General features: G+C 64.5%; 53 protein-coding genes and 1 riboswitch. Of the genes, 31 read left to right on the top strand and 22 right to left on the bottom strand.

Annotated elements, in window-relative coordinates:
- Nucleotides 1-1,018 precede the first annotated feature (1,018 nt).
- Nucleotides 1,019-1,303, bottom strand: a complete 285-nt coding sequence (locus CH271_RS07830) for a GNAT family N-acetyltransferase (protein WP_094633256.1) — start codon at nucleotides 1,301-1,303, stop codon at nucleotides 1,019-1,021.
- A gap of 186 nt (nucleotides 1,304-1,489) precedes the next feature.
- On the opposite strand from CH271_RS07830, the gene CH271_RS07825 reads away from it, so the two are divergent.
- A complete protein-coding gene (locus CH271_RS07825) occupies nucleotides 1,490-2,260 on the top strand; it encodes a hypothetical protein (RefSeq protein WP_037193454.1) in 771 nt (256 codons plus the stop codon).
- Between the two features lie 230 nt (nucleotides 2,261-2,490).
- The gene (locus tag CH271_RS07820) at nucleotides 2,491-2,811 is read left to right on the top strand and encodes a homoserine dehydrogenase (protein ID WP_094633266.1); all 321 of its coding nucleotides are present in this window, start codon (nucleotides 2,491-2,493) and stop codon (nucleotides 2,809-2,811) included.
- A gap of 15 nt (nucleotides 2,812-2,826) precedes the next feature.
- On the opposite strand, the gene CH271_RS07815 is transcribed toward CH271_RS07820, so the two are convergent.
- Nucleotides 2,827-3,189, bottom strand: a complete 363-nt coding sequence (locus CH271_RS07815) for a helix-turn-helix domain-containing protein (protein ID WP_094633265.1) — start codon at nucleotides 3,187-3,189, stop codon at nucleotides 2,827-2,829.
- Nucleotides 3,190-3,262: 73 nt separating this feature from the next.
- Between CH271_RS07815 and CH271_RS07810 the strand changes: the two genes are divergently transcribed.
- Both CH271_RS07810 and CH271_RS07805 read left to right on the top strand, forming a co-directional pair.
- Nucleotides 3,263-3,919 carry an FMN-dependent NADH-azoreductase gene (locus CH271_RS07810; protein ID WP_082323750.1) on the top strand — a complete coding sequence of 219 codons (657 nt, stop codon included), beginning with the start codon at nucleotides 3,263-3,265 and terminating at the stop codon, nucleotides 3,917-3,919.
- A 20-nt stretch (nucleotides 3,920-3,939) separates the two neighbouring features.
- The gene (locus CH271_RS07805; RefSeq protein ID WP_094633255.1) at nucleotides 3,940-5,217 is read left to right on the top strand and encodes an LCP family protein; all 1,278 of its coding nucleotides are present in this window, start codon (nucleotides 3,940-3,942) and stop codon (nucleotides 5,215-5,217) included.
- Nucleotides 5,218-5,263: 46 nt separating this feature from the next.
- Here the strand turns inward: CH271_RS07805 and CH271_RS07800 are convergent, their stop codons facing one another.
- The 6 genes from CH271_RS07800 to CH271_RS29190 form a co-directional block, all read right to left on the bottom strand.
- Nucleotides 5,264-6,001, bottom strand: coding sequence for an ABC transporter ATP-binding protein (locus CH271_RS07800; protein WP_037193452.1), 738 nt, complete (start codon nucleotides 5,999-6,001; stop codon nucleotides 5,264-5,266).
- A complete protein-coding gene (locus CH271_RS07795) occupies nucleotides 5,994-6,830 on the bottom strand; it encodes an ABC transporter permease (protein WP_094633254.1) in 837 nt (278 codons plus the stop codon). Before CH271_RS07795 ends, CH271_RS07800 begins: the two co-directional genes overlap by 8 nt.
- Entirely contained in the window at nucleotides 6,808-7,821 is a 1,014-nt protein-coding gene (locus tag CH271_RS07790; RefSeq protein WP_094633253.1) for an ABC transporter substrate-binding protein, read from the bottom strand. The genes CH271_RS07795 and CH271_RS07790 overlap by 23 nt, the downstream gene beginning before the upstream one ends.
- Nucleotides 7,818-8,540 (bottom strand): TenA family protein, encoded by a 723-nt coding sequence (locus tag CH271_RS07785; RefSeq protein ID WP_094633264.1) that lies wholly within the window; start codon nucleotides 8,538-8,540, stop codon nucleotides 7,818-7,820. The genes CH271_RS07790 and CH271_RS07785 overlap by 4 nt, the downstream gene beginning before the upstream one ends.
- Nucleotides 8,534-8,633: riboswitch (TPP riboswitch) on the bottom strand. Its footprint overlaps the gene before it by 7 nt.
- A 63-nt stretch (nucleotides 8,634-8,696) precedes the next feature.
- Nucleotides 8,697-10,094, bottom strand: a complete 1,398-nt coding sequence (locus CH271_RS07780) for a sugar porter family MFS transporter (RefSeq protein ID WP_037193447.1) — start codon at nucleotides 10,092-10,094, stop codon at nucleotides 8,697-8,699.
- 118 nt (nucleotides 10,095-10,212) lie between these two features.
- Complete coding sequence (locus CH271_RS29190) at nucleotides 10,213-10,860, bottom strand: hypothetical protein (protein ID WP_256986325.1); 648 nt, start codon at nucleotides 10,858-10,860, stop codon at nucleotides 10,213-10,215.
- A 98-nt stretch (nucleotides 10,861-10,958) separates the two neighbouring features.
- Between CH271_RS29190 and CH271_RS07770 the strand changes: the two genes are divergently transcribed.
- The 10 genes from CH271_RS07770 to CH271_RS07725 all read left to right on the top strand — a co-directional run bounded on the left by CH271_RS07770 (nucleotide 10,959) and on the right by CH271_RS07725 (nucleotide 22,509).
- Complete coding sequence (locus tag CH271_RS07770; RefSeq protein ID WP_052047918.1) at nucleotides 10,959-12,551, top strand: carboxylesterase/lipase family protein; 1,593 nt, start codon at nucleotides 10,959-10,961, stop codon at nucleotides 12,549-12,551.
- Between the two features lie 137 nt (nucleotides 12,552-12,688).
- On the top strand, nucleotides 12,689-14,203 hold the full coding sequence (locus tag CH271_RS07765; RefSeq protein ID WP_094633262.1) for an ATP-dependent DNA ligase: 1,515 nt from the start codon (nucleotides 12,689-12,691) through the stop codon (nucleotides 14,201-14,203).
- A 103-nt stretch (nucleotides 14,204-14,306) separates the two neighbouring features.
- The gene (locus CH271_RS07760) at nucleotides 14,307-15,146 is read left to right on the top strand and encodes a nitrilase-related carbon-nitrogen hydrolase (protein ID WP_212556183.1); all 840 of its coding nucleotides are present in this window, start codon (nucleotides 14,307-14,309) and stop codon (nucleotides 15,144-15,146) included.
- Nucleotides 15,146-16,567, top strand: a complete 1,422-nt coding sequence (gene hydA / locus CH271_RS07755; protein ID WP_094633252.1) for a dihydropyrimidinase — start codon at nucleotides 15,146-15,148, stop codon at nucleotides 16,565-16,567. The genes CH271_RS07760 and hydA overlap by 1 nt, the downstream gene beginning before the upstream one ends.
- 3 nt (nucleotides 16,568-16,570) lie before the next feature.
- A complete protein-coding gene (locus CH271_RS07750; RefSeq protein ID WP_094633251.1) occupies nucleotides 16,571-17,602 on the top strand; it encodes a TIGR03842 family LLM class F420-dependent oxidoreductase in 1,032 nt (343 codons plus the stop codon).
- Nucleotides 17,603-17,628: 26 nt separating this feature from the next.
- Nucleotides 17,629-18,534 (top strand): ABC transporter permease, encoded by a 906-nt coding sequence (locus tag CH271_RS07745; RefSeq protein ID WP_252342079.1) that lies wholly within the window; start codon nucleotides 17,629-17,631, stop codon nucleotides 18,532-18,534.
- Nucleotides 18,531-19,310, top strand: coding sequence for an ABC transporter ATP-binding protein (locus CH271_RS07740; protein ID WP_094633249.1), 780 nt, complete (start codon nucleotides 18,531-18,533; stop codon nucleotides 19,308-19,310). The genes CH271_RS07745 and CH271_RS07740 overlap by 4 nt, the downstream gene beginning before the upstream one ends.
- Nucleotides 19,307-20,065: an ABC transporter permease gene (locus CH271_RS07735; RefSeq protein WP_094633248.1), complete on the top strand. Its 759-nt coding sequence runs from the start codon at nucleotides 19,307-19,309 to the stop codon at nucleotides 20,063-20,065. Before CH271_RS07740 ends, CH271_RS07735 begins: the two co-directional genes overlap by 4 nt.
- A complete protein-coding gene (locus tag CH271_RS07730) occupies nucleotides 20,062-21,198 on the top strand; it encodes an ABC transporter substrate-binding protein (protein ID WP_037193429.1) in 1,137 nt (378 codons plus the stop codon). Before CH271_RS07735 ends, CH271_RS07730 begins: the two co-directional genes overlap by 4 nt.
- Nucleotides 21,199-22,509: an aspartate aminotransferase family protein gene (locus CH271_RS07725; RefSeq protein ID WP_094633247.1), complete on the top strand. Its 1,311-nt coding sequence runs from the start codon at nucleotides 21,199-21,201 to the stop codon at nucleotides 22,507-22,509.
- On the opposite strand, the gene CH271_RS07720 is transcribed toward CH271_RS07725, so the two are convergent.
- The 3 genes from CH271_RS07720 to CH271_RS28725 form a co-directional block, all read right to left on the bottom strand.
- Complete coding sequence (locus CH271_RS07720) at nucleotides 22,510-23,892, bottom strand: FAD-binding oxidoreductase (RefSeq protein WP_037193427.1); 1,383 nt, start codon at nucleotides 23,890-23,892, stop codon at nucleotides 22,510-22,512.
- 90 nt (nucleotides 23,893-23,982) lie between these two features.
- Complete coding sequence (locus CH271_RS07715; protein ID WP_094633246.1) at nucleotides 23,983-24,519, bottom strand: DUF3558 domain-containing protein; 537 nt, start codon at nucleotides 24,517-24,519, stop codon at nucleotides 23,983-23,985.
- A 4-nt stretch (nucleotides 24,520-24,523) separates the two neighbouring features.
- A complete protein-coding gene (locus CH271_RS28725) occupies nucleotides 24,524-25,039 on the bottom strand; it encodes a DUF3558 domain-containing protein (RefSeq protein WP_170945948.1) in 516 nt (171 codons plus the stop codon).
- A 192-nt stretch (nucleotides 25,040-25,231) separates the two neighbouring features.
- On the opposite strand from CH271_RS28725, the gene CH271_RS07705 reads away from it, so the two are divergent.
- Complete coding sequence (locus CH271_RS07705) at nucleotides 25,232-25,543, top strand: hypothetical protein (RefSeq protein ID WP_037193424.1); 312 nt, start codon at nucleotides 25,232-25,234, stop codon at nucleotides 25,541-25,543.
- Nucleotides 25,544-25,551: 8 nt separating this feature from the next.
- Here CH271_RS07705 and CH271_RS07700 read toward each other — a convergent pair whose 3' ends face one another.
- Nucleotides 25,552-26,196 (bottom strand): Type 1 glutamine amidotransferase-like domain-containing protein, encoded by a 645-nt coding sequence (locus CH271_RS07700; protein WP_094633244.1) that lies wholly within the window; start codon nucleotides 26,194-26,196, stop codon nucleotides 25,552-25,554.
- Nucleotides 26,193-26,633 (bottom strand): HIT family protein, encoded by a 441-nt coding sequence (locus tag CH271_RS07695; protein ID WP_037193422.1) that lies wholly within the window; start codon nucleotides 26,631-26,633, stop codon nucleotides 26,193-26,195. Before CH271_RS07695 ends, CH271_RS07700 begins: the two co-directional genes overlap by 4 nt.
- A 254-nt stretch (nucleotides 26,634-26,887) precedes the next feature.
- Here CH271_RS07695 and CH271_RS07690 point away from each other — a divergent pair, with 254 nt between their 5' ends.
- From CH271_RS07690 to CH271_RS07680, 3 genes are read left to right on the top strand one after another with little or no spacing between them, the layout of a single operon-like run.
- Nucleotides 26,888-28,006: a Re/Si-specific NAD(P)(+) transhydrogenase subunit alpha gene (locus tag CH271_RS07690; RefSeq protein WP_037193420.1), complete on the top strand. Its 1,119-nt coding sequence runs from the start codon at nucleotides 26,888-26,890 to the stop codon at nucleotides 28,004-28,006.
- On the top strand, nucleotides 28,006-28,329 hold the full coding sequence (locus CH271_RS07685) for an NAD(P) transhydrogenase subunit alpha (protein ID WP_094633243.1): 324 nt from the start codon (nucleotides 28,006-28,008) through the stop codon (nucleotides 28,327-28,329). The genes CH271_RS07690 and CH271_RS07685 overlap by 1 nt, the downstream gene beginning before the upstream one ends.
- Nucleotides 28,329-29,750, top strand: coding sequence for an NAD(P)(+) transhydrogenase (Re/Si-specific) subunit beta (locus CH271_RS07680; RefSeq protein ID WP_037193418.1), 1,422 nt, complete (start codon nucleotides 28,329-28,331; stop codon nucleotides 29,748-29,750). The genes CH271_RS07685 and CH271_RS07680 overlap by 1 nt, the downstream gene beginning before the upstream one ends.
- A 43-nt stretch (nucleotides 29,751-29,793) precedes the next feature.
- Here CH271_RS07680 and CH271_RS07675 read toward each other — a convergent pair whose 3' ends face one another.
- On the bottom strand, nucleotides 29,794-30,507 hold the full coding sequence (locus CH271_RS07675; protein ID WP_141217044.1) for a hypothetical protein: 714 nt from the start codon (nucleotides 30,505-30,507) through the stop codon (nucleotides 29,794-29,796).
- A 591-nt stretch (nucleotides 30,508-31,098) separates the two neighbouring features.
- Between CH271_RS07675 and CH271_RS07665 the strand changes: the two genes are divergently transcribed.
- Together CH271_RS07665 and CH271_RS07660 are read left to right on the top strand one after the other, a co-directional pair.
- A complete protein-coding gene (locus tag CH271_RS07665) occupies nucleotides 31,099-31,425 on the top strand; it encodes a hypothetical protein (RefSeq protein WP_052047890.1) in 327 nt (108 codons plus the stop codon).
- Nucleotides 31,426-31,539: 114 nt separating this feature from the next.
- Nucleotides 31,540-32,565: a phosphotransferase family protein gene (locus CH271_RS07660; RefSeq protein ID WP_094633240.1), complete on the top strand. Its 1,026-nt coding sequence runs from the start codon at nucleotides 31,540-31,542 to the stop codon at nucleotides 32,563-32,565.
- Between the two features lie 4 nt (nucleotides 32,566-32,569).
- Here CH271_RS07660 and CH271_RS07655 read toward each other — a convergent pair whose 3' ends face one another.
- Together CH271_RS07655 and CH271_RS07650 are read right to left on the bottom strand one after the other, a co-directional pair.
- A complete protein-coding gene (locus CH271_RS07655; RefSeq protein ID WP_094633239.1) occupies nucleotides 32,570-33,043 on the bottom strand; it encodes an acyl-CoA thioesterase in 474 nt (157 codons plus the stop codon).
- A 10-nt stretch (nucleotides 33,044-33,053) separates the two neighbouring features.
- Nucleotides 33,054-34,271, bottom strand: a complete 1,218-nt coding sequence (locus CH271_RS07650; RefSeq protein WP_094633238.1) for a benzoate/H(+) symporter BenE family transporter — start codon at nucleotides 34,269-34,271, stop codon at nucleotides 33,054-33,056.
- A 182-nt stretch (nucleotides 34,272-34,453) separates the two neighbouring features.
- On the opposite strand from CH271_RS07650, the gene CH271_RS07645 reads away from it, so the two are divergent.
- Nucleotides 34,454-35,197 carry a GntR family transcriptional regulator gene (locus CH271_RS07645; protein ID WP_170945949.1) on the top strand — a complete coding sequence of 248 codons (744 nt, stop codon included), beginning with the start codon at nucleotides 34,454-34,456 and terminating at the stop codon, nucleotides 35,195-35,197.
- Nucleotides 35,198-35,199: 2 nt separating this feature from the next.
- On the opposite strand, the gene CH271_RS07640 is transcribed toward CH271_RS07645, so the two are convergent.
- Complete coding sequence (locus CH271_RS07640; RefSeq protein WP_094633237.1) at nucleotides 35,200-35,661, bottom strand: PTS sugar transporter subunit IIA; 462 nt, start codon at nucleotides 35,659-35,661, stop codon at nucleotides 35,200-35,202.
- Complete coding sequence (locus CH271_RS07635; protein ID WP_032393491.1) at nucleotides 35,658-35,888, bottom strand: glucose PTS transporter subunit EIIB; 231 nt, start codon at nucleotides 35,886-35,888, stop codon at nucleotides 35,658-35,660. The genes CH271_RS07640 and CH271_RS07635 overlap by 4 nt, the downstream gene beginning before the upstream one ends.
- Nucleotides 35,889-36,063: 175 nt before the next feature.
- Here CH271_RS07635 and CH271_RS07630 point away from each other — a divergent pair, with 175 nt between their 5' ends.
- Genes CH271_RS07630 through nagB form a run of 3 tightly spaced genes read left to right on the top strand, consistent with a single transcriptional unit; the run spans nucleotide 36,064 to nucleotide 39,272 of the window.
- Nucleotides 36,064-37,311, top strand: coding sequence for a PTS transporter subunit EIIC (locus CH271_RS07630; RefSeq protein ID WP_052047888.1), 1,248 nt, complete (start codon nucleotides 36,064-36,066; stop codon nucleotides 37,309-37,311).
- Nucleotides 37,308-38,492, top strand: a complete 1,185-nt coding sequence (locus tag CH271_RS07625; protein WP_179274871.1) for an N-acetylglucosamine-6-phosphate deacetylase — start codon at nucleotides 37,308-37,310, stop codon at nucleotides 38,490-38,492. The genes CH271_RS07630 and CH271_RS07625 overlap by 4 nt, the downstream gene beginning before the upstream one ends.
- Entirely contained in the window at nucleotides 38,493-39,272 is a 780-nt protein-coding gene (gene nagB, locus CH271_RS07620) for a glucosamine-6-phosphate deaminase (RefSeq protein WP_094633236.1), read from the top strand. It begins immediately after the preceding gene.
- 1 nt (nucleotide 39,273) lies between these two features.
- Here nagB and CH271_RS07615 read toward each other — a convergent pair whose 3' ends face one another.
- The 3 genes from CH271_RS07615 to CH271_RS07605 form a co-directional block, all read right to left on the bottom strand.
- The gene (locus CH271_RS07615; RefSeq protein WP_094633235.1) at nucleotides 39,274-40,101 is read right to left on the bottom strand and encodes a shikimate 5-dehydrogenase; all 828 of its coding nucleotides are present in this window, start codon (nucleotides 40,099-40,101) and stop codon (nucleotides 39,274-39,276) included.
- A gap of 10 nt (nucleotides 40,102-40,111) precedes the next feature.
- Nucleotides 40,112-40,786: an HNH endonuclease family protein gene (locus CH271_RS07610; protein WP_094633260.1), complete on the bottom strand. Its 675-nt coding sequence runs from the start codon at nucleotides 40,784-40,786 to the stop codon at nucleotides 40,112-40,114.
- A 152-nt stretch (nucleotides 40,787-40,938) separates the two neighbouring features.
- Nucleotides 40,939-41,844 (bottom strand): NADP-dependent oxidoreductase, encoded by a 906-nt coding sequence (locus CH271_RS07605; protein WP_094633259.1) that lies wholly within the window; start codon nucleotides 41,842-41,844, stop codon nucleotides 40,939-40,941.
- Between the two features lie 81 nt (nucleotides 41,845-41,925).
- On the opposite strand from CH271_RS07605, the gene CH271_RS07600 reads away from it, so the two are divergent.
- The 7 genes from CH271_RS07600 (at nucleotide 41,926) to CH271_RS07570 (ending at nucleotide 50,974) form a co-directional block, all read left to right on the top strand.
- Nucleotides 41,926-44,757 (top strand): DEAD/DEAH box helicase, encoded by a 2,832-nt coding sequence (locus CH271_RS07600; protein WP_094633234.1) that lies wholly within the window; start codon nucleotides 41,926-41,928, stop codon nucleotides 44,755-44,757.
- Nucleotides 44,757-45,509 (top strand): SWIM zinc finger family protein, encoded by a 753-nt coding sequence (locus tag CH271_RS07595; RefSeq protein ID WP_037193406.1) that lies wholly within the window; start codon nucleotides 44,757-44,759, stop codon nucleotides 45,507-45,509. The genes CH271_RS07600 and CH271_RS07595 overlap by 1 nt, the downstream gene beginning before the upstream one ends.
- Nucleotides 45,510-45,585: 76 nt before the next feature.
- Nucleotides 45,586-47,094, top strand: a complete 1,509-nt coding sequence (locus tag CH271_RS07590; protein WP_094633233.1) for a CoA-acylating methylmalonate-semialdehyde dehydrogenase — start codon at nucleotides 45,586-45,588, stop codon at nucleotides 47,092-47,094.
- A 7-nt stretch (nucleotides 47,095-47,101) separates the two neighbouring features.
- Nucleotides 47,102-48,241, top strand: coding sequence for an isobutyryl-CoA dehydrogenase (locus CH271_RS07585; RefSeq protein ID WP_094633232.1), 1,140 nt, complete (start codon nucleotides 47,102-47,104; stop codon nucleotides 48,239-48,241).
- Nucleotides 48,238-49,296 (top strand): enoyl-CoA hydratase/isomerase family protein, encoded by a 1,059-nt coding sequence (locus CH271_RS07580; RefSeq protein WP_094633231.1) that lies wholly within the window; start codon nucleotides 48,238-48,240, stop codon nucleotides 49,294-49,296. Before CH271_RS07585 ends, CH271_RS07580 begins: the two co-directional genes overlap by 4 nt.
- Entirely contained in the window at nucleotides 49,293-50,201 is a 909-nt protein-coding gene (mmsB, locus tag CH271_RS07575) for a 3-hydroxyisobutyrate dehydrogenase (RefSeq protein ID WP_094633230.1), read from the top strand. Before CH271_RS07580 ends, mmsB begins: the two co-directional genes overlap by 4 nt.
- Nucleotides 50,198-50,974, top strand: coding sequence for an enoyl-CoA hydratase (locus CH271_RS07570; RefSeq protein ID WP_094633229.1), 777 nt, complete (start codon nucleotides 50,198-50,200; stop codon nucleotides 50,972-50,974). Before mmsB ends, CH271_RS07570 begins: the two co-directional genes overlap by 4 nt.
- 144 nt (nucleotides 50,975-51,118) lie before the next feature.
- Here CH271_RS07570 and CH271_RS07565 read toward each other — a convergent pair.
- The coding region (locus tag CH271_RS07565; RefSeq protein ID WP_306437405.1) for a hypothetical protein at nucleotides 51,119-51,938 on the bottom strand (820 nt) is incomplete at its 5' end.

The following is a 51,938-nucleotide window of genomic DNA, read 5'->3' as shown; positions in this document are numbered from 1 at the left end:
GCCGCCCGGCACCCCCCTACTCCCACCCCCCTCCGGCAAACGCGCGCGCATTCGCCATCCGCGCGCACAATCGCATCCCGACCTGTACCTATTCCGCGCGCACCTGACACACGCGCGCGCATTTGCGGACACGAGGGACACAGGCCGGGCGTTGCCGTCACATCGACGGACCCTGGAGCTGCCGGCACCCCGACTGCCGCTCCAAGACTCCCGAGCTGCCCGGCACCAATGCCGCCCCTCGGCAAACGCGCGCGCATTCGCGGACGTGAAGGCCAGAACCCGGGCAGGGCATGCGAGTCGACTGCTGACTGCGTACGCGTCGGCAAACGCGCGCGCATTGGCGGACTCGAGGTCTCGACTTCGACTCAGGCGACGGTAGATATCAGGATCACCGCGCGGCGCGTGCTGTGCCGGCTCGGTGCGATGTCATCGTCTCCGCATCACGTCGTTCGAGATGCGATGTGGTCGCGAAATAGACTTTGCGACAGGTTGATTGGTGGGTGACAGCTGTCGCGTCGTGCTCGCCGAATTAAATCGGTGGAGTTCGTCGCCGCGGCCGTGCATGATCGTGGCACAGGCGCATCGCAAAGACCGTGGAGGTGGACAATGGCAGCAGAAATGAATTACGTGGGCCGTCGAGTCGTCTACTCGCGGATTGCCATGCTTGCCGATCATGCTCTCTGAGTGAGCCTTCGGCCGAATCGGTCGGTTCCGGCCGGTGATATGCAGCTGTCGATCCAATACTTCGCCGCACAGCAATGCTCTGTGTTCGGCGTCCATTCTTGTTGTAGGAGAACAGATGTACCAGTACGAACAGATCCTGAACGAACACCGACAACGCGTCGCGCGTGGCGCGCAGAACTACGAACGGCGTCGGGTCGCAGCGGAGAGAGCTGCCGAAACAGCTGTCGCAGAATCGAATTCAAATGAGAGCGATCCGACGGAGACAACAGCCCAGAACGATTGCGAATCGGATTCCGAGATCGAGTTCGCGGTGATGTCGTCCCGGCGCTGACAGTCAGGGCTCCATCAGATGTGAGTAGCGATCGCCCGCGGCGGCAATGAAGTCGCGAACGAACCAGCACGTAGGGACAACGCGCAGTCCCTGCGTGCTGGTGTCGTCGAGGGCGTATTCGGTGAGGGCAGCGGCAAGCCCTCGGCCGCGAAACTGCGGGAGCGTCACGGTGTGATGAAACGTTCGTGCGCCGTCCGATTCGATGTACTCCGAGTAGCCTGCCAGCTCGGAGTCGACATGGATCTCGAACCGTTGGTCGGCACTGTCGTGGGTGATCTTGACCGCCATGGTGGTACCTCCTGGCCGAGTTCGTTGTCACCACGGTAACCGGACCTCGTCCTGTGGGGTGTTCTGCGGTTACTCGAGCAGGCATCGACGCAGTAGGGTGAGGGAAACCGAGTCGTGCGAGCGCCACCCGTCGCAACACCGCTCTTCATAAGTACGGGGCGCTCTCGAGGCTGAAGGTGGCAATCCGTGGAAGACACATCCGACCGGGGAATCAAGGCATTCATCCGAACCGTCGCTCAGCGCGGTGGACGTGCGGAACGGCTGACGACGTCGCGTCGCAATCCCGTGCAGGTCTGGTCGATGGACGGCACCTCGTCGTGCATCGTTCGCGTGCGATCGAAGGTGACCGGAGATTGGAAGGCCCGCAGGCAGGATGAATCGCTCGAGAGTGACGACACCGGTTCCTCGTATTGGGTGTTCGTCGATCTGGCGAACGACGAGCCGCGCTTCTACATGGTCTCGTCCGAAGAGATGGCCACCGACATTCGCGGAGAAGTCGACCTGTGGGTCCAGGATTCGCCACTGCGTACCAGGACCGGACATCACGCGATAGCGGTGGACCGAGTGCTGCACGGTAGCGAGCGTTGGGACCTGCTGGGTCTGAGTTCGACGTTGGACACATCGGTGGATCTCGGCCCCGAGCAGACGTGGGTTCGTACTCCACGGGTGAAGGCGCCTCGCAAGTCGTCCAAGGCGGCCGTGGAGGAAGAAGTGATCGACAACCGGGTACGGGTGGTCGCCGATTGCGAGGGCTATCGGCTGAGTGGTCGCTACGATCCCGAGACACAGCGACTCGAGATCACCGCTGGACCGATGGAGGGCCGTCGATTCGACAATCCCTCCGTCGCTGCCAGTGCGGTGGCCACGCATATCAGTGGGGATGTCGAGGAGCGCGACGGTTGGCAGTTCTGGCAACTGGACACTCCGGATCGTGCTCCGCTGGGATCTTTTCAGTAGAGAACTACAGCTCCCGACCCCTTTGTTGTGACTCCTCACCAAATTGGCTTTTCCGGTAAAAACGGGACAAAAGTCCGATTAATCTTGCGCTGGTAGGACGAGCTCCCTGTTTTAGCCTCTGGGTCGAATCGATGTTCGAGAGTTCGTCCGTGCATCGAAATTCGGGTATCAGCGAGCTCAACGGTCGACAGTGCGAGGGGTGCTGTCGACCGTGGGGAGAGGTCTTCACCATGGAACATTCCTTCCGGACGGGCTCCGCCCACGCGTCCCGCTTCCTGTTCCTCATCGCCCAGTTCGTCGATCGTAGAATCCCGGCCGAGTTCTTCTCGGCTCAGTTCCGCGAGCTGCAGAACACCCAATTCACGTATCTCGATGCCGACGTCTCCTCTGTCATCGGAATGTTGTCGGTCGACGTCGGCGCGTACCTGGGTGATGTCGATATCCGAGGGGTGGACTACATCGACTCCGAACAACTCTGGCTGGCTGCCGGGCAGGCGTTCCGTGATCTCATGACCGTCCAGTCCGAGCACTTCGAACGCGAGGCCGGGTGACGGGCAAAGCGCACATCACCGGAATCGATCACGGTGTCGCAGAAGGTCTTCGAGCCGAAATCGTCTGTGAGTGCCGCGCATTTCGATCGGTAGATCGCCCGCATCGGCCAACCGTCTGACATAGGTGTCGGATACCCCGAGCACCTCGGCAGCCTGCGAGGTGGTCAGCAACTCGTCCACGGTGCCGATGGCCACCGCCCGCCCGGTCGCGAGCTGGGTGAGAAGTTCCAACACCGCGCCGCGTGCTGCGTCGTCGATCCGAACCTCCGAACCGCCGATACTGATGTCGAGGTCTGCTCCGGTCCGCTCGTGAACGACCGCCGCCAGCGAGGTGGCCGATCGCGACTCGAGGGCAGGCATGACGAATCGGAAGTCCATTCTTCCAGGATAGGAGCGGGCAACGGCCTCGGTGCGCATAGGCTCGAAGCACCCAGCATGTGAGGAGTGTTCAGTGCCGCAGTTGTTGCACCTCGATTCGTCCGCCGACCCGGTCGGCTCGATCAGCCGCCGGGTGACGGCCCGCTTCTCGGACGCCTGGCACGGCATCGGCACCGACCACTCGGTGATCCCTCGAGACCTGCATTCGAGTCCGCTGCCGCACCTACCCACGTCTGCGCTGCACTGGGCACCTCATCTGCGAACCGCCGACGAAACCGTCGATCCATCCGCCGAGGCGTTGCAGGTCGAACTGATCGAGGAACTGATCTCGGCGGACGTGGTGTTGATCGGTGCGCCGATGTACAACTGGTCGATCCCGTCGACCCTGAAGGCATGGATCGACTACGTACACGTTCCGGGCATCACCGTGCCGTTCGACAGCGACACGGCACCTCTCGTCGGCAAGCCCGTGGTCGTGGTGACCAGTCGGGGAAACGACTACACCCCCGGTACCGACAACGCGTCCACCGACCACACCACCGCACAACTGCGACAGGTGCTCGGAGTCGCGCTGGGAATGGATGTCCACTTCGTCCCGGTCGATCTGACTCTCGCCGAGCGGGTGCCGGCACTCGCGCCGCAGATTCCGCAGGCGCGAGCCAATCTCGAGGCGGCGTTCTCCGCCGTCGACGATCTCGCGCGGCGATTGGGTGGAGCTACCACCAGGTGAGAGCCGAGTAGCCTGGCGAGGTGCTCTCGAACGGCCCAGGCAACGACACCACCCGCGGTGAACGTGGATCGGGGCGTCATCGCATCAGGAAGCCGTCGCGCGATCGAGGCCTCGCGCTCCGAATCGGCCGGGTGTTCGTCGCCACTGCGGCAGTGGGCTCGATCGTGGTCAGCGGAATCGGGTTCGCGGTGTACCGCGAAGCCACCACGGGACTGACCACCTCGAACGCGCTCGACGGCATCGCGAACAACGATCCGAGTGGCAACGGCGAGGACACCGACATCCTGTTGATCGGCCTCGACAGCCGCAAGGACATGGACGGCAACGACCTACCTTCCGAGTTCGTCACCGACGCGCTGCATGCAGGCGACAGCGACGTGGGGGGATACAACACCAACACCCTGTTGCTGGTGCACCTTCCGGCCGACGGCGGGCGCGCGACGGCGCTGTCGATACCTCGCGACGACTACGTCGACGTTCCCGGATACGGCAAGCGAAAGATCAAGGAAGCGTACGGACTTGCGAAAGCCGACGCCGATACACAGTTGCTCGACGAGGGCGTCACCGATCCGGCCGAACGGGAGCGACGAGCGCGCGACGCGGGACGACGGTCGACGTTGACCGCGGTTCGTGATCTGCTCGACGTGCCGATCGATCATTTTGCAGAAGTCAACCTTCTGGGCTTCTACGACGTCGCGGCAGCTGTCGGACCCATTCAGGTGTGCCTGAACAATCCGGTACACGACAACTACTCGGGGGCGGACTTCGCTGCGGGCACGCAAGAACTGAGCGCCTCGCAGGCACTGTCCTTCGTCCGGCAACGCCACGGCCTCGACAACGGCGATCTCGATCGAACCAAGCGACAGCAGGCCTTCGTGGCCGGAGTGATGGCCAAGCTCAGCTCCTCCGGTGTCATGGCGAACATCGGCGAACTCCGGGCGCTCGTAGCGGGCACCAAGGACGACGTCGTGATCGACGCATCCCTGGATCCGGTGAAGCTCGCAGGGGGAGCCGGTGCAGTCATGCAGGGCGACATCGATTTCTACACGCTCCCGATCACGGGCTACGACACGATCGACGGGCAGGACGTCAACCTCGTCGACGTCGACGCCATCAGGGCCGAGGCAGCGCGGTTGATCGATGACGCGCCGCCGCCCGCACCGCCGATCACCGCGGCACCCGATCCGGGAACGGAGCTGCCCCCGCTCGAGGTCGCTGCGCCGGATCCGTCCCTGGATCCGGCAACAGCCCCCGACGAGGGTGTGCACAGCGACGGCGGCATTCCCTGTGTCGACTGACCCCTGTGTCGACTGAGCCTTGTCGACCGAACTCGCGCGGTACCGGTCAGAGGGTCGGCGTGCTGAGCAGAACGTCCATCAGCTGCTTCTCCACGGCCGCGAACTGCGGCGTCGTGACGATCTCGAGCCCGCGCGGGCGGGGCAGCGTCACCTCGATCTGCCGTCGGACGTGGGCGGGTCTGGGGGAGAGGACGATCACGCGATCGGAGAGATAGACCGCTTCTCGGATGTCGTGCGTGACCATCAGCACGGTCCACCGAAACTCCGACCAGACCTGCTGCAACCAGGCCTGCATGTCGCTCCTGGTCAACGAGTCCAGCGCTCCGAACGGTTCGTCGAGCAGCAGTACCGATCGTCCCTGCACCACCGTGCGCAGCAGCGCCGCTCGTTGGCGCATGCCGCCGGAGAGTTCGGACGGTCTGGCCGACTCGTACCCGTCCAGACCGAACACCGGGAACAGCTCGCGTGCCCGCGCCCGCGCCTCCTTCTTGGCAATGCCCTGCACTTCGAGCCCGAGGGTGGTGTTGTCCAACACCGAACGCCACGGAAACAGCAGGTCTTTCTGAGGCATGTAGGCGCACGGTGGTACTCGCACCGTGCCGGAGTCGGGCCTGTCGAGTCCGGCCAGCATGTTGAACACCGTGCTCTTACCGGAACCGCTCGGGCCGATGATCGACACGAACTCGCCGGGCCGAACACCGAACGACATGCCGTCGAGTACGGGCTTGTCGCCGAATGATTTGGTGAGATCGCGAACATCGATGCAGGTGTCGGAGTCAGACATCAAGACCCGCCGAACCGTGGCGCGCCCAAGGAGCGACGAACCGCTCCACCAGGAAGGTGGAGACGAACAGGACCACGCTGATCACGGCAGTCACGGCAACCGCGGCGAGAACCAGATCGGTACGAAAAGAGTTCTTCTGTTGGCTCATGTAGATGCCGAGTCCCGCACTGGCCCCGGCATATTCAGCAAAGATCGCACCGACCACCGCGTAGGTGATTCCGATGCGAAGTGAGGTGAAGAATCGGGGGAGCGCCGACGGTAGCCGCACGTATCGAAACTGTTGCCAGCGCGAGGCGCCCATGCTGGCCAGCAGTGATCTCGCGTCTCGATCGGCCGCCGCGAAACCCTCGATGAGCCCGATGGCCATCGGGAAGAACGTGGCCAACGCGATGACCAGGATCTTCGGAAGCAGCCCGAAGCCGAACCAGATGATCAACAGCGGCGCGATCGCGATGATCGGAAGCGTCTGCGATACGACGAAGAGGGGTACGAACGCGCGCCGCAGCCACGGCGAGAAATCCACCGCGATGGCCAGCAGCCATGCCAGGGCCAGGGAGACCGCGAACCCGACCAGGGTCACCTGCAGAGTCGCCGCCGCATTCTCGGCGATCGCATCGCGTTGCGCCCAACCCTGGACCACCACTCGGCCGGGAGACGGCAGCACCTGCGGCCGGATGCCGCTGATCTCGACGTAGATCTGCCAGGCGGCGATGAGCAGTACGACGACGGTCAGGGCGGGCCACGCCCAACGAAGCGAGGCTCGGATACCGCTGAACGAGTAGGAACCTCGGTCAGCGGCTACCGACTCATCGATTGCCGAGGTAGTCATTGGTGAAGTAGGTCGACCAGTCCGGCTCCGCAGTCAGAGGCGCGCCGTTCTGATCGGCCAGCACACCGCTGTCGTAGAGGAATTTCGAGTACGCGGTCCACTTGTCGAGACTCTGTCGTCCTACCTCGCCAGTGGAGTCCTTCATGTACTTCGCTGCGAGCATCTCCTGGCTCTCGAAGACGAGAGACTCGTCGGTGAAGGTTCCCGGATTGGCGTCGATCAGATCCTGTGCGGCCCTGTCCGGATCGTCGGCGGCGAGTTGGTAGCCGCGCTGAAGTGCCTGGACGAACTTCTCGGCCTGGTCCGGATGGGCTGCGAGCCAGGGCTCGTTGCCGCTGATCGTGATGGCGTAGGCGTCCGGAAACCCATAGTCGGTGTAGTCGAAGTATTTCATCGGCGTTCCGCTGTGCTCGGCTTCGATGCCTTCCCACGCGAAGTAGGAGACGGTGAAGTCGGCGGTACCGGAGTACACCGCCTCGTACGCCGAGGTGCCCAGTACCACCGTTTCGTATTCGCCTGTGCCGCCGTCGTTCTGAATGACCTTCTCGAGTCCGGCCTGCTCACCGGACTCGCCGAACCCGGCGTAGACCTTCCCGTCGAGTGCCTTCGGGCTCGGGATGTCGTCTCGATCGGCGCGAACTCCGATGCCGGTAGCCCAATGCTGCAGCGGCGCAAGGACGGACACTGTCTGCGCGCCTGCGGAGGTCGCGAATACGCCCGAACTCTGTGTGCTGATGCCGAACTCGGCGTTTCCGGCATCGACGAGAGTGTCCGCCGCGGTGTTGTTGTACGGCAGAATCTCCACGTCCAGGCCGGCGTCGGCGAAATAGCCCTCCTGCAGGGCGACATACAGGCCGGTGTGGTTCGTGTTCGGCGTCCAGTCCAACGCGAACCGAATGGTGTCGGAGTCCGTCGAGTCGGAGCAGCCCGCCAGTCCGGTCGTGGCAACGACTGCCGCCGCCAACGCCGCGAGGATTCGAGTGGTTCTCATGCGTACACCGCACTCTCGGCCAGGGGCCATGGGGTGGGATGTAATGCGCTGTCCCAGAACATCAATTCGTACCGCGACGCGACGACGAAGGCGTCGATCATCTGCTCGCGCTGCGCCGGCGTCGCGGCCGCTGCGGCGTCATCGACGAAGGTCTTGGCAGCGTCGACGATGGCATGGAATTCGGGTGCGTCGTACGCGGCCACCCACTGCGCGTACGGGTGGTCGGGATCGCGATCGAGAACCGCCCTCGCTGCACCGGCGAGTGAGCGGCCGACGTCTGCGTAGATCCAGAAGCACGGCAGAACAGCTGCTGCTGCAACAGGATACGGTTCGGTTGCCGCCGTCGCGGTCAGGTAGGACGTGTAACCGAGGCATGCCGGTGAAGGCTCGGGCGTCCGGGTCGACGGGGGCAGCGCTCCACCGGTCAGCATCGCCTCGTGCGACGCGGCCTCGTCCATCGCGCTCGCAGCAGCGCTTGCCCAGAATGCTCCGGCGAACGGGTTCGGTGCATGTGCTGCCAGCAGTGACAGCGACTTCACGTACCCACCGAGATAGAGTGAGTCCTGTTCGAGGTACCTACGGAACGCGTCGAGCGGAAGCGTCCCGGCCCCGAGTAGTCGAAGAAATTCGAGGTCGTCGATCGCGCGTCGAATGTCCTCGGAGGCATTCCACAGTCGATCGGTGAAGCGGACCGGGTCCGCAGATACAACAGGCGTCATCGCCTTGACATCCCTTCGTCAGTATTACCTGCATCAGGTTCGGCGGGTTTGATCTCAGCATCCGCATCGGCGGACACACCCCGTGTCAGAACGACAGTGACAGTAACACCGGTCACCCGGTGGCACTGCTGCCGCCCCTGTATCTGCGGTCCGGGTTCAGCCCAGCATGTCTTCGAGCTCCATACCCTTGGTCTCCCGGATCTTGGCCTTGACGAAGAAGAACGAGAGTGCGGCGAACACAGCGAATCCTGCGTAGATCACCCACAGTCCCACAGACGACGTCAGCGGCGGGAAGGCAAGCGTGACAGCGAAGTTGGCCATCCAGTTGGCTGCAGTGCCGATGCCGAGTGCCATGGCCCGCATGCGGTTGGGGAACATCTCACCGAGCATGACCCACATGATCGGACCCCAGGTGGATGCGAAGAATATGACGAAAAGATTGGCGCCGATCAGCGCGATCGCACCCCACGGAGCAGGCAACGTGACGTCGTCGCCGCTGCCGGTCGCCTGCGAGAACGCCACCGACGCCATGACGAGTCCGCCGAACATGCCGATCGAGCCCGCCATCAGCAGCTTGCGCCTACCGATTCGGTCGACGAACAGAATCGCCACGAACGTCATGACCACGTTGATCACGGCGGTGATGACCGACGTCGTGAACGACTGATCCTCACTGAAGCCGACCGAGCGCCACAGCGTCGTCGAGTAGTAGAAGATCGCGTTGATGCCGACCAACTGCTGCAGCACGGCCATCGTGATGCCCACCCAGACGATGGGTTGCAGGCCGAACTTCGGACCGCGAATGTCGGCGAACGACGAGCGTGACTCCTTGCGCAGTGTCAGCCTGATCTCGTGGACGCGCTCGTCCGGATGCAGTTCGCCGGTGATCTCGGCGAGGACTCTGGCGGCTTCCTCGTCGAGATGCTGACCGACGAGGTAGCGCGGAGACTCCGGGATCAGGGTTGCCAACAACCCGTACACCAGCGCCGGTACGACGCCGACCAGGAACATCCAGCGCCAGGCCTCGATGCCGAACCACAGGTCGTTGGACGCCCCGTCCGCGGCACCCGCGAGGAGGGCGTCGGACAGCAGAGCGGCGAAAATGCCGATGGTGATGGCCAATTGCTGGAGCGAGGCCAAGGAACCGCGCCACTTGGCCGGAGCGATCTCGGCGATGTACGCCGGTGCGATCACCGAGGCGATGCCGATTCCCAGTCCACCGAGCACTCGCCAGAGCATGAGGTCGGGGACGCTGAACGCCAGTCCCGAACCGATCGACGAAACGACGAACAGGGCCGAGCCGAGCAGCATGACCTTCTTGCGTCCCCAACGGTCTGCGAGGCTGCCGGCGAACCAGGCACCCACCGCGCAGCCGATGAGGGCGATCGCGACCACGAAGCCGGTGGTGAACGAGCCGAGGAGGAAGTGATCTTCGATCGAGTCGACAGCGCCGTTGATGACGGAACTGTCGAAGCCGAACAGGAATCCGCCCACAGCAGCGGCGATGCTGACGCCGATGACCTTCGCTGTGTGGCGGTCCGAGGTCTGATTCATGAGTGATGCACCTTCCGGCCGCGCGCACGGGCGTCGGCCGCTGGGGAGACCGTACGGCAGGAATTGTCGTACCGTCCCCGGACATTACGCCTGGTAATTTGCTGAGCGAACGAGACCGTCAACGAAGGTCGAAATCATCGTCCGAGACGGTGAAACCGTGGCCGACCTGATCGGTGCACGTGACTCCGGTCTGCTCGTCGACGCTGCACCGAAGGCCGTTGGTGGAGCCGCTTCCGGGGACGGTGAGCTCCTCGCCGTACGGCAAGGCTGCCGCAGGACCGTCGAAACGGTGGAACTTGGGATCGCCGAGGCTCTCGAACTTCGCCGGTGATCCAGCGATCAGCTGCACGGCATTGGGTTTCACCGCCGTTTCCGACGCCCCGCTGCCGGGAACCTCGGGTGCCGAAGCAGGGAGCGACCCGTGGCATCCGGCGATCGAGGATTCGAGGACGGCGATACCGCACTCGAACTTTCCGCTGGGGCTCGAGAAGTAGTACCAGCCGGGTGCCTTGCCTGCGTAGTCCTGCGGTTTCGCCTGGGGTGCAGCAGGACTCGTCGGTGTCGCCGTGGTGGACGTCGGCGTGGTGGTCGCTGCGGTGGACGGTGATGCCGGCGCGGCAGAGGGGGCGGAGGGAGCCGTGGTGATCGGGGTGGGGCGGTCGGTGATCACGGTCGCCATCGGTCCGTCGCCTCCGCCGCTCGAACCGCAGGCTCCGAGCAGACATGCCCCGACGACTGCCACTGCGGCACATCCGATTCTCTTCATCGACGGTTCCTTCGCTCGCGGGCGTCGACGCTGTGCGTATCGTCGCCGAGGGGATGGTTGATGTTGGTACGTTGGGCAACGACCGAACGGGAGGTTCCATGGCCATCGCCTCTGACTCCGGCGCGTCCGATTCCACCGAGCCCGATTCCACCGTGCTCGTGAGCACGCCCTACGGCGACGTTCTCGGCTATCCGGTCGCTGCCGATGCGTCGCCGATCCTGGCCTGGCGGGGTATTCCCTACGCGACGCCTCCGGTGGGGAAGCTCAGGTTCCGAGCGCCGCGTCCGTTGCAGCCCTGGTCGGGAGTGCTCGACGGCCTCGAATTCGGTGCGATGGCTCCGCAGGGTCGTGACAGTCCGGTGCCGATCGATCCGTCGCTCTCGATTTCCGAGGACTGCCTCACGCTCAACGTCTGGGCTCCCCGTCCCGATGCAGAACTGCGGCCGGTGTTGGTCTGGATCCATGGCGGGGCGTACTCGCTCGGATCGTCCGCCCAGCGGGTCTACGACGGGAGAAACCTCAGCGAGAACGGCGACGTGGTGGTGGTGACCATCAATTTCCGTCTCGGCCCGTTCGGGTTCCTCGACCTGTCCTCGTTCTCCACCGACGAGCACACGTTCGAGACCAATCTGGGGCTGCGAGATCAGATTGCCGCACTGCAGTGGGTCCGTGAGTGCATCTCTGCGTTCGGCGGCGATCCCGATCAGGTGACGGTGTTCGGTGAATCCTCCGGGGGAGCGTCGGTCACCACGTTGATGACCTCTCCCAAGGCCGAGGGCCTGTTCCAACGAGCGATCGTGCAGAGCGCGCCTGCGACCTCGGTGTACGGCCCCGACCGCGGAGCCGCGGTGGCGTCGAGGTTCCTGGAGTTGGTGGGCGTCGACCGGGAAGACATCGGTGAACTGTTCGACATGCATTTCACCAGGCTGGTCACCGCCGGCGACACGCTCTGCTACGAGATTCCGACGACAGTTCCTGGGACACTTGGCCTTTCGCCGGTCGTCGACGGAGACATCGTGCCGCGCTATCCAGTGGCAGCCTTCCAGAAGGGGCTCTCGCACAAGATCCCGTTGATCATCGGCACCAACCACGACGAGCCCTCGATCTTTCGATTCATGAAGTCTCCGTTGATGCCGATCACCTCCGACACCGTCTCCGAGATGTTCCGCGCCATCGCTCACGACCACGCGGATCTGCCCGCTTATCGGGTCGCCGAGATCATGGCCGCATATCCGGACCGGGACAAACCCGCTGGGGCACAGGCCATATCGCGCGACGCGGGATTCCTCATGCCGAGCGTCTGGATCGCCGACGGGCACAGCAGGCATTCGCCGACATGGATGTACCGATTCGATCATGCGACGCCGATGCTCAAGGCCGCACGGGTGGGAGCGGGACACGCGACCGAACTGCCGTATGTGTTCGGTAATTTCGGAACACTCAGCCGAGACCCCACCTTCTGGCTCGGTGGCCGGAAGCCGGCGATGGCGGTGTCCGCGCGGATGCAGAGACGCTGGCTCGCTTTCGCGCGGTACGGCGTACCCGCAGCGTTGGATGCGTCCAAGCACTGGGCCCCGTACACCGAGCAGGCGCGCTGGACGCTGGTGATCGATGCATCGGACACTCTCGTCGACGACCCCGACGGCGAGATGCGCGCTGCATGGGGCGACCGCGTTCTCGGGTTCAGCTGACACATCGCTCATGCGTTCTGTCGCACGGCGTTGCTGACATGAATCGAACGTAACAGCAAGAACACCGGTCGCTCGAGTCACACCGGTAACAATTGGATGTCAGCGACCTGTCGGTAGGTGCGGTTATGTTCGATGGTGTGTTGATGTCGAGGATCGTCGAAACGTCCAGTGCCGTGGCAGCGACGCGCTCGCGAAAGGTCAAGATCGAGCAACTCGGTGCCCTGCTCGCCGAGGCCGAGGCCGGTGACATCGGGCCCGCCGTGTCGTGGCTGTCGGGGGAGTTGCCGCAGGGCCGGATAGGGGTCGGCTGGCGCACTCTCGCCGATCTCGACGTGACGTCCGCCGCGGACTCGACACTGACGGTTGCCGAGGTGGACGAGGCGATATCTTCGGTCGCGGCGACCTCGGGGGCGGGTTCTGCTGCGCGGCGGGTAGCGATATTGACCGACCTGTTCTCCCGAAGTACGGCCGAGGAGCGTCGGTTTCTGATCCGGCTCGTCACCGGCGAGCTGCGCCAGGGCGCGCTCGAAGGAATCATGGTCGACGCCGTTGCCGCCGCCACGAACCTGCCGCAAGCGCCGGTGCGTCGGGCATTCATGCTCTCGGGTCGTTTGCCTGCCACGGCCATAGCCGCCATGACCGGTGGCGTCGACGCGCTGGATGCATTCCGGCTCGAGGTCGGTCGCCCGGTCCGGCCGATGCTGGCGTCGCCCGCGGAATCTCTGCGCGGTGCCTGGGAACAGATGTCCGGCGATGTCACCGTCGAATACAAACTCGACGGCGCGCGAATTCAGGTGCACCGCTCCGGAAACAACGTGAGCATCTACACGCGGACTCTGCGCGACATCACTGCCGGCGTGCCCGAGCTGGTGGACCTGGTTCTCGAGCTGCCGTGCGATTCGGTGGTCCTGGACGGGGAGACCCTCGCGCTCGACGACAGCGGACGGCCCAGGCCTTTCCAGGAAACGATGAGCCGGTTCGGTGCCGAGAGCGCGCACGAGCTCCTGTTGCAGCCCTACTTCTTCGACTGCCTGCACCTCGACGGTGTCGATCTGCTCGATTCCCCGCTGGAGCAACGGCTGGCGGCACTGGACCGGGTGGCACCGGGGCACCGAATTCCCAGTGCCGTTCGGCCCGATGCGGACCAAGCAGCAGCCCACTTCGACGCTGCACTCGACGCCGGGCACGAGGGAGTCATGCTCAAAGCTCTCGGTGCACCGTACGCCGCAGGCCGTCGCGGAAAGAGCTGGCAGAAGGTCAAACCCGAACACACCCTCGACCTCGTCGTCCTCGGAGCCGAGTGGGGGTACGGGCGGCGCACCGGCTACCTGTCCAACCTGCACCTGGGAGCTCGCGATCCCGACGGCGGTGACCCGATCATGGTGGGGAAGACCTTCAAAGGCCTGACCGACGTGTTGTTGCAGTGGCAGACCGACGAATTCCCGAAACACGAGCGAGAGCGCGACGAGCACACCGTGTACCTGCGCCCCGCACTGATCGTCGAAATCGAACTCGACGGCGTGCAGGTCAGCCCACGTTATCCGGGCGGCGTTGCCCTGCGATTCGCGCGAGTACTGCGATACCGACCCGACAAGAACCTCGCCACCGCGGACTCCATCGACGCCGTGCGCGCACTCCTTCCACATTCGTGAAAACAGTTCCGACGATTAATACATACGAAACCGGCCGAACGATCCCGTAACACGGCGCAAAATATCTTGAGGGTGCAAGCCAGCGAGAGATGGAGTGCCAATGATGTCCACAGTTCGAGCTGCTCTGGTCCAAAGCAAGTGGACCGGTGACAAAGAATCGATGATCGCGGCACACGAGGGGTTTGCTCGGTCCGCCGCCGAGCAGGGCGCGAAAGTTGTCTGCTTCCAAGAACTTTTCTACGGTCCGTACTTCTGTCAGCTACAGGACGCGAAGTTCTACGAATACGCAGAATCGGTACCAGGGCCCACCGTCGACCGTTTCGCCGCGCTGGCGAAGGAACTCGGCATCGTGATGATTCTGCCCGTGTACGAGCAGGAACAACCCGGACTTCTGTACAACACCGCTGCCGTCGTCGACGCCGACGGGACCTATCTCGGCAAGTACAGAAAACACCACATCCCCCACGTGAACGGATTCTGGGAGAAGTTCTACTTTCGCCCCGGCAATCTGGGGTGGCCGGTGTTCGACACCGCGGTCGGGCGTATCGGTGTCTACATCTGCTACGACAGACATTTCCCGGAAGGTTGGCGCGCACTCGGTCTTGCCGGTGCCGAAATCGTCTTCAATCCGTCGGCCACCTCGCGGGGCCTGTCGAACTACCTGTGGAAGCTCGAACAACCCGCCTCGGCCGTCGCAAACGAGTACTACGTGGGCGCGATCAATCGAGTCGGAATCGAATCCGAATACGGTGACGACGATTTCTACGGGACCAGCTATTTCGTGGATCCCGAAGGCAAATTCGTCGGCGAGGTGGCGTCGGATTCGGAACCCGAAATAATCGTGCGTGACCTCGACATGGACCTGCTCAAGGTGGTCCGCGACCGATGGGCCTTCTATCGTGACCGCAGACCCGACGCATACGGCCCGCTGGTGCAACCCTGATGGCCACCACCTTCGTGCACGGTGGGACCGTGGTATCCACCACCGGCGCACAGGAATTGGATGTGCTCATCGACGGTGAGAGCATCGTCGCAGTGCTTGCACCCGGATCGGTCTCCCTGGCCGCGGACCTGAAGACCTCGGCGGACGTCGTCGTCGACGCGACCGGCAAATACGTCATTCCTGGTGGGGTCGACGGACACACGCACATGGAGATGCCGTTCGGCGGTACGTTCGCCTCCGATACCTTCGAAACCGGAACGCGCGCAGCGGCCTGGGGTGGCACGACGACGATCGTGGACTTCGCGATTCAGACCCCCGGTCAGCGCGTCCAGGACACTCTGGCGCAGTGGCACGAGAAGGCCGCGGGGCAGTGCGCCGTCGATTACGGCTTCCATCAGATCATCGGCGACGTCACCGACGATTCCCTGAAAGCCATGAGCGAGTTGGTGTCCGAGGGCGTCACCAGCTTCAAACTCTTCATGGCCTATCCGGGCGTGTTCTACTCCGACGACGGCAAGATCCTGCGCGCCATGCAGTCCGCCGCCGAAACGGGTGCACTGCTGATGATGCACGCGGAGAACGGCATCGCGATCGATGTACTCGTTGCTCAATCGATCGCGCGTGGAGACACGGCCCCGTACTTCCACGGCACGTCACGGCCGTGGCAGCTCGAGGAGGAGGCGACGCATCGAGCGATCATGCTCGCCCACGTCACCGGCGCACCGCTCTACGTCGTACACGTCTCTGCCAAGCAGGCCCTCGAACAGATTGCGCAGGCCCGTGGCAACGGGCAGAACGTGTTTGCCGAGACGTGTCCGCAGTACCTCTATCTGTCTCTCGAAGAACAACTCGGTGCACCGGGCTTCGAGGGTGCCAAGTGGGTCTGCTCGACGCCACTGCGGTCGCGAGCCGAGGGGCATCAGGACGAGTTGTGGCGGTACCTGCGCACCGGAGACGTGGCGACCGTCAGTACCGATCACTGCCCGTTCTGCATGAAGGACCAGAAGGAGATGGGTATCGGCGATTTCTCCAGGATTCCCAACGGGATCGGCTCGGTGGAACATCGCATCGATCTGATGTTCCAGGGCGTCAAGAGCGGCAGGATCACGCTGGAGAAGTGGGTCGACGTCTGCTGCACCACTCCGGCCAGGATGTTCGGAATGTATCCGAGGAAAGGTGTCATCACCCCGGGTGCCGACGCGGACATCGTGATCTACGACCCGAACGGACACACCAGCATCGGCGTCGACAAGACCCACCACATGAACATGGACTACTCGGCGTACGAAGGTTTCGAGATCGACGGGCATGTCGACACCGTGATCTCTCGCGGCCGGATCATCGTCGACGGTGGATCCTATTCCGGCACTGCGGGACACGGACGATTCGTCCGACGCGACCTGTCTCAGAATCTGATCTGAGTCATGGACATCGGGGTAGTGCTCCAGTGCAATCCGCCTGCGTCCCGTGTGATCGATCTTGCCAGACAGGCAGAGACACATGGGTTCTCGCACGTGTGGACGTTCGATTCGCACCTGCTGTGGCAGGAACCGTACGTCATCTACAGCCAAATTCTGGCGGCGACGAGGCGGGTGACCGTCGGTCCGATGGTCACCAATCCTGCAACCCGCGACTGGACGGTGACGGCATCGACGTTCGCGACGCTCAACGACATGTTCGGCAATCGGACGGTCTGTGGCATCGGCCGCGGCGACTCCGCGGTCCGGGCTCTGGGCGGTAAGCCGACAACGCTTGCCTCACTGCGAGAGTCGATCGAGGTGATCCGTAATCTGGCCAATGGGCGGAGCGCTCGGGTCGGTGAGACAACCGTGCAGTTCCCGTGGGCAGAACACTCGAGCCTGGAGGTATGGGTCGCGGCGTACGGGCCGAAAGCACTCGAGCTCACCGGCCAGGTGGCGGACGGGTTCATTCTGCAGCTGGCCGATCCCGATATCGCGGCGTGGACGATCGGCCGGGTCCGCGCCGCGGCCGAGCAGGCCGGTCGCGACCCCGATTCGATCTCGATCTGCGTTGCCGCTCCCGCCTACGTCACCGACGGCACCGATGCCGGGCTCGAACACGCCCGAGATCAGTGTCGTTGGTTCGGCGGGATGGTCGGCAACCACGTCGCCGATATCGTCTCGCGCTACGGCGGCGATGGCGGCGGTGTTCCACAGGCACTCACCGACTACATCGCGGCGCGCAAAGGGTACGACTACAACGAGCACGGTCGAGCCGGAAACTCTCACGCAGAATTCGTTCCGGACGAGGTGATCGACAGGTTCTGCCTACTGGGCACCCCGGCCGATCACATCGCCAAGCTGAAAGAGCTGGAGGCACTCGGCGTCGACCAGTTCTCGGTGTACCTGCAGCACGACGCCAAGGCAGCGACACTCGAAGCCTACGGAGAGAGCATCATTCCGCAGATTCGGCCGAGCGTGACGGCAACGTCGTGACGGGTGTTCTCGATCAGGCTTCGGTGGTGGCAGCCACTCCAGCCGGTGCGAATCGAGGAGTGCGGCGTCCGTTGATGGCAGTGGTGGCCGTCGGCGTGTTGCTGGTGTTCTGGGAGCTGGTGAAAGTGCTCGTCCCCGCGAACGGGGTGAGTGTCGCCGGAGTGCGGGTGCTCCCGCGCACCGACGACGGCGCGTTACCCCACGTGTGGTCGGTGTTGGCGGCGCTGACCGAGCCCGAGGTGAACGTCGCCGGGGCTCGCAGTGTCGGTGCCGCGATCGTGTCCAGTGGCCTGTTCACGTTCGGGCTCGCGGTACTCGGGTTCGCGCTGGGGACGGTGGTCGGGCTGGTGCTGGCGGTGGCGATGCAACGGTTCGTGTGGGTCGAGCGGTCCTTGTTGCCGTATGTGATCGTCTCGCAGACGGTTCCGTTGATCGCGTTGGCACCGCTCGTCGCCGGCTGGGGCGGGAAGATCGCCATCGGCGGGTACGCGTGGCAGCCCTGGATGAGCATCACCGTCATCGCGTCGTATCTCGCGTTCTTCCCGGTGGCAGTGGGGATGCTGCGCGGCCTGCGTGCACCCGATCGAGCAGCACTCGATCTGATGCACAGCTACGCGTCCGGATGGTGGACCACCCTGGTTCGACTGCGCCTGCCCGCCTCTGTGCCGCATCTGATTCCGGCACTGCGTCTGGCTGCTGCGGCCGCCGTGATCGGTGCCGTGGTCGCCGAAATCTCCACCGGTACGACCGGCGGTATCGGTAGGCAGATCATCGTGTTCTCGCAGCAGGCAACAGGAGACGCATCCCGCTTGTACGCAGCCGTTCTGGGCGCTGCGGTGCTCGGACTCGTGGTGACCGCACTGGTGTCGCTGCTCGATATCGCACTGGGCCGCTACGCGGGCCGTGCACCAGCGCGAAGGGCACAGACATGACCGAGCATGCGGTACTCGTCGAGGGCGTCGGCAAGACGTTCGACGGGGGAGTGACTGCGCTGGAGGATGTATCGCTCGCGATCGCCCCCGGTGAATTCGTCTCGCTCATCGGGCCTTCGGGTTGCGGCAAGTCGACGTTGCTCCGCATCGTGGCCGATCTCGAGCAACCGACGTCCGGTTCGGTATCGGTGTTCGGCCTGTCGGCACGCCGAGCCCGCGTCGAACAGAAGTACGGCATCGCCTTTCAACAGGCAGGGCTGCTCGATTGGCGCACAGTGCAATCGAACGTCGCATTGCCGCTGGAACTGCACAAGGTGCCCAAACGCGCTCGGGCAGAACGAGTTCGCGAACTGCTGGACCTCGTCGGACTCACCGATTTCGCAGAGAGATTTCCCAGCCAGCTATCCGGTGGGATGCAGCAACGAGTGGCGATCGCGCGGGCGCTCGCCCGAACACCGGGACTGTTGTTGATGGACGAACCGTTCGGGGCCCTGGACGAGATGACCCGCGAGAAGATGCAGAACGACCTACTGCGCATCGCCGAGGAGTCCGGCGCAGCAGTGGTGTTCGTGACCCACTCGATTCCCGAAGCGGTGTACCTGTCCGATCGGGTGGTTGTCATGTCCCCACGCCCGGGACGGATCGTCGACACACTCACGATCGACAGATTCGACACGAACGGGGATCCGCGCGAATCGGCGGAGTTCTTCTCGTCCATCACCGCGGTTCGTGACGCATTGCACGGCCGTACGGTTCGCAGTGCGGATCTGCGATGAAGCTCTGGTTGCCACCGGTGGTGTTCGGTGCGGCGGCGCTCGCACTGTGGCAGTTGCTCACGGTCGTCGCGGGGGTTCCGTCGTTCCTGCTGCCGTCGCCGAGCGCCATCGCCGAGCAATTCGTGCGGAACCTCGGTAACATCGGATCGGCAAGTCTGGCAACGGGAACCAACGCTCTCGTGGGGTTGATCGCAGGGTCGGTGCTCGGTCTCCTCGCGGCAATGGCAGCGGTTCGCCTGCGGATCGTCGACGAGCTGCTCACCCCGTTGGCAGCGGGTTCCGCAGCCGTTCCGATCGTCGCTCTTGCGCCGGTGTTCAACTCGATGTTCTCCTCGACCACCGATCTACCGCGGCGACTCGTGGTGACCATCGTCGTGTTCTTCCCGGTATTCGTCAGTGCGGCAAAAGGACTGCGTCAGGTCTCGGCTGTGCACCACGACCTGATGACGTCGTATGCCGTGGGTGGTTGGCAGTTCACCCGAATCGTTCGCCTCCCGTCCGCCGTTCCGCACATCTTCACCGGCTTGCGGGTTGCGGCTCCCAATGCTGTCATTGCTGCCATCATCTGCGAGTACTTCGGTGGACTGCAGAACGGTTTGGGGTCGCGGATCACCTCCGCCGCGGCGAACACGGCCTACCCCCGGGCGTGGGCCTACGTGATGGGTGCCATCGCAGTCGGTTTGCTGTTCTTCGTGGTTGTTCTGTTGCTCGAGAAACTCGTGTCCCGGCGTCGTCCCCAGGAAAGATGGATATGAACATCACTCGAACCCCCCGACCTCTTTTCGCCGTCGTCATGGCTCTGGCGGTGGTCGCCTCGGCCTGCAGTACCACCACGACCGACACCGACACCACCGCCGACGGGGACACCACGATCAAGCTGCAACTGCAATGGTTCAAACAGGGCCAGTTCGCGGGCTACCTCGCCGCCGTCGATCAGGGTTTCTATGCGGAACAGGGGCTGGACGTCGAAATCCTCGACGGTGGAACGGATATCGTCCCGCAAACTGTGCTCGCACAGGGGCAGGCCGATTATGCCGTCGCGTGGGTGCCGAAGGCGCTCGCATCCCGTGAAGCCGGAGCCGGCATCACCGACGTGGCCCAGATCTACCAGAAGTCGGGCACATTGCAGGTCTCGTTCAAGGATCAGAACATTGCCTCACCGGCCGACCTCCAGGGCAAGACTGTCGGAAACTGGGGCTACGGCAACGAATTCGAGCTGTTCGCCGGTATGACCAAGGCCGGGGTCAGTCCCTCCGACGTGACGTTGGTGCAGCAGCAGTTCGACATGAACGGACTGCTGTCCGGTGATATCGCCGCCGCCCAGGCGATGTCGTACAACGAGTACGCGCAGTTGCTCGAGACCGTGAACCCCGCAACCGGTGCGCTCTACACCGCAGACGATTTCGCGTCGCTGAACTGGAACGACGACGGCGTCGCGATGCTGCAGGACGCGATCTGGGCCAACACCGACAAGCTCTCCGACGAGGCCTACCAGGAGCAGACGGTCAAATTCTTGGCGGCCTCGCTGAAGGGCTGGATCTTCTGCCGAGACAACGTCGAGAAGTGCCGCGACATCACCGTCGCTGCGGGGTCCACACTGGGCGCGAGCCATCAGCTCTGGCAGGTCAACGAAGTCAACAAGCTGATCTGGCCGTCGGCGGACGGCATCGGGATGATCGACGAGGCGGCATGGCAGCAGACCGTCGACATCGCCAAGACGACGAAGAACGCCGAGGGCTCGACGGTGCTGACCGCCGATCCCGACGCCGAGGCCTACACCAACGAGTACGTGAGCCAGGCGCTGGATTTGTTGAAGGCCGACGGTGTGGATGTCACCGGGGAGTCGTACGCTCCGATGGAGGTCACACTGGAGGAAGGCGGCAAGTAGATGGATCACGTGTTCTACTCCTGGTCGGCGCAGGCCGAACTGAATCCGATCACCGTCGAGGGTGCAGAGGGGTCGTGGTTCTGGGACGACAAGGGCAAGCGGTACCTGGACTTCTCGTCGCAGCTGGTCAACGTCAATCTCGGGCATCAACACCCCGACGTCGTCGCCGCCATCGTCGAACAGGCCCAGGTTCTGACGACCATTTCTCCCACCGTGGCCAACAACAAGCGCAGTGAACTCGCCGCGTTGATCGCCGAACGTGCGCCGGGTGATCTGGACCGAGTGTTCTTCACGACCGGTGGCGCAGAAGCCGTCGAGCATGCGGTGCGGCTGGCGCGACAGCACACCGGGCGTACGAAGATGCTCGCCGCGTACCGCTCGTACCACGGTGGAACCGGAGTTGCGATCGGTCTCACTGGCGAGCCTCGGCGATGGGGCACCGAACCCACCAACGTCGACGTCGTGCGCTTCTTCGGGCCGTATCCGTACCGGTCACCCTGGGGCACAACGACTCCCGAGGACGAGACGGCCGCAGCACTGGCGCACCTGGAACAGGTCATCGTGCTCGAGGGTGCGCAGAACATCGCCGGACTGATCCTGGAATCGGTCATCGGCACCAACGGTGTGCTGATCCCGCCGCCCGGATATCTGGCCGGGGTTCGGGCGCTGTGCGACAAGTACGGAATCGTCTACATTGCCGACGAAGTGATGGTCGGGTTCGGGCGAATCGGCGAATGGTTCGCATGCCAGGCCTGGGATGTGACACCGGATCTGATCACGTTCGCCAAGGGCGTCAACTCCGGGTACATCCCCCTCGGCGGAGTGGTCATCTCGGAGAAGATCGCCTCGCAGTTCGACCACAAAGCCTATCCGGGAGGGTTGACCTACTCCGGCCACGTGCTCGGGTGCGCCGCGGGCGTGGCATCCATCGGAGTGTTCGAGCGCGACAAGATCCTTCCGCACGTGCGTCACGTCGGCGAGGACGTACTCGGTGCGGGCCTGTCGAAGCTGGCCGAATCTCATCCGAGCGTGGGTGAGGTGCGCGGCAAGGGATTCTTCTGGGCCGTCGAATTGGTCAAGGACGGCGAGACGAAGGAACCGCTGGTGCCTTTTGCCGCGTCGGGCAAGGACGCAGCGGCCATGGGCACGGTGACCGCCGCGGCGAAGTCACGTGGACTGTGGCCGTTCGTGGCAGGCAACCGCCTTCAGATCGCGCCCCCGCTGACGACCTCGGAGGACGAGATTCGTCAGGGACTGGAAATCCTCGACGAGGTACTGACGGTGGCGGACGGCTTCACCGTCGACGGGTGATCACAGCACCGCACCGGGATTGAGGATGCCTGCCGGATCGAGTGCGGTCTTGATCCGGCGGGTCAGTTCCATGACGTCCTCACCCACCTGATCGGGCAGCCACGCCTTCTTGAGGCGACCGACGCCGTGTTCACCGGTGATGGTGCCGCCCAAGGAAATTGCCAGATCCATGATCGCGCCGAATGCGATGTTGGCGCGCCGTGTCATGTCGGCGTCCTCGGGGTCGAAGACGATCAGAGGGTGGGTGTTGCCGTCGCCGGCGTGGGCGATGACCGCCACCAGCACGTCGTATTTCGTGGACAGTTCGGCGATTCCGTCGACGAGGGCCGGTAGTGCGGGCAGTGGAACCCCGACGTCCTCGAGCAGCAGGCTGCCGAGTCGTTCGACCGCGGGAATGGCGAATCGCCTTGCGGCAGCGAAGGCCTCACCCTCATCGGGGTCGTCGGTCGTGAAGACATCCGAGGCCCCGGCCTCGGTGCACGCGGCCGCCATGATCTCGATCTCGCGACCTCGGTCGGCACCGGGGGAGTCGGACCGAGCAATGAGCATCGCGGCCGCCTCGCGATCGAGCCCCATGTTCATGGCATCCTCGACGGCACCGATGGACGCGCGGTCCATGAATTCGAGCATCGACGGCCGCAAGTTCCGGGTGATGGCCAGAATGGCGGTGGTCGCGTCGTGCACCGACGCGAACGAGGCGACCACCGTACTGGCGGGAGGTTGCGCCGGAATCAATCGAAGAGTGATCTCGGTGATGATGCCCAGCGTGCCCTCGGAGCCGACGAACAGCTTCGCAAGGGATAGGCCTGCAACGTCTTTCAGGCGTGGCCCGCCCAGTCGGACGGCGGTACCGTCGGCCAGGACGACCTCGAGACCGAGAACGTAATCGGTGGTGACTCCGTACTTCACACAGCACAGGCCGCCCGCATTGGTGGCCGCATTGCCTCCGATGGAACACATCTCGAACGAGGACGGATCCGGTGGGTACCAGAGGCCGTGTTCCGCGACGGCCTTCTTGACCTCGACGTTGAGCAGCCCGGGTTGTACGACGGCGATGCGGGTCACCGGATCGACGGTGATCTCTCGCATCAACTCGGTGGTGAGCACGATTCCGCCGTCCACGGCGGTGGCTCCGCCGGACAAACCCGATCCGGCACCGCGCGGGACGACCGCCACATTGTGCTCGGTGGCCCACCGCATCACGGCACGAACGTCCTCGGTGGACTGTGCGCGCACGACGGCCAGCGGGGTTCCGGCGTCGGGATCCTTCGCCCAGTCGCGTCGGTAGCCCTCGGTGATGTCCGGGTCGGTGACCACCGCGCCGGGCGAAAGAAGGGATTCGAGCTCGCTCAGGCGGGCATCTGCATCGGTCGTCACCGACATCTCGGTCTCCTCACGTCGAAAATGTGACCGTCGACACCCGAGTCTGTCACGGCCGCGCGTGCGGCGGAGTCGGGGTCGGTCGACGCTCGATCACTGATTGCGTTGCAGCGTCAGTTCTGCGAGTTCGGTGGCGGCGGCGCACGGGTCGGCCGGACTGCCGCCTCGGTACTGCACCCACCAGGTGATGACGCCCGAGTACGCCGCGCTGATTCCGCACGACGACGGGTCGGCCGGTCGTCGCGACAGGAACGCTGTGGTGCCGCCAACGGCAACGTCTTCGGTGGTGTAGCCGAGTCGATCGGCCAGCTCTCGCTCACGCGAGAGTGCATCGTTCTCGAACCAGGCGAAGGTCACGTCGATGAGTCCGCCTGCACCGATCCCGGTCCACATGCACACCGCACCGTAGAAGTACTGATCGACGAGGTCGGCTCCCACCGTTTCGGCGATGGTGGGATCCGGGACGGCGATGCACTCCTCGAGCAGCTGGTCGAACTGTCCGCTGCCGCCCGATCGAGCGGGTACCGCCGTACCGGTCACGGTGGTGGTGCATCCGGTACCGACGGCCGCAGTCACGAGGACAGCGGCGAGGACGCGACGGGTGGAATCGGTGGAAGGGAACGTTGTCATCGGGCTACTTCGCCTTCGAGATCGTGGATCTGGCCAGATCCTCGACGACGTCGCAGGAGTCACGGGGGCCGTCGACCACGTAGTTGACGGACCAGTGGACGAAGCCGTCCCCGTTCTCGACCCCGGCCTCGCACGACGCGCCCGACGCTGCTGCGGTGAATCCCGGGTGTCCGTCCACATCGATGCGCTCGATGGTGCGGCCGACGGCTTCGGCCACGGAACTCTCTCGGTCGATGGGGCTGCCGCGGTACCAGGTGAACATCGCGTACGCGCCGCTCGCGGATTCCCATCGGCAACGAACAGCGTTCTCGGACACCACCGTCAGGTCGGGAACGGCCGTGAGTGTCTGCACTTCCGTGTTGTCCATCGACCCGCATTCACCGACGAAGAGCTCTTCGGTGATGAGCTGGTCGGCCGTCTCGGCCGGATCCGGATCGGCTTCGGTGCCCGGTGTGTCGGAGCATCCGACCAGTACACATCCGACCGCCGCGATCAACGCTGTAACGGCCCTGGTGCGCACGAATGCGGACTCTACCCACCCTGCACGGCAGAGGGGGAGCGTTTGATCGAAGTGAGTCACATCAGTAACACCAGCCTCAGGCGTTACCAGATCGATGCGTCGCCGACACGCAAATTTGTAGTTCGCCACGCTAGCGTCCAGCGCAGCGAACCTCGCACCCCACGCGGTGCGAGTCGACAAGGAGGCTGCACCATGATCGATCCCGGAAGTGACTCCTGGAACTACGTGGCCGCGATGTTCTCGTACGAATTCCTCGGGGGCGGAATCGAATACGACACCATCGAGCGCATTCACCGAGGCGAGATCGACGAATGGGTTCAGGCGTTGACGCAGTCAGGGCTGTTCGATCGAGCAACCATCGCGCGTATTGCCGACTCGTGGCATCAGGCCCCTCGGCAGTTGTTCGACATGCTGGTGCTCGACGCGGACGAGATGACCGCCAGGCGGTGCTCGCTGGCGTGGTCCTCGCTGGACCGGCTCGCACCACTTGCCCGCCTGGGCTGAAGTAAGGGTCAAGTACCGAGCAACCGCGTCCCCGACGCATCGACGACGATGGCCTGTTCGTCGGTCAACCCATGACAGTCGACACCGTCCCTGCGTAGGCGCTGCACCGTAGCGTGCCCCGAATCGTTCTCGTCCAGAACAGAATTCAGATGCGGGACAATCGAGTAATCGACCAGGCCCAGTCCGATCCACACCGGATCGACACCGGTGGCGGGCCGAACCTCGCCAGGGTCGTCCGCGTCCTCGACTCCGATCAACGATGGTGCGGCCACACACGCGCCCGCGCTGTATCCGCCGTACACGATCGATCCCCGCCGAACACGCTCGGTGAGGATCTCGTCTGCACCCGAGCGGGCGAGTTGAGCGCGCAGGACGAAGGTGTTGCCTCCGCGCACCCACACCGCACCGAAGCCGTCGAGTGCGCGCTCGAATGCGGCGGGCCGACCCACGTAATCGCGCAGATCCAGCTCGGCAGGCCGGTACCCGAGCGCCCGCAGCGGACCGAACTCGCTTCGGAGCGAGGACGTGCGAGCGGCGAGGGGCCACGCGTCCGATGCGTTCGCGATGACCGCGATATCGGACGGCGGCCCGGTGAGCTCGACGAAAGCGTCCGAGTGGCCGCCGAATCGATAGGACGACAGGAACAACTTCATGCTGTCGATTCGCCGTTCAGCCGGGCCAACCCGACGCGAACGGCGTCCGCGACACGCTCGGGCTCACTCAGGCGACGCGTCACGAACCCGGCCGCGAACCGGAAGCGATCCCGGTGCCACCGGGGCACCACGTGCAGATGCAGGTGGAAGACCGTCTGAAACGCGGCCTTGCCGTCGTTGATGACGAGATTGGCTCCGTCGGCGCGCAGGTCCGAGTGGCGCACTGCGCGCGACAGGGTGTGTCCGACGCGAAACACGTCGGCGGCCGCGTCCGGATGGGTCGAGTTCAGATCGGTGGCGTGCTCGCGCGGGACGACGAGCAGGTGTCCGCGACTGACCGGCCGGATGTCGAGAAAGGCGATCGCGTGGTCGTTCTCGAACACACGGTGCGCGGGGGCGTCGCCGGCGACGATGGCACAGAAGATGCAAGATTCCACGGTTGTCACTGTAGGGTCCGATCATCACCGATAGACCTGTATGGCGTGCATCACAATTGCTCGTCCTGTAACCGCGGAATGCCGAACGGACTCGATTCAGAACGAATCGGACTGTGTTCCGGGTTACCCGCGGTCTGTCTCCTCTGGCTACTATCAGGGACCTTGTGCCTTTGTCGCATGGGTTCGTCCACTCGTCGCAAGTTCGGGACCATCGGCCGATCAGTGGACACCATTCAACGCAGGAAGACGGAGATTTGGATACATCGCAGAGCACTGAGAAGGGTTCGGGATCCACGACTGTCGTCGGTGTGGTTCGGGAATCGGGGGAGGGCGAACGTCGCGTCGCCCTGGTGCCCAAGATCGTTGCCTCCCTGACGGGTAAGGGCGTGGAGATCGTCGTCGAATCGGGTGCCGGTCTCGGCGCTCTGATTCCCGACGAGCTGTACGTCGCCGCCGGAGCGACCATCGGTGATCCATGGTCGGCGGACGTCGTGGTGAAGGTTGCGCCGCCGTCCGATGCCGAGATCGCCAAGCTGAAGTCGGGCTCGACGCTCATCGGATTCCTGGCACCGCGCAACGCGGAGAACAGCATCGGGGCGTTGAAGGCGGCCGGAGTACAGGCCTTCGCCGTCGAAGCGATCCCGCGGATCTCGCGGGCGCAGGTGATGGACGCACTGTCCTCTCAGGCCAACGTCGCCGGCTACAAGGCCGTGCTGCTGGCCGCGTCGGAGTCCACCCGGTTCTTCCCGATGCTCACCACCGCCGCTGGCACCGTCAAGCCCGCTACCGTGCTGGTACTGGGCGTCGGTGTGGCAGGTCTGCAGGCGCTCGCCACCGCGAAGCGTCTCGGCGGCCGCCCCACCGGGTACGACGTGCGACCGGAGGTGGCGGATCAGGTTCGCTCCGTCGGCGCGCAGTGGCTCGACCTGGGGATCGACGCCGCGGGCGAGGGCGGATACGCGCGTGAGCTGACCGAAGACGAGCGGGTGCAACAGCAGAAGGCTCTCGAAGAGGCCATCAAGGGATTCGACGTGGTCATCACCACCGCGTTGGTGCCCGGACGCCCCGCCCCGCGACTGGTCACGGCCGCAGCCGTCGAGGGCATGAAGCCCGGCAGCGTCGTGATCGACCTCGCAGGGGAAACCGGTGGCAACTGCGAACTCACCGAGCCCGGCGAGACCGTCGTCAAGCACGACGTCACCATCTGCTCGCCGTTGAACCTGCCGGCCTCGATGCCCGAGCACGCCAGCGAGCTGTACTCGAAGAACATCTCGGCATTGCTCGAACTCATGTTGGTCGACGGCAAGCTCGCCCCCGATTTTTCGGACGAGGTTCTCGCCGGTGCCTGCGTGACACGTGAGAAGGAGAACTGATGTACACCCCGCTGCTCGCGAACATCGCGATCCTGGTGTTGTCCGGGTTCGTCGGCTTCGCGGTGATCTCCAAGGTGCCCAACACCTTGCACACCCCGTTGATGTCGGGAACCAATGCCATCCACGGCATCGTCGTACTCGGTGCCCTGGTGGTGCTCGGCAAGGTCGACGATCCGTCCATCGGCCTGCAGGTCATCCTGTTCGTCGCTCTCGTGTTCGGAACCGTCAACGTCATCGGTGGATTCGTGGTCACCGACCGCATGCTCGGCATGTTCAAGTCCAAGCCCGTTCCTGCCGATGCCAAGAAGGGTGCTGACTCCTGATGGACAATCTCGTCAACATTCTCTACATCGTCGCCTTCGGCATGTTCATCTACGGCCTGATGGGTCTGACCGGACCGAAGACGGCCGTGCGTGGCAACCAGATCGCCGCGGTCGGCATGTTCCTCGCTGTCGTGGCGACGCTGATCTCCATCCGAGACACCGGCAACTGGATTCTGATCGTCGTCGGTCTGGTCGTCGGCGTTGCGCTCGGTATCCCGCCTGCTCGCCGGGTCAAGATGACCGCGATGCCACAGCTGGTGGCTCTGTTCAACGGCGTCGGCGGTGGAACGGTCGCGTTGATCGCCTGGGCCGAGTTCCTCGACACGTCGGGATTCTCGAACTTCAAGCACGGTGAATCACCGACTGTCCACATCGTCATCGGGTCGCTGTTCGCGGCGATCATCGGGTCGATCTCGTTCTGGGGATCACTGATCGCGTTTCTCAAGCTGCAGGAGACCCTGCCCGGTTCGCCCATCACCATCGGCAAATTGCAGCAGCCGCTCAACGCTCTGCTGCTGATCGGCGCTGTGGCCGCTGCAGTGGTCATCGGCATCAACGCCACTCCGGGCGGCGGGGTATCGCAGTGGTGGATCGTTGCGGTTCTGGTACTCGCCGGAATTCTCGGTCTGACGGTGGTGCTGCCCATCGGCGGCGCAGACATGCCGGTCGTCATTTCGCTGCTCAACGCTCTGACCGGTTTGTCCGCTGCGGCGGCAGGTCTGGCGCTCAACAACACCGCGATGATCGTTGCAGGCATGATCGTCGGCGCGTCCGGCACGATCCTGACCAACCTCATGGCCAAGGCCATGAACCGATCCATTCCGGCAATCGTCGCCGGTGGATTCGGCGGCGGTGACGCTGCTGCAGGTCCCGCCGGCGCAGGTGGGGGAACGGCGAAGGCCACGTCCGCAGCCGACGCTGCCATCCAGATGGCGTACGCCAACCAGGTCATCGTCGTTCCCGGATACGGCCTCGCCGTTGCGCAGGCACAGCATGCGGTCAAGGACATGGCCAAGCTGCTCGAGTCGAAGGGTGTCGAGGTCAAATACGCGATTCACCCCGTCGCCGGTCGCATGCCCGGGCACATGAACGTGCTCCTTGCAGAGGCCGACGTCGCATACGACGCGATGAAGGAAATGGACGACATCAACGACGAGTTCGCCCGTACCGATGTCACGTTGGTCATCGGCGCGAACGACGTGACCAATCCGGCTGCGCGCAACGATCCGTCGAGCCCGATTCACGGCATGCCGATCCTGAACGTCGATCAATCGAAGTCGGTCATCGTTCTCAAGCGGTCGATGTCGTCCGGATTCGCAGGTATCGAGAACCCGTTGTTCTTCGCCGAGGGCACCTCGATGCTGTTCGGTGACGCGAAGAAATCGGTTTCCGAGGTGACCGAGGAGCTCAAGGCTCTCTAGTCGCGAGCAGTCAGCAGCCTCGATGGGGCGCTCCCGTTGTTCATCACCGGGAGCGCCCCGTCTTGCGTCGAACGGCCAGCGCGGCCGTGTCGAGCGGGTTGCGGGCTTCACGGGCAGCTGCGTCGGGTGAGAAGAGCATGACGATCGAGCACGCCGGCCACCACACGAACACGATCGATGCTGCGCTCACGATCCCGGTGATGGACGCGGATCCGACGATCAGGGCGGCCGCCGCCACCGCGAGCGTCGCGACAGTTCCCAGACCGAGGATCACGGGCCGCCACGCCGCGGACGCCACCATGGATGCAGCTCCGAGCAGCGAGGCCACGGCGACGAGTTGACCGCTCGGAAGGTCTGCGGACGCCGTCGTGGCTCCCATGATCTCGCGAGCGAGCGCACTGGTCACGACGGCACCGATGGTGCAGGCGATCACCACCCCGATGCCGAACGGCAGCTTGCGTATCAGCGCCACGACCGCGAGCGCGGCCACGGCGATCAAGACGGCGGTCACATCGATCGCATCGAGTACGTGAGCGGCCAGTGCCGAGCCGGGCATGGATTCCCCGAACGTCGAGGGTGCGGCGTGCGGCGCCCACATCAGGAAGATCAGCAGCAGGACTGCGGAGGCACCTGACACGGCCGACCGCACGGCGACCGCTCGCCGGCGTGGACGGCTCGAGGTGGTGGACGGCACGGCAGGCGTCTCGGCGTCGGGGGATGCGCGGATCGGTCCGGAATCCAGGCTCGGTGGAGGCATGAGTGCCACGGTGCCCGAACCGGCTGAACGCAGGATGTGAGGAACATGGGAAGCGGCTGATTCTTGCCGTGGTAACGATTCGATCACACCGCACGGTCTGAGCGGAATCATGCAGTTTCGAGTAGCGGTGGCCGCCAGTCAAATTCTCCGAGTCGGTTTGGCCGATCCATTCGGGGGCGGAAACTGGTTTGTGAGGGCTAAGCGGGCCACTGACCTGGAATGGAATCGAGTGGATTCGATCGGCGATGCTCGCATTCCTGCCGCCGAATCGCGCCCTCTGGTGGTCCTCGGTCCGCTCAGCTGGGCGTTTGTCCTTCGATTGTTCAGCGTCACAGCATTTCGCAATGCGAGCTATGACTTCGTTGCAAGGCGTTGATTGGATGGGTCCATGTGTGTGACGATACTCACATAGTCCAGTTCACCCTGGGCGAGACCGTCCGAAAGGGCGTAGTTTCAGCCGCATCGGAAACCCGGATTCGGCCGTTACACCCAAATCGATAACGATCTGGAAACGGACCGTGGTGCCCGTCACAGCCCGCCGGAATCGGGTACTCGACAGCTACGGACGCCGGAAACTCGAAGGAGAAGAACATGACCGCAATGTCTCAGGGACAGCTCGACATGGTCCGCGCGTTCTTTTGCAACGAGTTCGAAGCGGATTCCCTCGACCGATCCACCGTGCCGGAGCCCACCGCCGAGGCAGTCGCCGAGTGGATCGATGCACTGACCAACAGCGGCCTCTTCGCTCCCGCCGAGGTACGCAACATCTCCTCGGTGTGGGCGGCCGAGCCAGAGACGCTGGTAGCAATGCTGATCGGCGAAGTGGACGAAATCGCCGTCAAGCGTCACGGAGCAGCGGTGCCGGCCGCAGCAGTTGCCACACCGGCTCTGATCCCCGCCTTCGTGCGCGCCAGCTGACTCGCCCCGGGCCCGGAGTCTTTCGCACCAGGGCAGGTTCCGCTTCGCTACTATCGGTCGAATTCCGATGACGGCAGTCGACAACGGTGTCGCGCGGCGAAGTGAGGGTTCTGTATGGGCGCAGTGGGACTGGACGAGGACGCAGTATCGACCTGGATCGCAGGATTGGGGATCGGCGCAACCTCGCCTCTCACCTTCCAGCGAATCGGCAACGGTCAGTCCAATCTCACCTATGCCGTGCGCGACGCCGGTGGCAGCAGCTGGGTACTTCGGCGTCCACCACTGGGGCATCTGCTGGCGTCCGCACACGACGTGGTGCGCGAACATCGAATTCTTTCCGGACTGCAGAACACGGCGGTGCCGGTTCCGAAGATGATCGCGATCACCGAGGATCCTTCGGTGTCCGAGGTCCCGCTCGTGCTGATGAGTTTCGTCGACGGGATCGTCGTCGACTCGGTGGCGGCAGCCGAACAACTCGACCCCGACCACCGACGCCGCGTCGGGCTCGGCCTCACGGTGGCACTGTCCGACATCCACCGCGTCGATCTCGACTCCTCGGGTCTGGCAGATCTGGCCAGTCACAAGCCGTACGCCGCTCGCCAACTCGCCCGGTGGACCAAGCAGTGGCAATCCTCGCGCACTCGCGACGTACCCGGTATCGATTCGCTGGCAACTCGATTGGCAGCGGGGATTCCTCCGCAGCACGAAGTGACCCTGGTACACGGAGACTTCCACCTCAGCAACGTCATCACGGCCCGCGAAGACGGTCGTGTCGCGGCGGTCGTCGACTGGGAGCTGTGCACACTCGGAGATCCGTTGGCGGACCTCGGCGGCCTGCTGGCCTACTGGCCGCAAGCCGACGACGGGGTCGCCGGTCCGTTCATGGCGTCGACTCTGCCGGGCTTTCCCACTCGGGCCGAGCTCGTCGAGTCGTATGCGCAACACACCGGGCGCGACGTCTCCGATGTCGGATTCTGGCAGGTGCTGGCGTTGTGGAAGCTCTCGATCATCGCCGAAGGTGTCATGCGCCGTATGGAAGCCGACTCGCGAAACCGGGCCGTGGCAGGCGGGCCGACCACGACGCTCATCGACGACATCGTCACCAGGGCGTTGCGTACAGCCGACGAGATCGGCCTGTAGTCGGTCAGATCGACCCGGTCCCGATCACCAGAGTCCGCGCTGCGCTCTCGATTTCGGGCGGAATCGCCACCGGTCTACGCGTTGTCCCGTCGACGTACACGTGTACGAATCGACCCCTCGCCGCCAGCTCCAACGCATCGTTGCCTGCCTCGCGGAACAACCCGAGCGAGTACACGATGCTACGGGTGCCCAGCTTCTCGACGGCCAGGCCGACCTGAAGCCGATCCGGAAAGCTCAACTCGGACAGGTAGCGGCACGAGGTTTCGGCGACGACACCGATCGCCGGCAGTGTGCGGATATCGAGTCCGGTCGTCTCCATCAACCAACCGTTGACGGCGGTATCGAAATACGCGTAGTAGGTGACGTTGTTGACGTGGCCGTAGTGGTCGTTGTCGTCCCATCGCGTCGTCACGGGCCACAGAGCCGGATAGTCCGATGCGTGCGACAACTCCGGCCCTGGGTTCACCTGATCGGTCATGAACGTGACCCTAACCAGTGGCGTCGGCAGCGGGCGTCGCCGGGGACTGCCGACGCAGGATCGCTCGGACCACCAGACCGACGACCAATGCCCAGAATGCGGAGCCGATTCCTGCGAATGTCAGGCCGGAAGCGGCGACGAGGAACGTCAGAACGGTCGCCTCTCTGTCCGATGCATGTTCGAGTGCACCGAACAGTGATGCCGCGAGAGTTCCCAACAAAGCAAGTCCGGCAACGGTTTCGACCACGCCTGGCGGGGCTGCGGCAACCAGGGTTGCCAATGCGGCGGACAGCAGCGCCAACACCAGATACGAGGAACCCGCGGAGAAGGCCGCGACCCAACGCCGCTTCGGGTCCGGATGGGCACTGGGATTCGCCGCGAGCGCAGCGCTGATCGCGGCGAGGTTGATCGTGTGCCCACCCGCGAATGCGCCCAGGACAGTGCCGGTTCCGGTGACCGTCATCGACGCCCGCCAAGGAATTCGGAAGCCGAACGACGCCATGACGGTGGTGCCCGGGATGTTCTGCGACGCCATGGTGACGATGTACAGCGGCACCGCGATACCGATCGTCGCCTGCCAGGTCCAGTGCGGAACCGTCCAGTCGATTCGAGGGATCAGATCGGACGCCGCGACGGGTGTGCCGCCGCCGATCAAGTCCGCTGCGATGACTGCAGCCGCCGCGAGGAACGCAGCGGGCGCCGCCCAGCGCGCACTGAATCGAAGTACCACGAGCCAGACGAGTACCACCGGCGCTATCCGAGCGGGTGAGTCGGAGAACGCACCGACCGGTGCCGCGCACAGCGGTAGCAGCACTCCGGCCAACATCGCCTGAGCGAGTGGTACCGGAATCTTCGACACCGCAGCGCCGAGTCTGGGCCACAGGCCCGTCAGGACGATCAGCACCCCGACAGTGACGAAGGCACCCACAGCGGCGGGCCACCCTCCGACGACCACACCGGTTCCGGCGAGCAGCGCAGCGCCCGGCGTCGACCACGCCAGGGTGATGGGCTGTCGATATCTGCGTGCGAGCCACATCATGCCCACCGCCTGCGTGACACAGAGCGCCAGCAATCCCGAGGCCGCCTCGGTCGGGCTGGCACCTACTGCCCGCAGGCCCGTCAGCACGACAGCGAACGAGCTGGTGAAGCCGACCAGTGAGGCCACGATTCCAGCGCTGACAGGGGTCGAGAGTGGCGTCGGTCTGTCGGCGGCGTCGGCAGTGGTCACGACTGACGATGATGCACTGCGGGCCGTCGCCTGTCGCGTCGTTTCCCCTTTAGCCGAGTCGGCGCCACCAATCCGTGGCCGAATGCTGTCGGGGCACCGTCGACGTGACGTAGTCTCTTGGTTGGACCGGACCAGTCCGTACCGCTGGTTCGGCGAGTGACGGAAAGGCCGGCGCAGTGGTGATGCCCGTACATCTGAGGGACAGTCAAGTCCCGAAGCACGAACAGCTTCGCGCAATTCTGTTGCACCGCTGCACCAAGGAGCTGCAACCCGGCGATCTGATGCCCAGCGAGCGAAAACTGATGGAGGACTACGGCGTCAGCCGCATCACCGTCCGCGAGGCCATCGGCCAGCTCGTCAACGACGGGCATCTGGTGCGAGTCCGTGGCAAGGGCACGTTCGTGGCCAGTCGCACCGTGCAGTCTCGTTTGCACCTGGCATCGTTCTCGGAGGAGATGCGTGCGCAGGGGCTGACGCCTACCACTGTGGTGCTGTTCGCGCGGCTCGAAAGCCCCTCGGCGGCAACGACTCGTGCTCTCGGCCTGGCCGACGGAGAACAGACCTACCACGTCAAGCGTCTACGGCTGGCCGACGCCGAACCGGTCAGCGTCGACGACGCGTGGTACCGGGCTTCCCTGCTACCAGGACTGATCGAGCACGATCTGAGCAAGTCTGTGTACGAGGCCGTCCAGATCCACTACGGGTTGACGATCGACCGGGCCGAGCAGACCGTCAAAGCCACTGCGGCAGACAGTGATACCGCCACCCTGCTCGGCACCAAGCGCGGTGCCCCCGTGCTGTATTTCGACCGAGTCTCCTTCAGTGGCGACGAGCCGCTCGAACACACCGAGAGCTGGTACCGCTGCGATCGGTACCAATTGTCGATGGAAGTCGAAGGCGGACGACGCACCCCGCAGCGTCGGTGAGATCAGGGCAGCTCGAACAGCAGGTCGCCCACTGCCACGGTGTTGTCGATGCTCGCACTCGTGACCGAATCCGGCTTCGAATCCATCAACACCACCGGAACGACATCCGAGTAGCCCGCCGCCGCGATCGCTGCGGGATCGTAGGTGACGACGAGGTCGCCGGCCTCGACTCGATCGCCCTCTGCTGCAACGAGTTCGAAGCCCGCGCCCTTCATCTTCACGGTGTCGATACCGATGTGCACCAACACGCCCGCCTTGTCCTCGGTGAAAACGACGAACGCGTGCGGGTGAAGTTTGAGGATCGTGCCCGCGACCGGTGAACGAACCTCGACGGACCCGTCGTTCGGAGCCGGGCGTAGTGCGACACCGGAGCCGACCATCTGCGCCGAGAACACCGGGTCGGGCACGTCGGCGAGCGAGATGACCTGCCCGGCAACCGGGCTGAGGATCGCCCTTGCGCTCACAGGATGTCGCCGATGTCTTCTGCGAGCGTGTCCGCTTCGGGACCGACGATGACCTGAACGGCGGTTCCCTTGTGAAATACGCCGTGGGCACCTGCTGCCTTGAGCGCCGCCTCGTTCACCAACGACCCGTCCTTCACCTCGGTGCGCAGCCGAGTGATGCACGCTTCGATCTCGACGATGTTGTCGGCACCGCCGAGGCCTTCGACGATCGCGTCCGCTTTGGACATGTGGATTCTCGCTTTCTGTCGGCTTGTATCTGTCGGGTGGATCACACGGCCGGGTTGACACGAGCCTGCCACCTGGCCAAACTACAACTGGTAATGACCGGACAGTACCCCTGATGGCATCCGGTCACAACAGCGAAATTGCCCTCGAAGGACCAGCCTCGAAGAGAAGGTCGCCATGACCCCGAAGAAGACGGACTCGATCGATACCGAGCCGAAGAAGGAATCACGATCATTGGCCGGGCTGCAGCGGTTCGGTCGCAGCCTCATGCTGCCGATCGCTGTTCTGCCCGCAGCCGGAATTCTCCTGCGGCTCGGTCAGGACGACCTGCTGGGGAGGTTCAGCGCACTGAAGACCACTGCTGCGGTCATCTCCGCGGCAGGCCAGTCGGTTTTCACCTGGCTTCCCCTCATCTTCGCGGTCGGTATCGCCATCGGCTGGGCCAAGAAGTCCGATGGTTCGACCGCGCTCGCAGCTGTGGTCGGCTACATGGTGATGAACGGAGTCTTCACGGCAATGTCGCCGGTCGTGCTCGACGGAGAGGTCGATGCCAACGGTGACCCGGCAGTGATCGACTACGGCGTGTTGGCAGGCATCGTCATCGGACTGCTCTCGGCAATTCTCTGGCAGCGTTTCTATCGACAGAAGCTGCCGGATTATCTCGGCTTCTTCAGCGGCCGTCGTCTGGTGCCGATCATGACGGCGATCACCGGTCTCGTCGTCGCCGTGATCATGTCGTTCGTGTACCCACTCTTCTACAGCGCTCTCCAGTGGGTGGGCAACACCGTCGCCGACCACAGCGTGGTGGGTAGCGGAATCTACGGCTTCGCCAACCGCATGCTCATTCCCACAGGGCTGCACCACATTTTGAACTCCGTCGTCTGGTTCCTGGTGGGGGACTACCAGGATGCAAGCGGTCAATTGGTCCGCGGCGATCTGAACCGGTTCTTCGCCGGCGACCCGTCCGCCGGAGTGTTCATGACCGGATTCTTCCCGATCATGATGTTCGCACTTCCCGCTGCGGCATTCGCGATCTACCGCAACGCCAAGCCGTCGCAGAAGAAGATCGTCGGCGGAATCATGTTGTCCACCGGCCTGACTGCCTTCGTCACCGGGATCACCGAGCCGCTCGAATACTCGTTCATGTTCGTGGCCTGGCCGCTCTACATCATCCACGCGGTGTTGACCGGAACCTCGATGGCGCTGACCAATGCCCTCGGAATCCATGACGGATTCTTCTTCTCCGCCGGTGGCATCGACTACCTGCTGAACTACGGAATCGCCACCAAGGCATGGCTGCTCATTCCGATCGGCCTGGTGTACGCGGTGATCTACTACTTCCTGTTCAGCTTCGTCATCAAGAAGTGGAACCTGCGCACCCCCGGACGTGAGGACGACGCTGTGCTCGAACCCGACCGGGCATGACCGCATCCACTGCAACGACGCTCCGAGGGCGTGTCGTCACGCGCGACCAGGTGATCGAGGACGGCGTCGTCGCGTCGACGGGAGACCGGATCTCCTGGGTCGGACCGGCATCGGCATGGACCGGTGATCGAGCACCGCACACGAATTCGACGATCCTCCCCGGGTTGATCGATCTGCACTGCCACGGTGGAGCGGGGGCTTCGTTTCCCGATTCACCGGCCGTCGATCTCATGACGGCGGTGCGGCATCACCGCTCCCGCGGGACCACGACGATGCTCGCCTCACTGGTGTCGGCACCGCCGGAACGACTGATCGAGCAGACGTCGCTGTTGGCCGATCTGTACGAGTCCGGTGACATCGCAGGCCTGCACATCGAGGGGCCGTTTCTCTCGGTCGCCCGCTGCGGCGCGCAGGACCCGGCCTCGCTGCGCAGCGGAGATCCCGGACTGCTGCGCGACATACTGGCCGCGGGCCGGGGAGCCGTGCGGTCGATGACCCTTGCGCCCGAGATCGACGGTTTCGCTGCCGTAGCAGAGATGTTGCGGGAGAACGGCATACTGCCGAGCATCGGGCACACGGACGCCGATGCGCTCACCACCCGACGCGCTGTCGAGTCGCTGGGGGACGGTCCGATGACGGCCACGCACCTCTTCAACGGAATGCCGACCTGGCATCATCGATCGCCGGGCCCGGTGAGCGAGTGCCTGGCGGCCGCGGCCCGCAGCGTGATGGTGCTCGAATTGATAGGCGACGGAGTGCATCTCGCCGACGAGACCGTGCGCGCGGTGTTCGATCTCGTCGGTGGCGCACAGATCGCGCTGGTGTCCGACGCGATGGCCGCGGCCGGAATGCCGGACGGTCGCTACCGACTCGGACCACTGGATGTGACCGTCCAGCACTCGGTCGCACGGTTGTCCCGCGACGCAGACTCCGAGACCGCTCCGATCGCGGGCGGAACCGCGACCGTGCTGGACCTGGTGCGCCGCGCCGTGCTGGACGCCGGCGTGCCCATTGTCGAAGCGGTCCGGGCCGCATCGTCGACTCCGGCGGCATCGATCGGACTCGGCTCCGACATCGGGTGCCTCGAACAGGGCATGAGAGCCGACGTGCTGGTGGTCGACGCGGCGTTCGAGCCACTACAGGTGATCAGAAGCGGAACTGCAATCAGAGAGGACAGCTAGATGGAGGTCGTGATCCTCGAGGGGGTCGACGCAGTGGATCGAACGGCCGCCGACATCGTCGAACGAGTGGTGCGAGCCGGTCCGGCTGTACTGGGACTGGCGACCGGGTCGACCCCGGTGGGCACCTATCGCGAGTTGGCGCGACGGCATCGGGACGACGGCCTGTCGTTCGCGCGATGCCGAGCCTTTCTGCTCGACGAATACATCGGACTGGCGAAAGCAGCCGAGCAGTCCTACTTCTCGTTCATTCGAGACAACTTCGTCGACCACGTCGACCTGGACGACGCCGCAGTCTTCTCGCCCGACGGCGAAGCGGACGACATCGCGGCGGAGGCGCAGCGGTACGACGCGGCGATCGCGGCGGCAGGCGGCATCGATGTTCAGATCCTCGGAATAGGCACCGACGGACACATCGGCTTCAACGAGCCCGGATCTTCACTGCGATCGCGGACGCGGGTCAAGACGCTGACCGAACAGACTCGCGCCGACAATGCCCGTTTCTTCGATTCGCCCGAGGACGTGCCGCATCACGTACTGACGCAGGGTCTCGGCACCATCGACGAGGCCCGTCACCTGGTGTTGATCGCAACGGGGGAGTCGAAAGCGGACGCGGTGGCGGCGGCCGTCGAAGGACCGCTGTCGGCGCACTGTCCGGCGTCGGCGATCCAATGGCACCCGCACGCAACGGTGCTGTTGGACGAGGCCGCGGCGGCGTCGCTCGCACTCGCGGACTACTACCGGTACGCCTATGCAAACAAGCCCCGGTGGCAGCACCTGTGAGTCAGCTGCGCGAGAACTCCGATGCGCGCGCGATCTGGTCGTCCGACGGCCGCACTCCGGTGTAGAGGACGAACTGTTCTGCCGCCTGCAGGGCGATAACCTGAGCGCCGGTGATCACGGGCTTGTTCGCCGCTCGGGCAGCAACGATCAGCGGCGTCTCCGACGGCATGGCGACGACGTCGAACACGGCCTTCGCTGCGTCGATCTGCTCGACGGTGAACGGTGCCGAATCAGCGTCCGGTCCGCCGGCCATACCCACCGGAGTCACGTTCACCAGCAGGTCTGCGCCCACAGCTTCGGCAGACCAGTCGTAGCCGTAGGTCTCGGCGAGCACCGGGCCGGTGTTCGTGTTGCGGGCGACGACGGTGCCCCGGGTGAAACCCGAATCCCGCAGTGCGGCAACGACAGCCTTGGCCATACCGCCGCTGCCGGTGACGGCCACCGAGTAGTCGGTCGAGAAGCCGCTCGCGGCGAGTAGGTTCGCGACGGCCTGGTAGTCGGTGTTGTACGCGTGCAGGACGCCGTTCTCGTTGACGATCGTGTTGACGGATTCGATCGCGCTCGCCGACTCGTGCATCACGTCGACCAGTTCGATCACATCTTCCTTGAACGGCATCGACACGGCGCAGCCTCGGATGCCCAGCGCGCGAACACCCCCCACCGCGGCGGCGAGGTCGGTGGTGGTGAACGCCTTGTAGACGAAATTCAGGTTCAATTCGTCGTAGAGATAGTTGTGGAAGCGAGTTCCGATATTGCTCGGTCGGCCGGACAGGGACATACAGAGCTGTGTCTCACGGTCGAGGAAGCTGCGCGGGTGTGCTGTTGCCATCGCTGAGACGTTACGCCGCGCACGTCGAGGCGACCGAAGCGAGAACACTCCGATCGTCCTGGGTGATCGGCAACTCGTACTGCGCAGCGACCGAGAGGTACTTGCCCGCGTAGAAGCAGTGGTAGGCCGCGTTCGGCGGCAACCATTGCGAGGGTGTCTTGTCGCTCTTGCTCTGATTGTCTGCTCCGTTGACCGCGAGCAGATTGAACGCCACGTCGTTGGCGAACCGAACGCGTTTCTCGGGCGACCACATGTTCGCGCCCATATCCCACGCAGCGGACAGCGGGTAGACGTGATCGATCTGAATCTTTCCGGCGTCGGACTTGGTGAACTGCATCGGCTCACCGGAGTACGGGTCTGCGAGCGAACCCGACAGCACGACGCAGTCGCGGGTGCCCGCCCGGAACTCGACCCCGGTCATCGACAGCGCCAGGACGTTGTCGCGGGTACCGCAACCGTCGTGGCCGCCTGGCCCGTCGTAGTCGTCCGTCCATGCCGGGCCGAACACACACCCTTCGCCGCTCTTGCACCCGCGCTCGTAGCCGAGGGCATCGGGCCGGCCGGCGACCACACGAACCTGGGCGAGCAACTGCTCGATCTGAGTGCGAGTGGGGCTACCGGGAGCCGGTTCGGCGGGGGAGAAGCCGGGGACGACGGGCCGGTCGCACGAGCCGAACACAGCCATCACGGCCGCGGCGATCACCAGCAGTACCGCCACCCACAGCTTTCTCACGCACGCCCCATCGTCGATCTTGTTGTTCGGTCATCGGTCATCGGTCCTCGCGACAGCAGTGTGCCGGAAGGTCCCGACAGTTCTCCGCCGACACGAGTCCGGCATCAGCGAACCTCGACGACGACCTTGCCGAGCACGTGCCCGTCCTCGACGAGGGCGAGAGCCTCACCCGCACGTTCGAGCGGGAACACATGGTCGATTCGCGGACGAATGACGCCCGACGCGGTCAGGTCCGCCAGCCGCGCAAATGCCGCGGTGGTGCGGTCGCGATCGACTCCGGAACCGCCCCACTGCGCTGCGAGCACCGGGTCTGCGACGCTGACGATCGGCACCCCCGCGGTCACTGCGGTCGCGGCGGCGCGCAAGCTGTCGCCTCCGACGAGATCGATGATGCCGTTCACCGGTCGTGACATCGAGTCGACGAAATCGGGGCCGGAGGCGAGAAATTCTGCGTCGAGGCTCTCGATCCACTCCCGCTTGCCAGCGCTCGCGACCGCGAGAACGTCGATACCGTCGGCTCGCGCGAGTTGCAGAACGGTCGAACCCACACCGCCACCCGCGCCCAGCACCAGGATGGAATCACCCGCGCCGACGGCGAGTCGGCGCAGCGCGTCGTACGCGGTTCCGGCAGCCACCGGCAGCGTGGCCGCGGCTGCCCACGAGACGGCTTCCGGCTTGTGGGCACTGCTCGACGCGTTGAGCACGGTGTACTGCGCATAGCCTCCGTATCCCGACGCGGTGGCTCCGAACACGTGGTCGCTCACCGCGAAGTCGGCCACATCGCCGCTGACCGACACGATCGTGCCCGATACCTCCCGACCCAGAACCGCGGGCAAGGTGATCTGCACGGTGTCCTTGCGGTTGCCCGCCCGCACCTTCCAATCCGCGGGATTGACCCCGGCGGCGTGGACCGCGACGAGAACCTGCCCCGGTCCCGGCTCGGGGACAGGGAGGTCGAGAAGGTATTCGGTGTCGGGTCCGCCGTATTCACTGAAGCCGTACGCGATCATGTACATACTGTGCCTCACCCAGCGACCCGCTCGGGAGCGCCTCACCTGAAGTGTGTCGGTGCTTGCTGATTGGATGGACCGATGCTGCACGGTCTCTGGTCTCCCGGTGCCGGGCTGATGTTGTGGGACGACGAGATCACCACCGGCGACGAACCCGATCTGCCGCCGACCCACGCGCACGTGCTCACCAGAACGTTCCGGCACCGTGCCGCGGTGTCGTTTCCGTCATCCGGACGCACCTCCACCGCGCAGGCCCCGGTACAGGTTCCGGCCATCGCACTCGCCCCGCACGACGGTGCCGACTTGCTGTTGCGGACGCCATCCGACCACCCGTCGATCTCCGGTGACCTCCGCTATCTGGCGCACGTCGCCCGCGGAATCGAACGCTGGGTCCGCGGCGGTCGCGTCGTTCCGGCCCTGAAGTTGATGGACGGGCAGTGGTGGCCGCGGTGGCGTCTGGTCGGGGGCGAACGTCAACGTGCCTGGCTCAGCGAACTCGCCGTCGCGATGCCGTCGGTGCAGCGTGCGGGTGAGCGACCCAAGAAGATCCTCGACGACATGGTGGAGGAGCTCACCGATCCGATCGTCAGATCGGTTCTGGGCAGACCCGACTCGGAGCATCCGCTGTTGTCGGCTCTGATTCGCGACGACCCGTATGCCGATGGCACCCAACAGATGTCGACGTTGCTCGAGAACTGGCGTCGAAGCCTCACCGTCGACGAGCCGTCCCTTGTGCTCCGCCTGCTCGAACCCGATGACGATGACGCCGTCGACAGTTCCTCCGAGGACGCAGTGGAGTCCTACTGGACGCTGCAGGTGTGTCTGCGAGCCGATGGCGAAGCACCGCGACCGGTTCCGATGAGCCGCAAGGTCGATGCCACTCTGCTCTCCATCGCCGTGCGCAAGCTCGGTGACGCCGTGGCGGCGTACCCGAGACTGCGCGATCTGCCGTCTCAGGAAGGCACCCTCGATCTGCTGCTTCCGACGTCGGTGGTCATCGACCTCGTCGAACACGGTGCGACGGCACTGCAGGCCACCGGGACGACGGTTCTGCTGCCTCGGGCCTGGACGAGGCTGGATCCGTCGATGAGGCTGCGCGTCGAGTCACCGGCGGTGACGAAAGCGGCAGCCGATCGGGCGGTCGGCATGGACGAATTGGTGTCCTACGACTGGCAGCTCCAACTCGGCGACATGGTGCTCACCGAGGCGGAGATGAACAGGCTCGCCGTCTCGAAGGGCGATCTCGTACGGCTCCGCGGTCAGTGGGTGTTGGCCGACGGCGGTCAGCTCGCGCGGGCTGCCAAGTACGTCGCCGAGCATCACGGTGACGGGACTGCGCTGAGCACGCTGATGCGCGAGATGACTCTGGCCGATCCACCGCCGGCTCCGGTCCAGGACATTCGTGCCTCGGGATGGGCGGCCACGTTGCTCGAGCCCGGTGCGGTGCCGGAGACGATCCCCGTACCGGCCGGTGTGAACGCGACTCTGCGGCCGTATCAGCAGCGTGGGCTCGATTGGCTCGCGTTCATGAGTCGGCTCGGTCTCGGGGCGGTACTCGCCGACGACATGGGGCTGGGCAAAACGCTGCAGGTGCTGACACTGCTGGCGCACGAGAAGAGTTCGACGCCGACGCTGCTGGTGGCACCGATGTCGGTGGTCGGCAACTGGCAGCGTGAGGCGGCGAAATTCACTCCGGCACTGCGAGTTCTGGTGCATCACGGGCCGGCCCGGTCGAAGGGCGACGAGCTCGACCGGGCGATCGCCGAGCACGATCTGATCGTCACCACGTACGCGCTGATGGCCAAGGATCGCGCGCAGCTGGCGGAGCAGACGTGGCGTCGTGTGGTCCTCGACGAGGCGCAACACATCAAGAACTCGGGGACCGTGCAGGCCAAGGCGGCGCTAGCGATCCCCGCGGATCACAAGCTGGCGCTCACCGGAACGCCGGTCGAGAATCGTCTCGACGAGCTGAGGTCCATTCTCGACTTCGCCAATCCGGGAATGCTCGGTAGGCCGTCGGACTTTCGAAAGCGATTCTCGGTTCCGATCGAGCGAGAGAACGACGAGAGCGCAGTCTCGCGTCTGCGCGCCATCACCTCGCCGTTCATTCTGCGTCGCGTCAAGACCGATCCGACGGTCATCTCGGATCTGCCCGAGAAGAACGAGATGACCGTGCGCGCCAACCTGACGGCCGAGCAGGCTGGGCTGTACAAGGCCGTCGTCGACGAGATGATGGCGCAGATCGCCGACGCGAAGGGTATGAAGCGCAAGGGTGCGGTGCTGTCCGCGCTCACTCGTCTCAAACAGGTGTGCAATCACCCCGCTCATTTCCTGTCCGACGGCTCGCCGGTGCTCAAGAGGGGGCAGCATCGTTCCGGCAAGATCGGTCTGGTGGAGGACATGCTCGACTCGATTCTGGGTGACAACGAGAAAGCGTTGTTGTTCACGCAGTTCCGGGAGTTCGGTGAGCTCGTGGCACCCTACTTCGCCGAACGATTCGGCACCGAGGTGCCGTTCCTGCACGGCGGCGTGAGCAAGACCAAGCGCGACGAGATGGTGGAGAAGTTCCAGACCGACGACGGTCCGCCGATCATGATGCTCTCGCTCAAGGCCGGCGGCACCGGGTTGAATCTCACGGCCGCCAATCATGTCGTTCATCTGGATCGATGGTGGAATCCGGCGGTGGAGAATCAGGCGACGGACCGGGCCTTTCGCATCGGGCAGCGCAAGAACGTCGAGGTGCGCAAACTGCTGTGCGTCGGCACCGTGGAGGAACGGATCGACTCGATGCTCGTCTCCAAGCAGGACCTGGCGAATCTGGCGGTGGGCACCGGCGAGAACTGGGTGACCGAGATGGACACCGCGGAGCTGCAGGAACTGTTCCGCCTCAGCGAGGATGCGGTGGGGGAGTGATGGTCGACTTCTCGCAGTACGGCAAGCGGCGAAAAGCCAAGGGCGGCATCGAGTCCAGAAACAAGCGCGGCGCGTTCGGGCAGACGTGGTGGGGCAGGCATTTCGTGGCGGCCATGGAAGACCTCGCGGATCCGGGTCGGATTGCTCGGGGCAGAACGTATGCGCGCCAAGGGCAGGTGCTCACGCTCGGTGTCGAGCGCGGGCAGATATACGGCGAGGTGCAGGGCAGTCAGCTCGAGCCGTTCTCGGCCTCGGTCACCGTCGACCCGCTCACGCAGGGTGAAGTAGCCGCGCTGGTCGGCAGGGTGCGATCGAACCCCGGCATGCTGGCCGAGCTGGCCTCCAATGCCATTCCGCAGGCACTGGCGTCGGTGTTGCTGCCGCACGACAAGGGGCAGCTCGATTTCGACTGCACATGCCCCGACGACGGGTGGCCCTGCAAACACGCGGCGGCTCTGATGTACATCGCCGCCGAGCACATCGACGCGTCCGCCGCGACCATCCTGACGTTGCGTGGAGTCGATCTCGATCAACTGATCGAAGGTGTCGGTGACGGGGACGACGAGTTCGACCCCGATGACTGGTTCGCCGATCGCGCGTCTTTCCCCGAACTTCCGCAGGTGTCGTTCGCCCCCGCGGTGGACGATCTCGATCCGTTGATCCTGCGCCGAATCTTCCGCGCCGACGGCTCGACCGAGGCCGAGGTCAGTCGCGCCGGCGCCGATCTGAGGCAGTTCTACGACCGAATGTGACCAGTCCTGGACTTACATGGACATCCGACTATAGGATGGGCGTACTTCACTTCCACGCTCGAGGACGGACACTCCCATGGCTCGCGAACTCACGCACTTCATCGGCGGCAAGCACGTCGCAGGCACCTCCGGAAACTTCGGGGACGTCTTCGACCCCAACACCGGCGAGGTTCAGGCCCGTGTGCCGCTGGCCGACGTATCCGAGGTCGAGACCGTCATCGCCGATGCCGAACAGGCCCAACGTGAATGGGCCAAGTGGAACCCTCAGCGTCGGGCCCGCGTCCTGATGAAGTTCCTGGCGCTCGTCACCCGCGACACCGAGGAACTGGCCCGCTTGCTCTCGTCCGAGCACGGCAAGACGATCGCCGACGCCAAGGGCGACATCCAGCGTGGCGTCGAGGTCGTGGAGTTCGCCGTCGGCGTCCCGCATCTGCTCAAAGGTGAGTACACCGAAGGCGCAGGCGGTGGAATCGACGTCTACTCGATGCGTCAGCCGCTCGGCGTCGTAGCAGGAATCACCCCGTTCAACTTCCCCGCGATGATTCCCCTGTGGAAGGCCGGCCCGGCCATCGCCTGCGGAAACGCGTTCATCCTCAAGCCCTCCGAGCGCGACCCGTCCGTCCCGCTCAAGCTCGCCGAGCTCTTCCTCGAAGCGGGACTGCCGCCGGGTGTGTTCAACGTCGTCAATGGCGGCAAGGATGCTGTCGACGTGCTCCTCACCGACGACCGCGTCAAGGCGATCGGCTTCGTGGGCTCGACTCCCATCGCGCAGTACATCTACGAGACCGCAGCGCAGCACGGCAAGCGCGCGCAGTGCTTCGGTGGAGCCAAGAACCATGCCCTGGTGATGCCCGACGCCGATCTCGACGAGGTTGCCGACGCGCTTCTCGGTGCCGCCTACGGTTCGGCAGGCGAGCGCTGCATGGCCATCTCCGTCGCGGTACCGGTCGGTGAGGAGACCGCCGACGCCCTCGTTGCCAAACTGACCGAGCGAGTGGCGAAGCTGAAGATCGGCCGCAGCGACGACGAGGACGCGGACTTCGGACCGCTCGTGGGCAGCGATGCTTTGAAGCGAGTCAACGATTACACCCAGATCGGTGTGGACGAGGGGGCCGAACTCGTCGTCGACGGACGCGGATTCAGCCTCGAAGGCCACGAGGGTGGATTCTTCGCCGGCGCAACGCTGTTCGACAAGGTGACCACCGACATGCGCATCTACAAGGAAGAGATCTTCGGACCGGTCCTGATCGTCGTGCGCGCGAAGGACTACGAGGACGCGCTGCGCCTGCCCACCGAACACGAGTACGGCAACGGCGTCTCCATCTTCACCCGTGACGGTGATACCGCCCGCGACTTCTGCTCCCGCGTCCAGGTGGGCATGGTCGGCGTCAATGTGCCGATTCCGGTCCCGATCGCGTACCACACGTTCGGTGGTTGGAAGCGTTCGGGATTCGGCGATCTGAACCAGCACGGACCCGATTCGATCCGCTTCTACACCAAGACCAAGACCGTCACGCAGCGCTGGCCGTCGGGCACCAAAGAGGCGGCAGCACAGAATCACTTCGTCATTCCGAACATGGACTGATCCGGCGATGTTCACCTTGAACGAGGACGAGCGCGCGATCAACGACACCGCTCGCGAATTCGCCGACGAGTTCCTGGCACCGAATGCCATCGAATGGGACCAGCAGAAACACTTCCCGGTCGACGTGCTGCGCAAGGCAGCGGGACTGGGAATGGGCGGCATCTACATTCGCGAGGATGTGGGTGGATCGGGTCTGACCAGAGTCGACTCGGTGCGGATCTTCGAGCAACTGGCCACCGGTGACCCGTCCATCGCGGCATACATCTCCATCCACAACATGGTCGCCTGGATGATCGACACGTACGGAAACGACGAGCAACGGCAGCGTTGGCTCCCGGGCCTGTGCGCGATGGATCAGCTGGGGAGCTACTGCCTCACCGAGCCCGGCGCGGGATCCGATGCCGCGATGCTCGGCACCAAGGCAGTGCGCGACGGCGACGAATACGTGTTGAACGGCGTCAAGCAATTCATTTCCGGCGCAGGCACATCCGAGGTCTACGTGGTGATGGCGCGCACCGGCGCGTCGGGTCCGCGTGGCATCTCGGCGTTCATCGTGCCGAAGGACTCCGCGGGACTCTCCTTCGGGGCCAACGAGAAGAAGATGGGGTGGAACGCTCAGCCCACTCGTCAGGTCGTTCTCGAAGGAGTCCGCATTCCCGCCGAGAACATGCTCGGCAGCGAGGGCGACGGGTTCCGTATCGCGATGAACGGACTCAACGGCGGACGCATCAACATCGCCGCGTGTTCGGTCGGCGGAGCGCAGTCCGCTCTCGACAAGGCCGTTGCCTACCTCGCCGAACGCAAGGCGTTCGGGGCACGGTTGCTCGATGCGCAGGCGCTTCAGTTCCGACTGGCCGATTTCAAGACCGAACTCGAGGCCGCCCGCACACTGCTGTGGCGGGCCGCGGACGCGTTGCAGAACGACGCTCCCGACAAGGTCGAAATGTGCGCTATGGCAAAGCGTTTCGGAACCGATACCGGATTCGAGGTCGCCAACGGAGCGCTGCAACTGCTGGGCGGGTACGGGTACCTCAGTGAATACGGTGTCGAGAAGATCGTTCGCGACCTTCGGGTGCACCAGATTCTCGAAGGCACCAACGAGATCATGCGGGTGGTCGTGGCTCGATCGATCGTGGGTGCCGCATGAGCGACGTGATCCTCGAGGTCTCAGGTGGTATCGGTCGGATCACCCTGAACCGCCCCAAAGCCATCAATGCGCTCGATCATGCGATGGTTCGCGAGATCGCACCGGCGTTGGCGCAGTGGGCAACCGACGACGCTGTCGACGTCGTGCTGCTGACCGGGGCCGGTGAGCGCGGACTGTGTGCCGGTGGCGACATCGTCTCGATCTACCACGACGCGAAAGACGGCGGCAACGGTAGCAAGGACTTCTGGCGCGAGGAGTACATCCTCAACGCCGCGATCGCTCGGTTCCCCAAGCCGTTCGTTGCCATCATGGACGGCATTGTCATGGGCGGAGGCGTCGGGCTCTCGGCACATGCCAACACTCGCATCGTCACCGAGCGATCGAAGATTGCGATGCCCGAGGTCGGAATCGGTTTCGTTCCGGATGTGGGCGGCACGTACCTACTTTCGCGTGCACCGGGCGAGATCGGCACCCACTTCGCGCTCACCACGGCGCGAATGAATGCCGCCGACGCCATCGCGGTCGGCTTCGCCGATCACTACATCCCGTCCGACAAGCTGGACGACTTCTACTCGGCACTCGAGAGCGTCAGTGTCGGCGAGGCCGTCGCGACATTCAGTGAGCCGGCACCGGAGTCCACCGTTGCCGGACAGCAGGGATGGATCGACGAGTGCTACGCCGGCGACGACGTCCAGGGCATCGTCGACGCTCTGGCCGCCAGCACGGTGCCGGAGGCACAGAAGTCCGCAGAGGACATCGCGTCCAAATCGCCTGTGTCGCTGGCCGTGACACTGAGGTCGCTGCGTCGGGCAGCGATGCTTCCGACGCTCGAGGCAGTGCTCGACGAGGAGTACCGCGTGTCGGTCGCGTCGTTGTCCAGCCACGATCTCGTCGAAGGAATCCGAGCACAGGTGGTCGAGAAGGACCGCAACCCGCAATGGCAACCGCGTACGTTGGCAGACGTCACGCCCGAGGATGTCGACCGGTACTTCGCGCCTCTCGGGGACGCGGAACTGGGCCTGTCGAAAGCACACACAGAAGGTGAGCAGTCATGAGCGAGAAGACGATCGGCTTCATCGGCCTCGGCCACATGGGCGGACCGATGGCCGCCAATCTGGCTGCGGCCGGCTACACCGTGCAGGGCTTCGATCTGGTGCCTGCCGCGCTCGAGCAGGCCACGAAGGACGGCGTCACCGTGGTGGAGTCGGCTGTGGCCGCCGTTGCCGATGCCGACATCGTCATCACGATGCTGCCCAACGGCAGACTGGTACTCGGGTTGTACGCGGACCTACTGCCTGCCGCCGCACCGGGCACGTTGTTCATCGACTCCTCGACCATCGACGTGGCCGACGCGCATGCCGCGCACAAGCTGGTGCACGAGGCAGGCCACCGCAGTCTGGACGCGCCGGTCTCCGGTGGTGTCGGGGGAGCGGCCGCGGGAACATTGACCTTCATGGTCGGCGGTTCCGAAGAGGATTTTGCCTCTGCGGCAGCAGTTCTCGACGTCATGGGGCGCAAGGTGGTGCACTGCGGTGCAGCGGGCAACGGCCAGGCCGCCAAGATCTGCAACAACATGATCCTCGGGGTGTCGATGATCGCCATCAGCGAGGCGTTCGTGTTGGGGGAGAAGCTCGGTCTGAGCAACCAGGCGTTGTTCGATGTGGCGTCGACTGCGTCCGGTCAGTGCTGGGCACTGACGACCAATTGCCCGGTACCCGGACCGGTCCCGACGAGCCCCGCCAACAACGAGTACAAGCCGGGCTTCGCGGCAGCGCTCATGGACAAGGACCTGGGCTTGGCTGCCAATGCACTGCGCGACAACGGTGTCGAGGGTGTCCTCGGCCTACGGGCAGCAGAGTTGTACGCTCGATTCAAGGAAACGTCCGGGGGCGGCACCGATGTCGACTTCTCCGGCATCATCAACGACATCCGCGAGCGCTCGAACGGAGCAGGCCTGTGAGTGACTACGAGACAATTCTGCTCGAACGTCGGGGACGCGTCGGCATCATCACGCTCAACCGGCCCAAGGCATTGAACGCGCTCAATTCTCAACTGATGCGCGAGGTCGTCTCGGTGGTCGAAGAACTCGACGCGGACTCCGACATCGGTGCGATCCTGATCACCGGTTCCGAGCGGGCCTTCGCTGCTGGGGCCGACATCAAGGAGATGCAGCCCAAGTCCTACATGGACGTGTACCTCGACGATTTCTTCGCGGCCTGGGATCGACTGGCAGCGGCTCGAACACCTCTGATCGCAGCGGTCTCCGGCTATGCACTCGGCGGCGGGTGTGAACTCGCGATGCTGTGCGACGTTCTGATCGCCTCGGACACCGCGGTGTTCGGACAACCCGAGATCAAACTGGGCGTCATTCCGGGAATCGGCGGGTCGCAGCGTCTGACCCGCGCGGTGGGCAAGGCCAAGGCCATGGAGATGTGTTTGACCGGTCGCAACATGAAGGTCGAGGAAGCCGAGCGGGCAGGATTGGTCTCGCGCATCGTGCCGGTCGCGGACCTCCTCGACGACGCCATCGCGACCGCCACCACCATCGCCGAGATGTCGCTACCGGTCGTCATGATGGCGAAGGAAGCAGTCAACCGATCGTTCGAGTCGAGCCTTCGCGAGGGTGTTCTGTTCGAGCGCCGCGTGTTTCACTCCACGTTCGCCACCGAGGACCAGAAGGAAGGAATGTCGGCCTTCATCGAGAAGCGGACGCCGAACTTCCAGCACCGCTAGCTGCTCTTCTGGGTCGTTCCGCAGGCTCCACTCCTACCCCCAACCGGTCGTTCCGCAGGCTCCACTCCTACCCCAACCGGTCGTTCCGCAGGCTCCACTCCTACCCCAACCGGTCGTTCCGCAGGCTCCACTCCCGGGTCCGCCCTACCTGTCGGGGGACAGGAGGGCGGCACCGCGGGCCGAGACCAGCTCCGGCACCGACGGCACCAGAGTCGTCAGGCCGGTCCGCAGCTCGAGCGACCGCGCAATCGAGGTGATGTTCGCGCCGCCGCCGACCACGACGATGGACTGCGGTCTGGCACCGGACAATTGGATGGTCTGCTCCACCAGCATGCCCGCGTACCGCACCGGTCCGGCGATCAGATCGTCGAAATCGCGGCGGGTCAGCACATGCCGCGCAGTTCCGGATGAATTCGTGGTGCTGACAACGGAGTCGATGCTCAGTTGCTCCTTGATGGACCGGCTGACATCGATTCCGACGCGAACGCCGTTGGACGAGAGCAGCCTACGCACCGAGTGATCGAGATCGTCGCCGCAGAACGTCGCGGTACGCCGCGTCATGAGTGTGCGCGTGGACGCGAGATCGATGACGGTCACCGTGGTTCCGGTGCTACCGATATCGCACAACACGGTGACGCCGTGGTTGGGTACCAGCCCGATGAAACGCAGATAGCGCACTTGTGCAGCGGTTTCCGGAACGAGCGAGGCCGTGCGGGCCGTACCTCGGGTGGCGACCGTGCCGGGATCGGTGGCAACCCGATAGGCGATGGCGGAGAACTGTACCGGGAGCGACATCGTCGCGGCGATCGAGTGGATGGCGTCTACACCGGTGGCGATCGTGGTGGACAGCGACTGACCGGGAGCGCGGCGAACAGTCCGCGACACGATGGGTGTGCGGTGGGGGCTGTCCAGATACGTCAGAATTGCGCGTGCACCGTGCGCACCCGCCCCGACCCCCAACACC

Origin of the sequence: Rhodococcus sp. 05-340-2, from assembly GCF_002258915.1 — a bacterium.
GTDB lineage: Bacteria > Actinomycetota > Actinomycetes > Mycobacteriales > Mycobacteriaceae > Rhodococcoides.
The sequence above is the reverse complement of the archived record's forward strand: the minus strand, read 5'-3'. Positions and strand labels throughout refer to the sequence as shown.

What these genes read in the sequence shown, in the direction of transcription:
- CH271_RS07830 (WP_094633256.1), bottom strand. Translation starts at nt 1,303, where the DNA reads ATGGCGGTCAAGATCACCCACGACAGTGCCGACCAACGGTTCGAGATC.
- CH271_RS07820 (WP_094633266.1), top strand. Translation starts at nt 2,491, where the DNA reads ATGGAACATTCCTTCCGGACGGGCTCCGCCCACGCGTCCCGCTTCCTG.
- CH271_RS07815 (WP_094633265.1), bottom strand. Translation starts at nt 3,189, where the DNA reads ATGGACTTCCGATTCGTCATGCCTGCCCTCGAGTCGCGATCGGCCACC.
- CH271_RS07800 (WP_037193452.1), bottom strand. Translation starts at nt 6,001, where the DNA reads ATGTCTGACTCCGACACCTGCATCGATGTTCGCGATCTCACCAAATCA.
- CH271_RS07795 (WP_094633254.1), bottom strand. Translation starts at nt 6,830, where the DNA reads ATGACTACCTCGGCAATCGATGAGTCGGTAGCCGCTGACCGAGGTTCC.
- CH271_RS07790 (WP_094633253.1), bottom strand. Translation starts at nt 7,821, where the DNA reads ATGAGAACCACTCGAATCCTCGCGGCGTTGGCGGCGGCAGTCGTTGCC.
- CH271_RS07785 (WP_094633264.1), bottom strand. Translation starts at nt 8,540, where the DNA reads ATGACGCCTGTTGTATCTGCGGACCCGGTCCGCTTCACCGATCGACTG.
- CH271_RS07780 (WP_037193447.1), bottom strand. Translation starts at nt 10,094, where the DNA reads ATGAATCAGACCTCGGACCGCCACACAGCGAAGGTCATCGGCGTCAGC.
- CH271_RS29190 (WP_256986325.1), bottom strand. Translation starts at nt 10,860, where the DNA reads ATGAAGAGAATCGGATGTGCCGCAGTGGCAGTCGTCGGGGCATGTCTG.
- CH271_RS07770 (WP_052047918.1), top strand. Translation starts at nt 10,959, where the DNA reads ATGGCCATCGCCTCTGACTCCGGCGCGTCCGATTCCACCGAGCCCGAT.
- CH271_RS07760 (WP_212556183.1), top strand. Translation starts at nt 14,307, where the DNA reads ATGTCCACAGTTCGAGCTGCTCTGGTCCAAAGCAAGTGGACCGGTGAC.
- hydA (WP_094633252.1), top strand. Translation starts at nt 15,146, where the DNA reads ATGGCCACCACCTTCGTGCACGGTGGGACCGTGGTATCCACCACCGGC.
- CH271_RS07750 (WP_094633251.1), top strand. Translation starts at nt 16,571, where the DNA reads ATGGACATCGGGGTAGTGCTCCAGTGCAATCCGCCTGCGTCCCGTGTG.
- CH271_RS07740 (WP_094633249.1), top strand. Translation starts at nt 18,531, where the DNA reads ATGACCGAGCATGCGGTACTCGTCGAGGGCGTCGGCAAGACGTTCGAC.
- CH271_RS07735 (WP_094633248.1), top strand. Translation starts at nt 19,307, where the DNA reads ATGAAGCTCTGGTTGCCACCGGTGGTGTTCGGTGCGGCGGCGCTCGCA.
- CH271_RS07730 (WP_037193429.1), top strand. Translation starts at nt 20,062, where the DNA reads ATGAACATCACTCGAACCCCCCGACCTCTTTTCGCCGTCGTCATGGCT.
- CH271_RS07725 (WP_094633247.1), top strand. Translation starts at nt 21,199, where the DNA reads ATGGATCACGTGTTCTACTCCTGGTCGGCGCAGGCCGAACTGAATCCG.
- CH271_RS07720 (WP_037193427.1), bottom strand. Translation starts at nt 23,892, where the DNA reads ATGTCGGTGACGACCGATGCAGATGCCCGCCTGAGCGAGCTCGAATCC.
- CH271_RS07715 (WP_094633246.1), bottom strand. Translation starts at nt 24,519, where the DNA reads ATGACAACGTTCCCTTCCACCGATTCCACCCGTCGCGTCCTCGCCGCT.
- CH271_RS07705 (WP_037193424.1), top strand. Translation starts at nt 25,232, where the DNA reads ATGATCGATCCCGGAAGTGACTCCTGGAACTACGTGGCCGCGATGTTC.
- CH271_RS07700 (WP_094633244.1), bottom strand. Translation starts at nt 26,196, where the DNA reads ATGAAGTTGTTCCTGTCGTCCTATCGATTCGGCGGCCACTCGGACGCT.
- CH271_RS07685 (WP_094633243.1), top strand. Translation starts at nt 28,006, where the DNA reads ATGTACACCCCGCTGCTCGCGAACATCGCGATCCTGGTGTTGTCCGGG.
- CH271_RS07680 (WP_037193418.1), top strand. Translation starts at nt 28,329, where the DNA reads ATGGACAATCTCGTCAACATTCTCTACATCGTCGCCTTCGGCATGTTC.
- CH271_RS07675 (WP_141217044.1), bottom strand. Translation starts at nt 30,507, where the DNA reads ATGCCTCCACCGAGCCTGGATTCCGGACCGATCCGCGCATCCCCCGAC.
- CH271_RS07665 (WP_052047890.1), top strand. Translation starts at nt 31,099, where the DNA reads ATGACCGCAATGTCTCAGGGACAGCTCGACATGGTCCGCGCGTTCTTT.
- CH271_RS07660 (WP_094633240.1), top strand. Translation starts at nt 31,540, where the DNA reads ATGGGCGCAGTGGGACTGGACGAGGACGCAGTATCGACCTGGATCGCA.
- CH271_RS07655 (WP_094633239.1), bottom strand. Translation starts at nt 33,043, where the DNA reads ATGACCGATCAGGTGAACCCAGGGCCGGAGTTGTCGCACGCATCGGAC.
- CH271_RS07645 (WP_170945949.1), top strand. Translation starts at nt 34,454, where the DNA reads ATGCCCGTACATCTGAGGGACAGTCAAGTCCCGAAGCACGAACAGCTT.
- CH271_RS07635 (WP_032393491.1), bottom strand. Translation starts at nt 35,888, where the DNA reads ATGTCCAAAGCGGACGCGATCGTCGAAGGCCTCGGCGGTGCCGACAAC.
- CH271_RS07630 (WP_052047888.1), top strand. Translation starts at nt 36,064, where the DNA reads ATGACCCCGAAGAAGACGGACTCGATCGATACCGAGCCGAAGAAGGAA.
- CH271_RS07625 (WP_179274871.1), top strand. Translation starts at nt 37,308, where the DNA reads ATGACCGCATCCACTGCAACGACGCTCCGAGGGCGTGTCGTCACGCGC.
- nagB (WP_094633236.1), top strand. Translation starts at nt 38,493, where the DNA reads ATGGAGGTCGTGATCCTCGAGGGGGTCGACGCAGTGGATCGAACGGCC.
- CH271_RS07615 (WP_094633235.1), bottom strand. Translation starts at nt 40,101, where the DNA reads ATGGCAACAGCACACCCGCGCAGCTTCCTCGACCGTGAGACACAGCTC.
- CH271_RS07610 (WP_094633260.1), bottom strand. Translation starts at nt 40,786, where the DNA reads ATGGCTGTGTTCGGCTCGTGCGACCGGCCCGTCGTCCCCGGCTTCTCC.
- CH271_RS07605 (WP_094633259.1), bottom strand. Translation starts at nt 41,844, where the DNA reads ATGATCGCGTACGGCTTCAGTGAATACGGCGGACCCGACACCGAATAC.
- CH271_RS07600 (WP_094633234.1), top strand. Translation starts at nt 41,926, where the DNA reads ATGCTGCACGGTCTCTGGTCTCCCGGTGCCGGGCTGATGTTGTGGGAC.
- CH271_RS07595 (WP_037193406.1), top strand. Translation starts at nt 44,757, where the DNA reads ATGGTCGACTTCTCGCAGTACGGCAAGCGGCGAAAAGCCAAGGGCGGC.
- CH271_RS07590 (WP_094633233.1), top strand. Translation starts at nt 45,586, where the DNA reads ATGGCTCGCGAACTCACGCACTTCATCGGCGGCAAGCACGTCGCAGGC.
- CH271_RS07585 (WP_094633232.1), top strand. Translation starts at nt 47,102, where the DNA reads ATGTTCACCTTGAACGAGGACGAGCGCGCGATCAACGACACCGCTCGC.
- CH271_RS07580 (WP_094633231.1), top strand. Translation starts at nt 48,238, where the DNA reads ATGAGCGACGTGATCCTCGAGGTCTCAGGTGGTATCGGTCGGATCACC.
- mmsB (WP_094633230.1), top strand. Translation starts at nt 49,293, where the DNA reads ATGAGCGAGAAGACGATCGGCTTCATCGGCCTCGGCCACATGGGCGGA.